Source organism: Ruegeria sp. AD6 (assembly GCF_056542325.1).
In genome coordinates, this window is sequence record NZ_JBQFZQ010000002.1 from 228,177 (window position 1) to 285,847 (window position 57,671).

At 59.3% G+C, this 57,671-nt stretch carries 46 protein-coding genes and 1 riboswitch (2 of these 47 cut by a window edge); of the genes, 19 read left to right on the forward strand and 27 right to left on the reverse strand.

The window, feature by feature from the left end; translation table 11 throughout:
* Positions 1 to 1,051, reverse strand: the 5' portion of a protein-coding gene (locus tag ACR0KJ_RS08050) for a metallophosphoesterase family protein (protein ID WP_480626382.1). It extends 392 nt beyond the left edge of the window; the window shows 1,051 of its 1,443 coding nt (coding positions 1-1,051); its start codon is at positions 1,049 to 1,051; its stop codon lies beyond the left edge, outside the window.
* Positions 1,052 to 1,209: 158 nt separating this feature from the next.
* Here ACR0KJ_RS08050 and ACR0KJ_RS08055 point away from each other — a divergent pair, with 158 nt between their 5' ends.
* The 6 genes from ACR0KJ_RS08055 (at position 1,210) to metH (ending at position 11,020) form a co-directional block, all read left to right on the forward strand.
* A complete protein-coding gene (locus tag ACR0KJ_RS08055; RefSeq protein WP_480626383.1) occupies positions 1,210 to 4,278 on the forward strand; it encodes an ATP-binding protein in 3,069 nt (1,022 codons plus the stop codon).
* A gap of 31 nt (positions 4,279 to 4,309) precedes the next feature.
* A complete protein-coding gene (locus ACR0KJ_RS08060) occupies positions 4,310 to 5,014 on the forward strand; it encodes a hypothetical protein (RefSeq protein ID WP_480626384.1) in 705 nt (234 codons plus the stop codon).
* Positions 5,015 to 5,234: 220 nt separating this feature from the next.
* Positions 5,235 to 6,299 carry an AbrB family transcriptional regulator gene (locus tag ACR0KJ_RS08065; RefSeq protein WP_480626385.1) on the forward strand — a complete coding sequence of 355 codons (1,065 nt, stop codon included), beginning with the start codon at positions 5,235 to 5,237 and terminating at the stop codon, positions 6,297 to 6,299.
* Between the two features lie 95 nt (positions 6,300 to 6,394).
* A riboswitch (cobalamin riboswitch) is annotated at positions 6,395 to 6,606 on the forward strand.
* 121 nt (positions 6,607 to 6,727) lie between these two features.
* A complete protein-coding gene (locus tag ACR0KJ_RS08070; RefSeq protein WP_170452778.1) occupies positions 6,728 to 7,027 on the forward strand; it encodes a hypothetical protein in 300 nt (99 codons plus the stop codon).
* A 214-nt stretch (positions 7,028 to 7,241) separates the two neighbouring features.
* A complete protein-coding gene (locus tag ACR0KJ_RS08075; protein ID WP_480626386.1) occupies positions 7,242 to 8,294 on the forward strand; it encodes a homocysteine S-methyltransferase family protein in 1,053 nt (350 codons plus the stop codon).
* The gene (metH, locus tag ACR0KJ_RS08080; RefSeq protein WP_480626387.1) at positions 8,291 to 11,020 is read left to right on the forward strand and encodes a methionine synthase; all 2,730 of its coding nucleotides are present in this window, start codon (positions 8,291 to 8,293) and stop codon (positions 11,018 to 11,020) included. The genes ACR0KJ_RS08075 and metH overlap by 4 nt, the downstream gene beginning before the upstream one ends.
* Positions 11,021 to 11,048: 28 nt before the next feature.
* Here metH and ACR0KJ_RS08085 read toward each other — a convergent pair whose 3' ends face one another.
* The 4 genes from ACR0KJ_RS08085 to ACR0KJ_RS08100 form a co-directional block, all read right to left on the reverse strand.
* The gene (locus ACR0KJ_RS08085; RefSeq protein WP_170521590.1) at positions 11,049 to 11,828 is read right to left on the reverse strand and encodes an IclR family transcriptional regulator; all 780 of its coding nucleotides are present in this window, start codon (positions 11,826 to 11,828) and stop codon (positions 11,049 to 11,051) included.
* Positions 11,829 to 11,839: 11 nt separating this feature from the next.
* Positions 11,840 to 13,198, reverse strand: a complete 1,359-nt coding sequence (locus ACR0KJ_RS08090) for a TRAP transporter large permease (RefSeq protein WP_170429642.1) — start codon at positions 13,196 to 13,198, stop codon at positions 11,840 to 11,842.
* Positions 13,198 to 13,863 (reverse strand): TRAP transporter small permease, encoded by a 666-nt coding sequence (locus tag ACR0KJ_RS08095; protein WP_480582725.1) that lies wholly within the window; start codon positions 13,861 to 13,863, stop codon positions 13,198 to 13,200. Before ACR0KJ_RS08095 ends, ACR0KJ_RS08090 begins: the two co-directional genes overlap by 1 nt.
* Positions 13,864 to 13,931: 68 nt before the next feature.
* Positions 13,932 to 15,170, reverse strand: a complete 1,239-nt coding sequence (locus ACR0KJ_RS08100; protein WP_170452808.1) for a TRAP transporter substrate-binding protein — start codon at positions 15,168 to 15,170, stop codon at positions 13,932 to 13,934.
* Positions 15,171 to 15,279: 109 nt separating this feature from the next.
* Between ACR0KJ_RS08100 and ACR0KJ_RS08105 the strand changes: the two genes are divergently transcribed.
* Both ACR0KJ_RS08105 and ACR0KJ_RS08110 read left to right on the forward strand, forming a co-directional pair.
* On the forward strand, positions 15,280 to 16,875 hold the full coding sequence (locus tag ACR0KJ_RS08105) for a GMC family oxidoreductase (RefSeq protein WP_480626388.1): 1,596 nt from the start codon (positions 15,280 to 15,282) through the stop codon (positions 16,873 to 16,875).
* A gap of 89 nt (positions 16,876 to 16,964) precedes the next feature.
* Positions 16,965 to 17,783 (forward strand): DUF2189 domain-containing protein, encoded by an 819-nt coding sequence (locus ACR0KJ_RS08110; RefSeq protein ID WP_480626389.1) that lies wholly within the window; start codon positions 16,965 to 16,967, stop codon positions 17,781 to 17,783.
* Positions 17,784 to 17,814: 31 nt separating this feature from the next.
* On the opposite strand, the gene ACR0KJ_RS08115 is transcribed toward ACR0KJ_RS08110, so the two are convergent.
* The 5 genes from ACR0KJ_RS08115 to ACR0KJ_RS08135 are packed head-to-tail and all read right to left on the reverse strand — an operon-like array spanning position 17,815 to position 27,138.
* Positions 17,815 to 19,488, reverse strand: a complete 1,674-nt coding sequence (locus ACR0KJ_RS08115; protein ID WP_480626390.1) for a thiamine pyrophosphate-binding protein — start codon at positions 19,486 to 19,488, stop codon at positions 17,815 to 17,817.
* A 3-nt stretch (positions 19,489 to 19,491) separates the two neighbouring features.
* Positions 19,492 to 21,903 (reverse strand): FAD-dependent oxidoreductase, encoded by a 2,412-nt coding sequence (locus tag ACR0KJ_RS08120; RefSeq protein ID WP_480626391.1) that lies wholly within the window; start codon positions 21,901 to 21,903, stop codon positions 19,492 to 19,494.
* The gene (locus ACR0KJ_RS08125; RefSeq protein WP_480626392.1) at positions 21,900 to 24,311 is read right to left on the reverse strand and encodes a GcvT family protein; all 2,412 of its coding nucleotides are present in this window, start codon (positions 24,309 to 24,311) and stop codon (positions 21,900 to 21,902) included. Before ACR0KJ_RS08125 ends, ACR0KJ_RS08120 begins: the two co-directional genes overlap by 4 nt.
* The gene (locus tag ACR0KJ_RS08130; RefSeq protein WP_170622788.1) at positions 24,308 to 25,597 is read right to left on the reverse strand and encodes an aminotransferase class III-fold pyridoxal phosphate-dependent enzyme; all 1,290 of its coding nucleotides are present in this window, start codon (positions 25,595 to 25,597) and stop codon (positions 24,308 to 24,310) included. The genes ACR0KJ_RS08125 and ACR0KJ_RS08130 overlap by 4 nt, the downstream gene beginning before the upstream one ends.
* Positions 25,594 to 27,138 carry a trimethylamine methyltransferase family protein gene (locus tag ACR0KJ_RS08135; RefSeq protein ID WP_480626393.1) on the reverse strand — a complete coding sequence of 515 codons (1,545 nt, stop codon included), beginning with the start codon at positions 27,136 to 27,138 and terminating at the stop codon, positions 25,594 to 25,596. Before ACR0KJ_RS08135 ends, ACR0KJ_RS08130 begins: the two co-directional genes overlap by 4 nt.
* A 109-nt stretch (positions 27,139 to 27,247) precedes the next feature.
* Here ACR0KJ_RS08135 and ACR0KJ_RS08140 point away from each other — a divergent pair, with 109 nt between their 5' ends.
* Positions 27,248 to 28,108, forward strand: a complete 861-nt coding sequence (locus ACR0KJ_RS08140; RefSeq protein ID WP_480626394.1) for a LysR family transcriptional regulator — start codon at positions 27,248 to 27,250, stop codon at positions 28,106 to 28,108.
* A gap of 34 nt (positions 28,109 to 28,142) precedes the next feature.
* Here ACR0KJ_RS08140 and xylA read toward each other — a convergent pair whose 3' ends face one another.
* From xylA to xylF, 4 genes are read right to left on the reverse strand one after another with little or no spacing between them, the layout of a single operon-like run.
* Entirely contained in the window at positions 28,143 to 29,450 is a 1,308-nt protein-coding gene (xylA, locus tag ACR0KJ_RS08145; protein ID WP_480626395.1) for a xylose isomerase, read from the reverse strand.
* Positions 29,451 to 29,459: 9 nt separating this feature from the next.
* Positions 29,460 to 30,263, reverse strand: a complete 804-nt coding sequence (locus tag ACR0KJ_RS08150; RefSeq protein WP_170452837.1) for an ATP-binding cassette domain-containing protein — start codon at positions 30,261 to 30,263, stop codon at positions 29,460 to 29,462.
* Positions 30,263 to 31,561: a sugar ABC transporter permease gene (locus ACR0KJ_RS08155; RefSeq protein WP_480626396.1), complete on the reverse strand. Its 1,299-nt coding sequence runs from the start codon at positions 31,559 to 31,561 to the stop codon at positions 30,263 to 30,265. Before ACR0KJ_RS08155 ends, ACR0KJ_RS08150 begins: the two co-directional genes overlap by 1 nt.
* A gap of 60 nt (positions 31,562 to 31,621) precedes the next feature.
* Positions 31,622 to 32,641, reverse strand: coding sequence for a D-xylose ABC transporter substrate-binding protein (xylF, locus tag ACR0KJ_RS08160; RefSeq protein WP_170521563.1), 1,020 nt, complete (start codon positions 32,639 to 32,641; stop codon positions 31,622 to 31,624).
* Positions 32,642 to 32,792: 151 nt separating this feature from the next.
* Between xylF and ACR0KJ_RS08165 the strand changes: the two genes are divergently transcribed.
* Both ACR0KJ_RS08165 and ACR0KJ_RS08170 read left to right on the forward strand, forming a co-directional pair.
* Positions 32,793 to 34,010 (forward strand): ROK family protein, encoded by a 1,218-nt coding sequence (locus ACR0KJ_RS08165; protein ID WP_480626397.1) that lies wholly within the window; start codon positions 32,793 to 32,795, stop codon positions 34,008 to 34,010.
* Complete coding sequence (locus ACR0KJ_RS08170) at positions 34,000 to 35,511, forward strand: CRTAC1 family protein (protein WP_480626398.1); 1,512 nt, start codon at positions 34,000 to 34,002, stop codon at positions 35,509 to 35,511. Before ACR0KJ_RS08165 ends, ACR0KJ_RS08170 begins: the two co-directional genes overlap by 11 nt.
* Here ACR0KJ_RS08170 and ACR0KJ_RS08175 read toward each other — a convergent pair whose 3' ends face one another.
* The 3 genes from ACR0KJ_RS08175 to xylB are packed head-to-tail and all read right to left on the reverse strand — an operon-like array spanning position 35,512 to position 39,216.
* The gene (locus ACR0KJ_RS08175; protein ID WP_170452852.1) at positions 35,512 to 36,813 is read right to left on the reverse strand and encodes a cytochrome c peroxidase; all 1,302 of its coding nucleotides are present in this window, start codon (positions 36,811 to 36,813) and stop codon (positions 35,512 to 35,514) included.
* A complete protein-coding gene (locus ACR0KJ_RS08180; RefSeq protein WP_170622773.1) occupies positions 36,803 to 37,762 on the reverse strand; it encodes an aldose epimerase family protein in 960 nt (319 codons plus the stop codon). The genes ACR0KJ_RS08175 and ACR0KJ_RS08180 overlap by 11 nt, the downstream gene beginning before the upstream one ends.
* On the reverse strand, positions 37,759 to 39,216 hold the full coding sequence (xylB, locus tag ACR0KJ_RS08185) for a xylulokinase (protein ID WP_480626399.1): 1,458 nt from the start codon (positions 39,214 to 39,216) through the stop codon (positions 37,759 to 37,761). Before xylB ends, ACR0KJ_RS08180 begins: the two co-directional genes overlap by 4 nt.
* A gap of 409 nt (positions 39,217 to 39,625) precedes the next feature.
* On the opposite strand from xylB, the gene speD reads away from it, so the two are divergent.
* From speD to ACR0KJ_RS08225, 8 genes are all read left to right on the forward strand, one after another.
* Positions 39,626 to 40,015 (forward strand): adenosylmethionine decarboxylase, encoded by a 390-nt coding sequence (gene speD / locus ACR0KJ_RS08190; RefSeq protein ID WP_480626400.1) that lies wholly within the window; start codon positions 39,626 to 39,628, stop codon positions 40,013 to 40,015.
* A gap of 7 nt (positions 40,016 to 40,022) precedes the next feature.
* A complete protein-coding gene (locus ACR0KJ_RS08195) occupies positions 40,023 to 41,315 on the forward strand; it encodes a GNAT family N-acetyltransferase (protein WP_480626401.1) in 1,293 nt (430 codons plus the stop codon).
* A 30-nt stretch (positions 41,316 to 41,345) separates the two neighbouring features.
* Positions 41,346 to 41,933, forward strand: coding sequence for a hypothetical protein (locus tag ACR0KJ_RS08200; RefSeq protein ID WP_480626402.1), 588 nt, complete (start codon positions 41,346 to 41,348; stop codon positions 41,931 to 41,933).
* Between the two features lie 77 nt (positions 41,934 to 42,010).
* Positions 42,011 to 43,561: a polyamine aminopropyltransferase gene (locus tag ACR0KJ_RS08205; RefSeq protein ID WP_480626403.1), complete on the forward strand. Its 1,551-nt coding sequence runs from the start codon at positions 42,011 to 42,013 to the stop codon at positions 43,559 to 43,561.
* Between the two features lie 427 nt (positions 43,562 to 43,988).
* A complete protein-coding gene (locus ACR0KJ_RS08210; protein WP_170452887.1) occupies positions 43,989 to 44,960 on the forward strand; it encodes a hypothetical protein in 972 nt (323 codons plus the stop codon).
* A gap of 254 nt (positions 44,961 to 45,214) precedes the next feature.
* Entirely contained in the window at positions 45,215 to 47,137 is a 1,923-nt protein-coding gene (locus ACR0KJ_RS08215) for a DUF3604 domain-containing protein (protein WP_480626404.1), read from the forward strand.
* 158 nt (positions 47,138 to 47,295) lie between these two features.
* Positions 47,296 to 48,126 (forward strand): peptidyl-prolyl cis-trans isomerase, encoded by an 831-nt coding sequence (locus ACR0KJ_RS08220; RefSeq protein WP_480626405.1) that lies wholly within the window; start codon positions 47,296 to 47,298, stop codon positions 48,124 to 48,126.
* Positions 48,123 to 49,112: a HupE/UreJ family protein gene (locus ACR0KJ_RS08225; RefSeq protein ID WP_480626406.1), complete on the forward strand. Its 990-nt coding sequence runs from the start codon at positions 48,123 to 48,125 to the stop codon at positions 49,110 to 49,112. Before ACR0KJ_RS08220 ends, ACR0KJ_RS08225 begins: the two co-directional genes overlap by 4 nt.
* Positions 49,113 to 49,202: 90 nt before the next feature.
* Here ACR0KJ_RS08225 and ACR0KJ_RS08230 read toward each other — a convergent pair whose 3' ends face one another.
* From ACR0KJ_RS08230 to ACR0KJ_RS08275, 10 genes are all read right to left on the reverse strand, one after another.
* The gene (locus ACR0KJ_RS08230; protein ID WP_170452896.1) at positions 49,203 to 51,098 is read right to left on the reverse strand and encodes an adenylate/guanylate cyclase domain-containing protein; all 1,896 of its coding nucleotides are present in this window, start codon (positions 51,096 to 51,098) and stop codon (positions 49,203 to 49,205) included.
* Positions 51,099 to 51,273: 175 nt separating this feature from the next.
* Complete coding sequence (locus ACR0KJ_RS08235; RefSeq protein ID WP_170452900.1) at positions 51,274 to 51,969, reverse strand: RraA family protein; 696 nt, start codon at positions 51,967 to 51,969, stop codon at positions 51,274 to 51,276.
* Entirely contained in the window at positions 51,966 to 52,661 is a 696-nt protein-coding gene (locus ACR0KJ_RS08240) for an alpha/beta fold hydrolase (protein ID WP_480626407.1), read from the reverse strand. Before ACR0KJ_RS08240 ends, ACR0KJ_RS08235 begins: the two co-directional genes overlap by 4 nt.
* Positions 52,658 to 53,782: a cobalamin-independent methionine synthase II family protein gene (locus ACR0KJ_RS08245; RefSeq protein WP_480626408.1), complete on the reverse strand. Its 1,125-nt coding sequence runs from the start codon at positions 53,780 to 53,782 to the stop codon at positions 52,658 to 52,660. The genes ACR0KJ_RS08240 and ACR0KJ_RS08245 overlap by 4 nt, the downstream gene beginning before the upstream one ends.
* 12 nt (positions 53,783 to 53,794) lie before the next feature.
* Positions 53,795 to 54,397 (reverse strand): class I SAM-dependent methyltransferase, encoded by a 603-nt coding sequence (locus ACR0KJ_RS08250; RefSeq protein WP_170452909.1) that lies wholly within the window; start codon positions 54,395 to 54,397, stop codon positions 53,795 to 53,797.
* A complete protein-coding gene (locus ACR0KJ_RS08255; protein ID WP_170452910.1) occupies positions 54,394 to 55,353 on the reverse strand; it encodes a cupin domain-containing protein in 960 nt (319 codons plus the stop codon). The genes ACR0KJ_RS08250 and ACR0KJ_RS08255 overlap by 4 nt, the downstream gene beginning before the upstream one ends.
* Positions 55,350 to 55,490, reverse strand: coding sequence for a hypothetical protein (locus tag ACR0KJ_RS08260; protein ID WP_170449316.1), 141 nt, complete (start codon positions 55,488 to 55,490; stop codon positions 55,350 to 55,352). The genes ACR0KJ_RS08255 and ACR0KJ_RS08260 overlap by 4 nt, the downstream gene beginning before the upstream one ends.
* A gap of 13 nt (positions 55,491 to 55,503) precedes the next feature.
* The gene (locus ACR0KJ_RS08265) at positions 55,504 to 56,478 is read right to left on the reverse strand and encodes a nuclear transport factor 2 family protein (protein WP_170452913.1); all 975 of its coding nucleotides are present in this window, start codon (positions 56,476 to 56,478) and stop codon (positions 55,504 to 55,506) included.
* Positions 56,475 to 57,494, reverse strand: a complete 1,020-nt coding sequence (locus ACR0KJ_RS08270; protein ID WP_170622750.1) for a LacI family DNA-binding transcriptional regulator — start codon at positions 57,492 to 57,494, stop codon at positions 56,475 to 56,477. Before ACR0KJ_RS08270 ends, ACR0KJ_RS08265 begins: the two co-directional genes overlap by 4 nt.
* A protein-coding gene (locus ACR0KJ_RS08275) for an SDR family NAD(P)-dependent oxidoreductase (RefSeq protein WP_480626409.1) crosses the window boundary here: on the reverse strand, positions 57,494 to 57,671 show its final stretch. The gene runs 590 nt beyond the window's last position; only the last 178 of its 768 coding nucleotides appear in the window; the start codon falls outside the window, past its right edge — the gene reads right to left on this strand; the stop codon is at positions 57,494 to 57,496. Before ACR0KJ_RS08275 ends, ACR0KJ_RS08270 begins: the two co-directional genes overlap by 1 nt.

The following is a 57,671-nucleotide window of genomic DNA, read 5'->3' on the forward strand; positions in this document are numbered from 1 at the left end:
GCTTGTGCGTGTGGCCGAAAACCACGGAAATGTCGGCGGGCACCGGCTTGTCGCCATAGGCGGCCCTGATCTGACCCTGAACCGGAACCTGCAAAAACCGACGCAGACCTGCACCACCATCGCTGAGCAGATGCTGCGCCGAGCCTCGCTCGAACGCTTTTCCGACCAGATCGCCCACCAGTTCTCCGGCCCCCTCGCCCAGCGATTTGCCCAGTGACCCGGCCTTGGCCTCCAGAAAACGCCGGACCGCCGCGCCTGCCAGCGCCCCCAGTTCCTTGGGGCTGTTGCCGAGGTTATAGATGATCTCTTCATCCGGCCCGATCCGGCCTGAACGACCGATCAGGGACCAGACAAAATCGATCCAGGCAAAGTTCTGCGCCTCCCATTCCTCCATCGTGACAGGGGGCTTGGTGTCGGGGAACAGGGTATCGGCAAAGGTGCTGGCCAGCAGATAGACGTCTTCGATGAAGTGACCGTGGGTATAGATCACCAGCTTTTGGCCCGCGGCAAAGGCCAGGTTGGGATAGACCGTTTCGACCGTAAGATCGGACAGCCACGGCAAGCGTCGGCCAATCGATTGCAGCAGGCAATCAGACAGCGGATCGGGGTCCATCAGCGGCGTGGTATGCGGCACGGTTGGCGCGCTGTCCTGCCAGTCGGACCCTGCCAGATGATCGGCAAACCGGCGCTCCCGGCAGGTTTGCCACAGATGGTGATCATGGTTGCCCGGCAGATAGATCATCTTGGTCGAGAACAACCGGCTATCGGGATCCTCGGGCATGGCCAGTTCAAGAAACTGCTGAAACGCCATGGCCGAAACGGTCTTGGTGCTGAAGGCCAGATCCAGAATATCGCCGTTCAGGATCAGGGTCGGAAGGGGCGCATCCCCGTTTGCGTTGATCAGATGACGCAGGCAGCCCACCAGTTGCACAAGCAGATCGCTTGGATGGTTCGGGTCCACCTTACCATCGGTCGAGGTCAGCCGCGTCAGGATGCTGTTATCGGCCCCGAAATGCATGTCGGACAGGCTGATGTACCGGATATCGCTCATGATTGTGCATTCTCCTGCGGCCCGTTTTTTAAGGCGATTGCCGGGGATATGGCCCGGGTCAGAGGCGCCAACTCTTACTTGACGCCGGGGAACTCATACGGTCAAGCTGAAAGAGTTAACGCGTTAAACCTTATTTTGGGGCGTTTCAGGGGGCAGAGATGGTTCATTCCGACGAAGACCTCTCGAACCGGCACAATGTCGTCGGCGAGCGCCGACAGCTTGTTGTGGTCTTCGTCGATCTGGCTGGATCGACCGATCTGAGCGGCCGGATCGACACCGAGGATTACGCCGCGCTGATCCTTGCCTATCAGGAAACCGGACGGCGCATTTTCACAGACTATGGCGGACGGGTCGCCAAATATCTGGGCGATGGCCTGCTGCTGTATTTCGGCTATCCGCAGGCGCGGGAAAACGACGCTGAGCGCGCTGTGCGGGCCGCGCTGGACCTGTTGAACGCGATGAAACAACCCCTGCCCGGTACGGACCCGGACGCACCACGCCTGCAGGCCCGCATCGGGGTGCATACCGGCGAGGTGGTGGTGGGTGAAAGCGAACAGGGCGGGCGCGATGTTCTGTTTGGTGAAACAGTGAACATTGCCGCCCGGATCGAGGCGCAGGCCCGTCCCGGAACAGTATTGGTCAGCGATCCGGTGATGTCGCTGTTCAAACAGAAATTCGTATCGCAACCTCTGGGACCGGTTGACCTGAAAGGCGTTGCCCGCCCATTGCCTCTGCACCGCGTATTGCGCCCTGCCACTGCCAATGCCAGGTCGGGAAGCATCACAGGCTCGACCCTGCTGCTGGGGCGCGAGGCGGTGCTGGGCCAATTGCGCGAACTTTGGCAAAAGGCAACCGAACACGGGCCGGTCGCGGCAACGGTGAAAGGCGATCCGGGGATTGGCAAAACCAGCCTGCTGCGTGCATTCCGGGCCCAATTGGCCGAAACGCCCCACATCTGGCTTGGGGTACAGTGTGACGCGCTGTCGTCAGGCGCGCCGCTTGCACCCTTCATCGGGCTGATCCAACAAAGCCTTGGTATCACTCCGGGCATGGAGGACGACGAGGCGCTCAACCGTCTCAGACAGGGTGTGACGCAACAAGACAATGCACCGGACGAGACCGTGCCGCTGATTGCCCGGTTGCTTGGCATCCATACCTCCGACACGGCCGCGTTGGAAAATTCCAGCCCGGAAACTCTGCGCCACCGGACCCTTCTGACCCTCGGTCACTGGCTTGCACGACTTGCGGTTGATCGTCCTGTCGTGCTGGTCTGCGAAGACCTTCACTGGTGTGACGCCACCAGCCTGGAACTTCTGGAGATGCTGCTCGACTGGCCTCAGCCGCTGCCGGTTTTCTGCCTTGTGGCGCAGCGCGATGATGGCAGTCCGGGGCTGCCCGCAAAACGGTCCGAAGTGATCGCGCTTGCAGCGTTGGATCACGACCAGGCGACGCAGTTGGCGCAACGGGCCGCAGCCCCCGCGGACCTGTCGGATGCGGTACTGGAAGATATCCTGACACGCGGCGCAGGCAACCCCCTGTATATCGAAGAACTGGCCCGCTTTGCCGGGGAAAACCAGACCGGACACCGCCAAAGCCGCGCGGTTCCGCCAACCCTGAACAGCCTGATCATGGAGCGGCTGGACGCCCTGTCGCCCGAGTCGAAAAAGACCGCTCAGGTCGCCGCCGTTCTGGGCGAGGATCTGGATATGTCGATCCTGTCCCAGGTCGCCCAGCGCGATGAGGTCGAGATATCCGGAACGGTCGGGGATTTGCTGGAGGCCGATATTCTACGCCCGCGCTCGGGCACCAACGATGGCTACATGTTCCGCCACGCGCTGACGCAGGACGCGGTCTATGCCACGCTTCTGCGGGCCGAGCGGACCGATCTGCATGCCCGCGCCGCTGCGTGCCTTCAGGATGGGACGGCGGAACAGCCCGACAAGATCGCCCATCACCTGCATGCTGCCCGGCATTTTACCGATGCCGCCATCTGGTACCGCGACGCCGGGCTGCGCGCGGTCAAGCAAGCTGCGGTCGAGGATGCAACGGTGCTGTATCGCCGTGCTTTGGCCTCGCTGGAGCAGACCGAGGAAAACCGCCAGCGGGACGAGATCGAGCTGTCCATCCAGATCCCGTTGGAAAACGCGATCATGGGCGTGCGGGGCTTTGCCTCACCCGAAATCAAACCGGTGCTGGATCGCGCGTTGGAACTGGCCGAACGTCTTGGTGACGCGGATGAGACCTCATCGGCGCTGAACGGGCTGGCCGCGCATTTTCTGGACAAGGGAGACTGCGCTAAGGGCATAGAATATGCCGACCGCATTCTGGCTATGCCCGGCGCGGGCGCGAACCGGATCGGCATGTTGCGCGCCCATACCACGCTTGCCTTTCTGCGGTTTCAACTGGGCGAAGGTGAGATTGCCGTTGAACATGCAGAAGAGGCGATCCGTCTCTACCGCCCCGAGGATTACGCCGAAGTTACCTATGGCATTGGCACCGATCAGGGCGTTCTGGCCTATGGGGTCAGCGCGGTGGCCCATTGGTGGTGCGGCGCGCCCGATACGGCGCTGAAACGTGCCGAGGCGGGGTTGGCGCTGGCCGAGGAGTTGAACTCGGCGCTCAGCTTGGCCGCCGCACGGGCCTTTCTGATCATAACCCTGCATTGTCGCCGGGACAGTGACCGCGCCTATGCGCTGGCCACCGAGACCTACGAGACCTGCACCCAGCTTGGCATCCCGCTTTGGGGCGGGCTAAGCCAGTTGTTCCGGGCCGGGCAACCCATCGACCCGCCGGACAAGCGGTGTCAGGAGGTTGATGCCGGTCTGGCTCTGTTGGCGAAAACCGGCAGTCAGACAGGTTCGGGTATGGGGTTTGCGATCATGGCTGACACGCGGCTGGCCAATGATGACCCGGATACAGCGCTGGCGATTGTTGACACCGGGCTGCAAATGTCGGGGATGTTGAACCAGCCGGTCTGGAACCCGGACCTGATGCGGTTGAAAGCACAGGTGCTGGCTGTTCTGGACCGACAAGATGAGGCCGAGGCGCTGCTGCGCACCGCAATTGACGAAGCCGGGGCTGCCGGATCGGTTTCGCTGGCTCTGCGCTGTGCGCGGGTGCTGTCTGATATGCTAACCGGCACCGCGCGCGAAGCCGAAGGCGCGCAGTTGGTTGCCGATTGGGCCGGTCGGCTGGAGCCCGGCGCAGCCGCTTCAGACCCGGCCTGACGACACTGAATTTTAACCAGAGGACCATTTCATGACAGACCATATCGTTTTCTGCTCGGGCCCGATGTTCAGCGTCGGTGATCTTTGGGAGCAATATAACATCGCCGCCGTGCTCGAGGCCGGAGGGTTCGGAACCTATCTCGCCCCGCGCGACGGCGTCGAGATCGCCAAGATGATGGATATGTTGCAGGACCCTGAGGTCTGGTCGCAAAAGGGCCAGGAGATGCTGTATATCATCCTCAAGGTCGGCTACGCGCAGGATATCTACCAATTGCTCGGGCGCTGTTCGAGCCTTGTGTTCAACATGGATGGCCGGGTGCCAGATGGCGGCAGTATTGTCGAGGTGACAACAGCCTACGCCGCTGGAATGCCCCTTGTGATCTACAAGACGACACCGGTGACGCTGTTTGGTGGGGTCGATAACCCGATGATTCAGGGGCTTTCGACCAATTGGGACTATGTGCATGACACCGCATCCATCGTGCCCGCCCTGCTCAAACGGATCGAAGCTCAGTCGCAGAACGGCTATGTCTACACCCCGCCCCCGAATGTCAGCCTTGTGATGGAGGTTGGGGCGATGACCGCAGACCCCAGTTCCGACCTTCACAAGCGGCTCGACGCGATTTCGAATGCGCCCAACGAGAAGGCCGCGTTGGAAGCGGGTGAGGAACTGATCGACTGGGCAAAAAGCAACAAGGCTTATCAGGCGGCGTTTGGCGCGTCGGCACCCACGTAAGCCCTGTTGGATTGTTGGGGTTGAAACGAATTCAGTGGCACTCGCATTGATTTCGACACCTCGCTCCTGGATCTCTTCCAACACACGCTGATAGCGCCAAGCTGCATCGCGGGCCGCCCTTCAAACGGGCATGCTGAATGGTCGGTGCGCGTGGTCTTGCAAACCGCGCCCATCTGTATACCATTGGATACAATTGATCCTATGACATCGGGCCTGAAATTTGTCCGTCCAAGCCACATCCCCAAGCCGCCCCGTAAGGCGGGCCATCACCTTCGGCCTTGCCGTGCTGGGAACGGTCGTGTTCTGGATACTGGGCCTGCCCCTGCCCTTTCTGTTCGGCCCCATGACCACCTGCCTGATTGCGGCACTGGCGCATGCGCCGATGGAGGGGTTCGGGCAAATCTCGGTCGCGGCGCGTACCATCCTGGGCGTGGCGGTGGGGGCTTCGATCACGCCTGATCTGTTTGGCCAACTGCCGAAAATGGCAGCGTCAATTGCTCTGATCCCGCCCTTCATCCTATTGATCGCTTTGGTCGGGGTGCCGTTCTTTCGCAAGGTCTGGGGCTTTGACGACAAAACGGCCTTTTACGCCGCGATGCCCGGCGGGTTGCAGGACATGATCATCTTCGGCACCGAGGCCGGTGCCAATCCGCGCGCCCTGTCCCTGATCCATGGCACGCGCGTGCTGATCATCGTGACGCTCGCCCCGTTGTTCCTGACCCTGTTCTACGACGCTGACCTGACCAACCCCATTGGCGAACCCGCCCGCGACCTGCCCTTGCACGAACTGGCGCTGATGGTCGTCGCCGCCATTGTCGGCTGGAAAGGCGGTGAGCGGATCGGCCTGTTCGGAGCGTCCATTCTGGGCCCGATGATCCTGACTGCGGCCTTGTCACTGGGCGATTTCATCCACACCCGCCCACCGCGCGAGGCGATCCTTGTCGCGCAATTCTTTATCGGCTGCACCATCGGCGTAAAATTTATCGGTGTCACATGGGTCGAGCTGCGCAAAGTTGTGGCGGCGGGCTGCGCCTATGTTGTTGTGTTGGCCATACTTGCGGCGGCCTTCACGGCCCTTGTGACCACGTTGGGGTTCGGGCAACCGATTGAGGCCTTCCTAGCCTATGCCCCCGGCGGGCAGGCTGAAATGACGGTCTTGGCCATCGTCTCGGGCGCGGATCTCGGGTTTGTCATTACCCACCACCTGACACGGATCGTTCTGGTGATCATCGGCGCGCCCATCGCGGCCAGTCTTCTGGTGCGCTGGTCCCGCTCTCGGGATTAGAGGGGTTTCGCAGTTTGATTTGGATTCAATTCCTTCCGGGTTGCAATCCGACGCTGCGTGCTTTGCTGGCACCAGTAGACAGGGCTCTGGCCTTATGAGACTGTGCAGCCGATGGTGTCCGACGCTCTGAGTCGGCTGAAAAGGGAATGCGGTGCGGGCAAACGCCCAAGGCCGCAACTGCCCCCGCAACTGTAAGCGGCGAGCGACCCCCGACAGACCACTGGATGACCCCGCTTGGGTTGTCCGGGAAGGACGGGGACAGCGATGAACCGCAAGTCAGGAGACCTGCCATCTCAGGCGCATATGTGCCGCAGTCACCTTAACTCGGGCGGGGTGCCCGTGGACGGAGCGACAAGAGATGGACCGCACTGGCCAGACATCACTGTTGATGCCCCCACAGGCCGCCCAAAAGCGCGGAGGGCGTCGTTATGCTTGACCTGACCATTTCCCAACTGGATACCGGCCACGTGCCACCGCAGCGCGCGCAAGAACTGGGGCAGATGGGCTATATGCAATGGCTGGGCGGCCTGCCCGGTTCGGCAAACTACCATGCGCAGGCACGGATTGCTTTGGCCAAGGCCAAACCGTTTGCCGAGACTTCACCCGCCATCGCTGTGTTCTGCGACTTGCTGGCCCGATCCATGCAGATGCCCCTGGAACCATTGTTCCTGGCCCTGCCCGCAAAACAGCGCCGAGGGGGCCATCGCGCGCGCCGCGCCGCCTTGTAACCTCATGCGGGCAATTCAGCTTGTGCCATCGCCCGCATTTTGGACGATTTTGGCCGGGCAATGCTTTGGCTGCTTATTGGTGACTCGGTTGGATTTGCGCGCCGAACAAGACACATTATGATGCAAGCTCATAATTTTGTCGAATAACAATCATTTCACCTCATAATGCCAACGCGCTATACCTTCGGCCAACACAGCCGATTGGATACCGCGAATGCTTGACTTTACCTTGCCCGACACACCCGCGCTCGCGACGCTGCGCGCATTGGCTGCCCAGCGCATCCTGATCCTTGACGGGGCCATGGGCACAATGATCCAGACGCTGAACATGACCGAAGAGGATTTTACCGCCAACGGTCACATCCATGGCCCCGGCTGTCGGCATCACTATCACCCGGATCATCCGCAACAGGGCAACAACGACCTGTTGGTGCTGACCCAGCCGCAGGCGGTTGAGGATATACAGTATGAATTCGCAATGGCCGGGGCGGACATCCTTGAAACCAACACTTTTTCCTCAACAACCATCGCGCAGGCCGATTACGGGCTGGAGGCTGCGGTGCATGATCTGAACGTCGCAGGCGCGCAGGTGGCGCGGCGCGCGGCGGACCGGGCCACGGCTGAGGACGGCAAACCCCGGTTTGTGGCCGGGGCTGTGGGGCCGACGAACCGGACGGCCTCGATCAGCCCGGATGTGAACGATCCCGGATACCGCGCCGTCAGTTTTGATGATCTGCGCATAGCCTATGGCCAGCAGATCGACGGGCTGATCGAAGGAGGCTCTGACCTGATCCTGATCGAGACGATCTTTGACACGCTGAACGCCAAGGCGGCGATTTTTGCGGCTTTCGAGAGCTTCGCCAAGGCCGGACGTCGCCTGCCGCTGATGATCTCGGGCACGATCACCGATGCCTCGGGCCGGACGCTTTCTGGCCAGACGCCCACCGCCTTCTGGCACTCGGTCGCCCATGCGCGCCCTTTCACCGTCGGGCTGAACTGCGCCCTTGGCGCTGCATCCATGCGCCCGCATATGGCCGAGATTTCGGGCGTGGCTACCGCCCTGACCTGCGCCTACCCCAATGCGGGCCTGCCGAATGAGTTCGGACAGTATGACGAAACCCCGGACCAGACCGCCGCTCAGGTCGAAGAGTTTGCCCGCGATGGCATCGTCAACGTGGTCGGCGGTTGCTGCGGCACCACACCCGACCATATTCGCGCGATTGCCGAAGCGGTTGCCCCTTTTGCCCCCAGAAAGGTACCAGCATGACCCGTCACCTGCGCCTCTCAGGGCTGGAGCCTTTTCTCCTGACGCCCGACATCCCCTTTGTGAATGTGGGTGAGCGGACCAACGTCACCGGCTCGGCCCGGTTTCGCAAGCTGATCGTGAACCGCGACTATGCCGCCGCGCTGGACGTTGCGCGGGATCAGGTGGAAAACGGCGCTCAGATCATCGACATCAACATGGATGAAGGGCTGATCGACAGCAAACAGGCGATGGTCGAATACCTGAACCTTGTCGCGTCCGAGCCCGATATCGCCCGCGTGCCAATCATGATCGACAGCTCGAAGTGGGAGGTGATCGAGGCCGGGCTGCAATGCGTGCAGGGAAAGCCTGTGGTGAACTCGATCAGCCTGAAAGAGGGCGAAGAGGCGTTTCGCCATCACGCGGGTCTGTGTCTGGCCTATGGGGCTGCTTTGGTGGTCATGGCCTTTGACGAGGCCGGTCAGGCCGACACCTTCGAGCGCAAGACCGAGATTTGCGCCCGCGCTTATCGCATTCTGGTCGAGGATATGGGGTTCCCACCCGAAGACATCATCTTTGACCCCAACATCTTTGCCGTCGCCACGGGAATCGAGGAACACGACAATTACGGCGTCGATTTCATCGAGGCGACCCGCTGGATAAGTCAGAACCTGCCCCATGCACATGTCTCGGGCGGGGTGTCGAACCTGTCTTTCAGCTTTCGTGGCAATGAACCGGTGCGCGAGGCGATGCATGCGGTGTTCCTGTACCATGCCATTCAGGCCGGGATGGATATGGGCATCGTCAATGCGGGCCAACTAGCGGTCTATGACCAGATCGATCCCGACCTGCGCGAAGCATGCGAGGATGTGGTCCTGAACCGCCAGCCGAAATCCGGCGGCAGCGCGACCGAGAACCTGCTGGACATCGCCGAACGTTTCCGTGGCGACAAGCGCGAAGAGAAGGTCCGGGACCTTGCCTGGCGCGACTGGCCGGTCGAGAAACGGCTGGAGCATGCGCTGGTCAACGGCATCACCGAGTTCATCGAAGAAGACACCGAGGCCGCGCGCGTCAATGCCGAACGTCCCTTGCACGTTATCGAAGGCCCTTTGATGGCCGGGATGAACGTCGTGGGGGATTTGTTTGGTGCAGGCAAGATGTTCCTGCCGCAGGTGGTGAAATCGGCCCGTGTGATGAAACAGGCCGTGGCCGTTTTGTTGCCCTACATGGAGGAAGAAAAGCGCCGGAATGGCGGCGAGGGTCGGCAATCTGCCGGCAAGGTGCTGATGGCGACCGTGAAGGGGGACGTGCACGATATAGGAAAGAACATCGTCGGCGTTGTCCTGGCCTGCAACAACTACGAGATTTTGGATCTCGGCGTCATGGTCCCGCCACAGAAGATCCTGCAAGTCGCGCGCGAGGAAAACGTGGACATTATCGGCCTGTCAGGACTGATCACACCGTCGCTGGACGAGATGGCGCATCTGGCCTCGGAGATGGAGCGCGAAGCGTTCGATATTCCGCTGCTGATCGGCGGCGCAACCACGTCGCGGGTGCACACAGCGGTCAAGATCGCGCCGCGTTACACGCATGGGCAGGCGGTCTATGTCACCGATGCCAGCCGCGCTGTCGGGGTTGTCGGCGCATTGCTGAGCCCGACGCAGAAGCCCGATTATGTCGCCGGGATTCAGGCCGAATATGCGGATGTGGCCGACAAGCACGAGCGCGGCGAACGCGCCAAGAACCGCCTGCTTTTGGCCAAGGCGCGGGCGAATGCGCTGAAGCTGGATTGGGATGATTACGAGCCCATTGCTCCGTCCTTCACCGGCGCGCGCGTGCTGCCCGATTGGGATCTGGCCGAAATTGCGCGCTATATCGACTGGACGCCCTTCTTCCAGACCTGGGAAATGCGCGGTGTCTATCCCGGAATTCTTGAAGATGAAAAACAGGGCGCGGCGGCGCGGGCGCTTTTTGCCGATGCGCAGGCAATGCTGGAACAGATTATCGCAGAGCGCTGGTTCACACCCCGAGGGGTTGTTGGATTCTGGCCTGCCAACGCGGTCGGCGATGACATCCGGCTGTATACCGGCCCGGATCGCGCTGAAACTCTGGCCGCCCTGCACACGCTGCGCCAGCAGACCGTAAAACGCGGTGATCGACCGAATGTCGCGTTGTCGGATTTTGTCGCCCCGGAAGGCCATAGTGCGGACCATGTCGGCGGGTTTGTCGTCACGGCGGGACCGGAGGACTCTGACATTGCCGAGCGGCTGGACAAGGTCAACGACAATTACGGCGCGATCCTCGTCAAGGCTCTGGCCGATCGGATCGCCGAAGCCATGGCCGAGATGCTGCATGAAAGGGTCCGGCGTGAATTTTGGGGTTACGCTAAGGGTGAAGACTTCGACCCGCAGGCCCTGATCAGCGAACCTTATGCCGGTATCCGCCCCGCGCCGGGCTATCCGGCCCAGCCCGATCACACCGAAAAACGCACGCTGTTCAGCCTGCTGGACGCCGAGGCCGCGACCGGCGTGACGCTGACCGAAAGCATGGCGATGTGGCCCGGCTCATCTGTCTCCGGGCTCTATATCGGGCACCCGGACAGCTATTATTTTGGTGTTGGCAAAGTGGAACGCGATCAGGTCGAGGACTACGCCCAGAGAAAACGGATGACCGTGGAAGAGGCCGAACGCTGGCTGGCCCCGGTGCTCAACTACGTCCCGGCCAAGGCATCGCGCAAGGAAGCCGCGTAAGGCGACAAGTTGTCAGTCAATCGCCGGGCTACGAGGTCAGCAAACCCGACAGTTTGCGCGCGCCGTCCTGCAGCAAGGCAAGAAATTGCTTCAAACTGTTCAGATCATGGCGCTGCGTCGGCGCATGAACGGACAGAGTGGCGGCCAGCCTGTTGTTCTTGTCTATCACCGGGACCGCAATGGCCGTCATACCGGGCATGAACTCCTCATCATCTGTCGAAAACCCGTTCTGCGCGACGCGGGTTATTTCGGCCCGCAAGGCCTGGGGCTTCGTTATCGTGCGATCGGTATTCGGGCTGAGATTACCTGCGGAAAGAAACCCATCCAGAGTGCTCGGGCGCAGGGTCGACAAATACATCTTGCCACTGGCGGTGCAGTGAAACGGGACTTGTGTTCCGATCGGCAATTGAATTCTCAGCGGCCATTTCGTCTCGACCCGGTCCAGATAGATCATACCCTCGCGATCCGGGATCGCCAGATTGCAGGTTTCGCCGATTTCATCCGCGACGCCGCGAATAATGGCCAAACGGGCCGTGCGAAGATGTTCGGACGACACTGTATTCAGCGACAGCTGCCGCAAGCGCGGACCGGGACCATAAGACCGACCATCCAGATCACGCTGAAGAAACCCTTCAGCCTCGGCTGTTTGCAGCAGGCGATGTATCGTGGGCTTTGCCAGACCCAATGCGTCGATCAGGTCCGAGGGTTTGACGGCGACCCCGCGCCGTGCCACCTCTTCCAGGATCAGCAGCAGGCGCAGGTTCGTGGGAATCTGGGTGTCTTTGTCTTTTGTGTCCGCTTCGGTCATCCCGCAACAGTCTAGTTATTTGGCAGCAGGATCAAGGCCAGATCGGGCACCAGCGAAACCAGAATCCAGACCGACAGCAGTGCCACCAGATAGGGAACCGTATAGCGCAGAAGCCGGAAATAGGGCACGCCGGTCACGCCCGACGCCACATACAGGTTCAACCCGTACGGAGGCGTAATGAACCCGATGGACGCGCCGACTAGAAAGATCACCGAGAAGTGGATCGGATCGATACCCACCGATGCCGCAATCGGCGCAAGGATTGGCGCAAGGATGATGGTCACCGGCAGGCTTTCCAGCACCATGCCCGAGAAGAAGACAATCACCATCGAGGTAAACAGAACTGCATGGTAGCCACCCATCGAGGTCACGAAGTTCCCGATGGTTTCCTGTGCCCCCAGCAGAGACAGGATTTGCTGCATCACCACTGAAATTGCGATCAACGGCGCAAGGATACCTGTGATCTGGGCCGAGCGGATCACAATTGACGGGATTTCCGGGATCGTGAAGCCTTCGACCACGAACATTTCGGCAAAAGTCTTCTCGGTGGGTGGAATGTCATTCCGCGCGCCCATGATCCGGTTGATTGGATAGCTGACCAGCCCGGCAATGACACAAAAGCCCACGGTCACGCCCGCCGCCTCGGTCGGAGAGAATTTGCCCGTATAGATGCCCCACAACACAAGCCCGATGGCGAAGAAGCCGAGCCATGCACCAAACGCGGTTTTCAGCACGCGGTTCAGTTGCAGCGGGATCAGGTGGCCCCAGCCATTCATGCGGCAGATGATCCAGCAGGCAAACTGCATGCCAAAGACCATCAGCGCGCCGGGCAGGATACCGGCCACGAACAGCTCAGAGATCGGCAGGTTCATCAGGAACCCGTAGACGATGAAGATAATCGACGGAGGGATGATGATCCCCACCGTCCCGCCCGCCGCAGCGGTTGCCGCGCTGAACCGTTCGTCATAGCCGCCCTTGACCATCTCGGGGTGCAGCATCGAGCCGATGGTTGCTGTCGTCGCCGAGTTCGACCCCGAGATCGCCGCGAACAGCCCGCAAGCCCCCAGCGAGGCCATCGCCAGCCCGCCGCGTATCCAGCCCAGACAGGCATAGGCAAAATCGCTGAGCCTGCGCGCAATGCCTGACTTGTTGATCAGGTCTCCGGTCAGGATAAACAGAGGCATTGCCAGAAGGGCGAACCCCTTGTTGAAGACGTTCAGCAGTTCGGCCCCCATATTGTCCAGCGTCAGGCCAAGGACAAATGAACAGCCGATGACCCAATAGCCGATGACCAGCAGCACCGGCACACCCAGCATGAACAGGAAGGTGACCCCAAGCGAGATCAGTGTGACCATGGTTCCATCTGTCATCAGTCTGCTCCGATCACGGCCTGCTTGATCAGCGGCTCGCCTGTTTTCCAGTTGCGCAGATCGTCGGCGAGGTTCTGAAACACCCGCCCGACCATCAGAAAGAACGACAGCGGCGCGGCCAGAAGGAACCACCACTGCATGATGTTGTCGGTGCCCAACACGATCTGGAAATTCGAGGCTGACAGGGCCACCAACCGCGTTGTGGTCACGATGACGATCACCGCAAAGATGAACCACAGGACTGCATCCAGGATCAGACAGGCCAGTTGCCCTCCGCGCGGCATGGCCGTGCGAAACTCGCTAAAGCTCAGATGCGTGCGCAGGCGGACGTTGTAGGAGGCTCCGAACCAGGCCATCACCATAAACAGCAGCGGAGGGATCGTGGTCGACCACGGCTCTTGATCGTTGAACACGAACCTGTCGATCACACCCCAAAAGATGATCAGGGCAATCGCGAGGTAGGAATAGACCATCACAGACCGTTCGAAATGACGTTCGACAAAGGGAACTGCCCGATAGATCAGCATGATCACGAACCCGCCGATGGCCGAGGCGACCGCACCCAAAACCCAAGCCGCGTCGGATTCCAGTGCGGATTGAATCTCGAACGAATCCTGGCTGAGAAAAGCGCTGAAAATCGCGCCGATATCTGCCCAAAACGACATGTACCCCGTCCTCCCAGTCGGTGTGTTTTTTGGAACCGGCCCGCGTGGGGCCGGTTCGCATCAGCTTATCAGGCCTGGCCCATCCACCAGCGGCGCGGCTCGACATTCTCGGGCAGCATATCTGCCGGGATCTCACGCGCGATGTCATAGATTTCCTGATAGGTGTCGATGCCACCCGCCCATTTGTTCAGACGCTCACGCCACTGCGCCCACGGCTCGGGGTTGAAGTTGGGGGCACACATCTCTTCGGCCAGTTTGATCTGGTCATCAGGCAGGAAGGCCGCGCGCACGCCGTTTTCGGCAAAGATCGTATTGGGCAGTTGCGGGTCCGAGAAGCCAACGGTGTTCAACAGCGCCGCCTCGTTTGCGCCCTGAATCAGTGCCTGAGTGAAGTACGAGGACTCCATCACGGCATCCTGCAACTCACCGCCCAGACTGTCGAAGACCTTGGCCGACATCGAGGTATGCTCGGTCCCGCAGAAGAACTTCAGGTTCACCGACTGCGATACCACTGGTGCCATGTTGGCATAAGCCACAGCCGAGGCCCATGTTTCGGCCCCATCGATCAGACCGGTTTTCAGCGCGTCCAGCGTTTCTTCCCACGCCACCGGAACCGGGTTCAGGTTCAAGAGCTGCATGGCGATCCGGCCCAATTGAGTGCCCGTCACGCGGTTCTTGGTGCCGAACAGTTCTTCCAGCTTGGTGACAGTTGGCTTGTCGGCAAAGGTTGATCCCATTTGCAGACCGCGCAACTCGCAATGGGTGAACAGGAACTTCAGCCCGTGCCGTTTTTCCAGCGGGTCGCGCAGGATGCGCTGACTGGCGGGGCTATAGAAGAAGTGATACTGCGCCGCGCGGCTGGGGAACATATAAGCATAGTCCAGCACGTTCAGATAAGGCGCACCACCGGCCGAGTTCTGGGTCGAAGCCGCATAGATATCGACAATGCCCTGCTGGGTTTTCTCGACACAGCTTAGCTGTCCGCAGATCTGGTTGTCGCCGATGAACTCGATGCGAATCTCACCATCTGTGCGTTCTTCCAGGTCACGGGCGAATTCGATGGCCCCGGCGCGCTCGATCAGAAGGTTGCGGGTATTGAAGCCCGACGCACCAAATTTCAGCGTATGTTTCGGCTCTTTCGAGAAGCGTTTTTCGTAATTTGATTCAGCGGCCTGCGCCAAATTCGCCAGACTCATCGCGCCGCCGAACCCGCCTGCCGCAAGCAGCGTCGAGCTCATGCCATAGCGTCCGGCCACGCGGAAGAAATCCCGCCGTGAAATCCCGCTTAGTTTCTTACCGATCTCCATTGCTTACCTCCCTGATCGCAATTATTGAGACGTTTTGTATCAAAAAATGCTAGTATAATTCCTGCATCTTGCATAGAGTTTTTTTCAACGACGTTGGAAGGAGGCGATCATGGAAGTGGATTATGCGATTGTCGGAGCAGGGTCTTCGGGCTGTGTCATCGCCAATCGGCTCAGCGCCGATCCCAATACCAAGGTCGCCCTTCTGGAAGCCGGTGGGCCGGATACCAACCCGTGGATTCACATCCCGGTCGGCTATTTCAAAACCATGCACAACCCGTCGGTCGATTGGTGCTATCGGACCGAACCCGACCCCGGCCTGAACGGCAGAAGCATTGATTGGCCGCGCGGGAAAGTGCTGGGCGGATCATCCTCGCTGAACGGGCTATTGTATGTGCGCGGACAGAAAGAAGATTACGACCGCTGGCGCCAGATGGGGAATATCGGCTGGGGTTGGGACGACGTGCTGCCCCTGTTCAAACGCTGCGAGGATCAGGAACGGGGCGAGGACGAATTCCACGGAGTCGGCGGGCCCTTGTCCGTGTCGAACATGCGCATCCAACGCCCGATCTGCGACGCCTGGGTCGCGGCGGCGCAGGCTGCGGGCTATCCGTTCAACGCCGATTACAATGGGGCCGAACAAGAAGGGGTCGGCTATTTCCAACTGACAACACGCAATGGCCGACGGTGCAGCGCGGCTGTGGCCTACCTCAAACCTATCCGCAATCGCGACAACCTGAACATCATCACCCATGCCCTGGTGACAAAGATCGAACTGGACGGGAAACAGGCGACCGGAGTGGTCTATCAGGACCGGTCCGGCGAAACCAAGACGTTGAAGGTACGTCGCGAGATCATTCTGTCCGGCGGCGCGATCAACTCGCCACAAATCCTGATGTTGTCCGGGATCGGAGACCCTGATCACCTGAAAGCCAATGGCATTGAACCGACCCACGCCTTACCTGCTGTCGGCAAAGGGCTACAGGATCACCTGCAGGCCCGTCTGGTGTTCAAATGCAACGAACCCACGTTGAATGATGAGGTGCGCAGCCTGTTCAATCAGGCGCGCATCGCGCTGAAATATGCGCTTTTCCGCGCAGGCCCGATGACGATGGCGGCCAGCCTGGCAACCGGCTTCCTGAAAACCCGCCCGAATGTACAGACGCCGGATATTCAATTCCATGTTCAGCCATGGTCCGCCGACAGTCCTGGCGAAGGCGTACATCCGTTTTCCGCCTTCACCATGTCGGTCTGCCAGCTTCGCCCCGAAAGCCGGGGAAAGCTGCAATTGGATGGTCCCGACCCATCCAAATACGTGAAGATCATCCCCAACTACCTTTCAACGGAAACCGATTGCCGAACCATCGTCGCCGGCGTGAACATCGCGCGCAAGATCGCCACCCACAACCCGCTGGCCTCGAAGATCTCTGAGGAGTTCCGGCCAAGCTCGGACCTGTCTTGCGACGATTATGAAGGCACGTTGGATTGGGCGCGGTCGAACTCGGTTTCGATCTATCACCCCACTGGAACCTGCGCGATGGGCACCTCGGAAAACGCGGTTGTGGACCCGGAACTGAAGGTGAAGGGGATCGGAAACCTGCGCGTTGCCGATTGCTCGATCATGCCGGAAATCGTCAGTGGGAATACCAATGCGCCCGCAATCATGATTGGCGAGAAAGCCAGTGACCTTCTGACCGCGCGCAGTTGAACCAAGCGACAGTGCCAATCCGCGCCATTCATCTCGCTTGCCCTGATGCACCACCTGATGCAAACTGATCTGCGGAGGAGGGATGTGCCATGACATCCAAAACCGCAGGGTCCACGCCACCGGACAATCTGGCGCCGCAGCAGCCAGCCGCGCCCAAGATCAACAAGGTGACAGCGGATGACATCACCGCATCTCTGAAAGCCGGGTATTCCGACTTTCTGGCGCGCCCTTTCATGAGCGGTTTTTTCGGCCTGTTCTATGCGGTTTTCGGTATCCTGCTGGTTTGGTGCCTGATCTGGCTGGGAAAAATCTGGATGATTATCCCCGCCATTGTCGGCTTTCCGCTGGTTGCGCCGTTTGCTGCTGCGGGCCTGTATGAAATGTCCCGTCGCTTGCAAAAGGGCCAGAGTTTCGGCTGGTCAGACATCCTGACTGTCATGGCCGATCAGCGCAAACGCGAGATGGGCTGGATGGCCTTTGTCACCCTGTTCATCTTCTGGGTCTGGATTTACCAGGTTCGGCTTTGGCTTGCGATCATCCTGCAGAATGCGTCTTTCTCTGATTTCGACGGGTTTTTGAACACCGTTTTCTTCACGCCGCAGGGCTGGACCTTCCTTGCTGTCGGCACCTGCATAGGCGCGTTGCTGTCAGCTGTGCTGTTTGCGGTGACTGTCGTTGCCATGCCCATGCTGCTGGACCGGGAAATCAATTTCGTGTCGGCGATGCTCACGTCCATTCGGGTCGTCAACGAAAGCCCGGTGGTCATGCTGGGCTGGGCGGCGATCATCTCGGTCACGATGTTGCTGTCGATGGCTCCGGCGTTTCTGGGCCTGATCTTCACCCTGCCGATCCTTGGGCACACCACATGGCACCTGTATCAGCGGGCGGTGACACCGGCGGAGGGGTGATCCATCACAACCCGGATCAGCAAGATCACCCCTATTCCCGGCGCTGCGGTGCTTTGAACAAATCCTTGCGCAGTGTCATCAACGCGCCGGGGTCGATTTTGGCCTGAATGACAGTTGTTTCCCCCGAGGCTATTGCCTGTTGCAACGCAGGCCCCATACCACCGGGGCCATCGACCCAGATGCCTTTGCCGCCACAAAGTTCCGCGAATTTGTCAAAGCGGGGGGACTGGATTTCGGCCCCCAACAGACGTCCGCCATAAAACTCCTGCTGATAGGCTTTCTCGGCCCCCCATGCCTCATTATCCAGAACCACGATCACGATGGGCAGATTGTGTGAGATGGCGGTCTGGATTTCGATCATCGTATACCCCACCGCACCGTCGCCCATGACGGCAACAACGGGCCGATCAGGGGCTGCGGCCTTGGCCCCGATGGCGGCGGGCAGGCCAAAGCCGACCAATCCGAAATCCAAAGGGGTGATCAGCGACAAAGGCTCATAATGCGCCAGCCGATCAGCGGCTTGAAGGCAGGTGTTACCGGTGTCCAGCGTGACGATGGCGTTTTCGGGCAGCGCGTCGCGCAGCTCGCCCAAGGCACGGCGGGGATGCAGGGGCAGGGTCTCGATTGCTGCTTCCTCGGCGCGCTCGGCCCGAAGGGTCTTAATGTCGGCACGAAACGCATCACGCCATGGATCGCAATCAGGTTTAGGGACCGCATCGATCAGCGCCTCGGCAGTCAGGTGCGCATCCCCCTGCGCCGCGATTTCAGCCGGGAAATAGCGCCCCACCGCAGATCCGTCGATATCCACATGGGCAATCCTCGTCTCGGCCCCCACATAATCGTTTGAATGAAAGGTCGAGTTGAACCCCAGCCGTGCCCCAAGCACGACCATCACATCCGCCTCTTTCGTCAACCGGCTGGCCACCCGGTTGCCACGCGGCCCGGCCTGCCCCGCAAACCACGGGTGTCCGTGGCGCATCACGTCGGCATGGCCGGTTGATGCAACCACCGGTACCTCAAGCGTCTCGGCCAAAGCGGTCAGCGCGTCTCGCCCGGCGCTCCATTTGAAACCGCCCCCGGCAAAAAGAACGGGGCGCTGTGCCCCTGCCAGAAGCTGGGCGATGGCGTCGATATCTTGCGGCGCTGCCGGTCCCGGGCAGGCGATGTTCACTGGCACCAGGTCAACCGCAGGCATCTCGGCTGCAAACAAATCGCGCGGCACGTGCAGCACAACCGGCCCGCGGCGGCCCGTATTCGCCAGCCGTATCGCATCTTCCAGCATCGGGACCAGACGCGACGGGTCCGTGACCATGACCGAGCGTTTGCAGATCGGGGCAAACAGCGCCACCTGATCAACCTCCTGAAACGTGTCCTTGTGTTGATCGGCCCGTGTGATTGCGCCTGCGATGACCACCAGCGGGGAATAGGCCAGATGCGCCTCGGCCACGGCGGTGACGATATTGACCACGCCCGGCCCGGCCTGCGCGCCCAGAACAACACCGGGCTTGCCGGTCATCCGCGCCCAGGCATCGGCCATATGCCCCGCCGCCCGTTCATCGCGCGCACCGATATACGCGATCTCACCCCCCTGATACATCGCGTCATACAGTTCAAGCATCGAGCCGCCCAGCAGGCCAAACACGGTGTCGATCCCATTGGCCTTGAGCACGCGATAGGCGGCCTCGCCGCCGGTGATATGGGTCATGGTCTAGTCCTCGGATCGGGGTCTCAGATTTTGTGGGTCAAACAGGGCGTCGTCATGAACGGTCACGGGGATGGCACGGTTCAGGATTTGCACGCTGAGGCCATCGCGCGGGGTGCCTTTGCGCACGAACAGCCAGCCCAGCGACTTGCCCACCGTATAGCCATACCCGCCCGAGGTGGTCAGACCAACGGGCATGCCATTCAGCAACACGGGCTCGCCGCCGTGAATGTCGATGCCGTCGGCACGGAGTTCCGCATAGAAGAGCTGCCAATCCGGGTCGCGGGCCAAAAGGGCATCCTTGCCGATGAAATCGCGACCTTCGGCGCGGACAAAGCGGTCAAGGCCAACGTCGAACGGACCAACATCCGTGGTCAGCTCGCCACTTGCGCGATAGGCTTTCTCCATCCGCATCCCGTTGAACGCGTAAGAGCCCAGATCGACCAGCCCGTGCTTCGCACCAGCCTCAAACAGGGCATTATAGAGCGCGCCGATCCGGTCCAGCGGCGCGTGCAATTCCCACCCGAGCTCACCCACAAAAGACACCCGCAGCGCATAGCAGGGGATGCCGGCAGCGGTGATCTCTTGCCCCGACAGCCAGGGAAAGGCAGCGTTGCCGAGGTCAGCCTCGGTCAGTTCCGACATGATCCGGCGTGACGCCGGGCCGGACAGGGACAGCATCCCCCAATCGGCGCTGCGATTGACCATCTGCACGTCTTCACCGGGTCGGATATGGGATTTGATCCAGTCAAAATCCGGGTTCGCCCGCGCGATGGCGGAACCGGTGAAATAGCGACCATTGGCGATGCGCCAGATGGTGATTTCGGTCTCGAACCTGCCCTTCGGAGTCAACAGGTGGTTCAGGCTTACCCGTCCGTCTGTGGCAGGGATATTGTTGGCTGACAGCTGGTCGAGCAAGGCGCCCGCATCCTTGCCGGTGATCTCGAACTGGGCAAAGGCGCAGAGGTCGATCACGCCAGCGGCGGCGCGTGTGGCTTTGGCCTCGGCCATGGCGTTTTGATGCCAGGTCTGGTGGCCCCAGCCGATCTGCTCGACCTCACCCACCGCACCGAAATAGCGCGGGCGCTCCCAGCCAGCGACCTCACCAAACACCGCGCCCTTGGCGGCCAGCCGGTCATAAAGCGGGTGGCGGTTCAGCGGGCGCAGGCTGTCGAACTGCTTGCCGGGGCAAGGTGTGTCATGGCGGCGCATGAACTCGTCCTTGGTACGCTCGACGATGAAATTGTCGGTGCTGAAATCGCCATAGCGGCGCGGGTCCATGCTGCGGGTGTTGATCTGGGTTTCGCCATGCACCATCCAGTCGGCCAGCACCTTGCCAGCCCCACCGCCCCATGCGAGCCCGATTGAAGACCCGCAGGACAGCCAGACATTAGGCGCACCCGACGGCCCCACCAGCATCCCGCCGTCTGGCGTATGGGTGATCGCCCCGCGCACCACGCGCCTGATCCCCAGTTCCGCCAGAACGGGCATCTTTTCGAACGCCACCAACAGAAAATCGCCAATCGAGTCGTAATCGGCCTCGAACAATTCATTCTCCGCCGCCCATGGCGCGCCTTGCGGCATTTCCCAAACCGTAGGGCAGACATGGCCTTCATAAATCCCGATCAGGCCCGATTTCTGCTCCTGCCGGATATAGCCGCCAAAGGCATTGTCGCGCATGACGGGCAATTCCGGGCGGCCTAGGAACTCGGGCACCGTATCCGTGACCAGATAGTGATGCAGGCAAGACACTGACGGGATTTTCAACCCGAACCATTCCCCCACCTGATTGGCGTATGAGCCTGCGGCGATCACCACATGCTGGGTCAGAACATCACCCTTTTCTGTCGTCAAACGCCACATATCACCCTTGCGCGACGCGCCGGTGACGCGGGTATGCCGCTCGATCCTGGCCCCACGCGCGCGGGAGGCGGCGGCCAGCGCCATGGTGACACCGGATGGATCGATATGGCCGTCTTCAAAGGTCTGCACGGCGGCCTTGATGTCAGAGGTCCGGTAGAAGGGGTTGCCTTTGGCCACTTCCTCGGGCCCGACCAGTTCCATCGGCAGGTCCAGCAGCCTGCCGACCCCCATGATCGACTTCATCCAGTCGACCTCATCATCGGTGGTGGCGATTCGGAAGCCGCCGACCTGATGCCAGCCGATGCTCTGGCCGGTCTCTGCCTCGACGCGCTTGTAGGTCTCGATCGAGGTCTTGTTGATCCAGCCCGCGATCCGACTGCCGACCGCATGGGCGATCTGGCCAGCCGCGTGCCATGTGGAACCGGAGGTCAGTTCGGCCTTTTCGAACAGGATCGTGTCTGTCCAGCCGTTTTCAGCCAGTTGGAACTGGGCGGCGACGCCCATGATCCCGCCGCCGATGATCGCGACCTGAGTGGTGCGGGTCGTATCACTCATTGGAATGCCTCTTTGGCGGGTTTGAGCGCGGCGCGGGCGGTAAAACGGGTGCAGGCGATTTCCACCTCCACCGCCCATGTGCCATCTGCGGTGGAAGATTTTTCGTCGAAAAATCTCGGCGCGCCCGAGATCATCGCCAGCGCAACGGATCGGCCAAACCGGTAACTCCACGCGGCAGAGGTGATCTGGCCCACGACCTTCCCTTCGAAATAGACCGGCTCGTCATGGATCGGGATCGCATCCGGGTCATCGAATAACAGCGAAACGATCCGGCGTGCGGGCTTGTGATCCCGCAACGCCTCTTCGCCCACAAACCCGGTGCCCGTGGCGCAGAATGCGTCCAGACCGGCCTCGTGCAGGGTGGTGCCGGGGGTCAGCTCGTGCCCGAAAGCGCGGAACCCGCTTTCGATGCGGAGGCTGCCGCTTGCGTAAAGGCCCGCGTGGCTGGCCCCGGCAGCTAGCAGCGCCTCATACGCGGCCATGGCCATGTCGGCCTGGATATAAAGCTCGTACCCCTCTTCGCCGGTGAAGCTCAGCCGCCCCGCCCAACCGCGCGCGAGGCCGATCTCGACCGGCGCGAAGTAAAAGCGTTTCGGATCAGGGACCGGCATGTTTGTGGTTGCTTGCAACACGGCACGCGCCTGTGCCCCAGCCAGTCCCAGAATGGCATAACCGCTGGTCACGTCGGTGAATTCCACCCGGAAATCGCCCCGTGTCTCGCGCATACGCTTTAGGACGCGCACGACCTCGCCCGCGCCGGTGATCAGCAGATAGGTCTCGGGGCCGTGGCGCTGCACGGTCAGGTCACTTTCCACCCCGCCGCGTGCGTTCAGGATTTGGCTGTAGGCGATGCGCCCGACGGGCATATCCATCTGCGCTGCGCAGAGACGGTTCAGAAAGGCGCAAGCGTCCGGCCCCTGCACCATGATCTTGCCAAAGGCGGATTGATCCAGAATGGCGGCACCGTTGCGGCAGGCCTCGACCTCGGCCCCGACCTGATCGCGCCACGCGGGCACACCGAATGTCAAAGGCAGGTGCGCGGCCTTGCCGCCGAAATGTACGGCGCGCTCCCAGCCGCCGCGCGATTCAAACTGTGCCCGCGCAGCCACCAGACCGGCGTGAATGGGTGAGCGTCGCTGACCGCGGGCGCTGTCCATCGCCCGACCCGGATAGGGGTTGTCGTAATGGCGGCCCAGCACCTCGGGGATGCGGGCCTCCAACGCGCCCAGCACGTTCATCTCGCGGCTGAACCGGCGAATATCGGCCTCGTTCAACTCCATGGTCGGCTCGCCCGCGATGATCCATTCGGCCATCGCCTTGCCCGCGCCGCCAGCCAACGCGATGCCGGTCGAGTTCATGCCCCCCATCAGGAACAGGCCCGGCACCTCGGGGCTTTCGCCCAGCATGAACTGGCTGTCGAGGGTAAAGCTTTCGGGTCCGTTCAGCAGCATCCGCACCTCGGCCCGCTCCAGCGCGGGAATCCGACGCAGGGCGTTCTCCATCATTGGCGTGAAGTGGTCCCAATCCTCGTCCAGCAGATCAAAGCTGAAACCCTCGGGCAAACGGTTCAGAGGCAGCCCCTTGGCGTTGGGTTCAAAGCAGCCCACCAACAGCCCCTCGACATCGTCGCGGGCATAAAGGAACGCGTCCTGATCGTTCAGCGTCGGCAGATGCGCCCCTTTGCCAAGCGCCTGCACCTCGGGCAGGGGTTTGGTCAGGATGTAGAAATGCTCGCAGGCATAAAGCGGCATATGGGCACCGGCCATCGCCGCCACCTCGCGGGACCAGAGGCCACAGGCGATCACCACCTCGTCGGCCTCGATCACATGGTCCCCCACCGCGACGCCCGAGATACGCCCGGCCTTTTTCCGCAAGCCGGTGAGGGCGGTATCCTCGAAAATCCGCACCCCCCGCGCCCGTGCGCCTTTCGACAGCGCCAGTGCTACGTCCGAGGGGTTCACCCGCCCATCTGCCGGGGACCAGACCGCGCCGATTACGTCATCGGTTTCAATCAGCGGCCACAGTTCTTTCGCGCGGGCGGCATCGACCACCTCGGCCTCAAGGCTAAAAGCACGGCCCAGCGAGACCTGCCGTTTGATATTGGTCAGCCGGTCCGGATTGGTGGCCAGCGTCAGCGATCCGGTCTGGGTCCAGCCGGTGGCTTGGCCGGTTTCACGCTCCAACTCCCTATAAAGATCAATCGAATAGTTGATGAGCCTGGTCAGCGTTGCCGAGGGCCGCAGGCGGCGCACCAGACCGGCGGCGTGCCACGTCGTGCCGCTGGTCAGTTTCGAGCGTTCGAGCACCACGATGTCCGTGCGCCCCTCGCGCGCCAGATGATAGGCGATGGAACAGCCGATAACGCCGCCACCGATCACAACCGTGCGGGCATGGGACGGCAGGGTCATGGCAGTACCCCGTCGCTGATCATATCGGACAGCGTGGCGCGAAACGCCTCCAGCGCCTCATCGATCATGTCCGGCTCATGCGCCGCCGAGGTGACACCGGACGTGTAGGACATCATTTCCACCCCGCGTGCCAGCAACCCGTCGCGGTAGGCTTTGACCGTCGATTTGGGCAAGCCGCGTATCTGAGCCGGGCCAAGACCGTCCAGAGAGTCTTGACCAAAGAACACATGAAAGACCGAGCTGTCGCCATAGGTAATCCCGGCAACGCCCAGATCTGACAGCACGGCATTCATGCCGTCCCGCATCCGTTCGGCCATCTCATCGGCCTTGGCCTGAGCCTCGCCACTGGCCAGCAACGGCATTGCGGCGCAGGCTGCGGCGGCCACCAGCGGTGAGGCATTGAACGTGCCCTTATGACTGACCGCCGGTGCGATGCCGTCGCGCATGGTTGCGTTGTTCATCAACTCCATGATCTCGACCCGGCCGCAGACCGCACCGCCCGGCAGGCCGCCGGTGACGATCTTGGCCAACGTTGTCAGGTCGGGCACGATGGCGTCTCGGGCCTGTCGCCCGCCGGGGGACCAGCGAAACCCGGTGATGATCTCATCAAAGATCAACACCACACCCGCCGCCCGCGCCACGTCGTGCAGTGCCCGCAATGTCGCGGTCGACAATGGAACCGATCCATAGTTCGCCCCGGACGCCTCGATGATGACCGTTCCGATACGATCATCTTGCAGCGCGTCTGCCATCGCGTCGGGGTTTGCCGCGCAGACATGGATCAACTCATTCACCGCCTCTGGTACGCCCAGCGACGCGGCATGATTTGTTCCCGGTTTTGCACCTTTGAGCGCGTGGTCGTGCCAGCCGTGGTAATGCCCATCCACACGCAGCACGTGGTCCTTGCCGGAATACGCACGGCCCAGACGCAAGGCGAGCATTGTCGCCTCGCTGCCAGACGCGGTGAACCTCGTACGCTCGGCGCAGGGGTATAACTGATTGACCCAATCGGCCCAGAGGATTTCAGCCTCGTGACAATCGGCGCTGAAGATCGACTGTCCGGCCTGCTGTCTGATCGCCTCGATGATCGCAGGATGACCATGGCCCAGCAGTTGGCTGGCGCTGCCCATCTTGAAATCGATATAGCGGCGGCCTTCACTGTCCCACTTCTCGGCCCCCTGCGCACGCTCGATGTAGACGGGATGCGGGTCGCGATAGCGCAATTCGTGGCTGACACCGCCCGGAAGGGCCGCGCGGGCGCGCTGGCTGAGGTCAGAATTCTTCATTCAGGTCGTCCGATTTGGGTCCGTGTCAGACGGATGTCAAAACTGCCTCGCAAGCTGCGGTCGATGTGATCGGGGATATGCGCCGGGAAGTGGCTGTTCAGGATCTCGCGCGCCCGTTCGCGGGCGACGTCGCCGATCCTTTGTCCGCCGTGTTCCTCCCAGTCACGCGGGGCCCGACGGTCGCCGATTTCGGGGTAGAAATAGTCCGACTTCATCCGGCTGAACGTGTGCATTTCGCCCAGATAATGACCCTCGCCCCGGCACACATCCGCAATGACATCTGCAGCGATGTTTTCCGGCGTGGCCTCGATCCCGCGAATGGTGCGCAGGATGTTGCCCAGCAGATCGTTGTCGCTGACATATGCGGCGTGGCTGACACCCAGAAGGCTCGACATCATGCCCGCCGCCTGCGTGACGATGTTCGACCCCGCATGGGCGGCCATGGTCACGGCCAGAGATTTCTCGGCACCGTATTGGGCGTCCAGCCGCTTGGCATCGGTGATCCCGGCGATCGAGCTGGTAGGCAAATCCCAGTGCCGCCCCATCTGCGCCGCCCCCGCCATCAGGATCGCCTGCTCGCCGCCGCCGCCACTCATGGATCCGGTGCGCAGATCAGCCACAAGCGGTTTGGGCGCAAAGATCGCCTTGACCTCGGGATCGACCAACCGCGCGAAAACCAGCCCGGCCAGAGTTTCCGCGACCGCCTGCACCAGCGACCCAGCAATCGTCGCCGGGCTGGTCGCCCCGGCCTGACCGGCGCTGATCAGTTGAACGGGAAAACCTGCCCTGATCGCAAGGTCCAACACCTGGCAGGCCTCTTCGGCGAAGCGCATCGGCGGGACCACGTGGCAGACCATGACGGTAAGAAACGGGCGGGCGCGAAATGCGGCCTCACTGCCTGCGATGCTGTAGCAAAGCTGGGCGATCTGGGCGACGTTCTGCGGTTCAGTGATCGAGATCGACACATGCTTGGACGTGCCCGCCAGACAGGCATAAGCGGTATTAAGGTCCATCACAGCGGGGTCCTCGATATCCCGCGCCACAACCGACCGGCTGAAATGATGGATATTGTCCATCTGATCCACGATCCGGGCCGCATCATAGAGGTCCTGCAACGTGGAATCGCGATACTCGTGCGTGTTAAGGTCGAACACCCCCGGAGCAGCCCCGCCGGTTGACATATGCACCCGCGATCCTTCGATTTTAAGGTCGCGGTCGGGGTGCTGGCCACACAGCGAGAACCCGCGTTGCGCCCCATCAATCGCCCAGCACACCAGATCGGGCGGAAACAGCAACCGCCCGTCACCCGTCCGCACACCGCCCGCCGCAACAACCTTGTCGATCATCGACGGGGTGGCCTGACTTAGACCAAGCGTTTCCAGCAATGCAAAGGCAGAGCTTTCGACCAACGCCACCTCATCCGGGGAAAGCGGTTTGAGACGACCGCCCATGACCCCCGGCCAGACAGGCAGAGAGCCTTCGCTTTGCAGGGTGTCCTTCAGCCGGTCTTTGCGACCTCGGCGGCGGCTGGGTTTGACCATCGACTCATGAAGTTTGCTTTTCGTCGAGATCAGGCTTTCATATCCGGAACACGTTTACAAAGGCAGCTTACTCAGCAATAGATGAGTAAAACTACTCTATAGGCCTGACATGAAACCGTCCCTTCCCGCCCTGCGCGCCTTTGAGGCCGCCGCCCGGCTGGGCAGTTTTCGCGCCGCGTCCGAAGCCTTGTCAGTCACCCCGACGGCGATCAGCCACCATATTCGCGGACTGGAAGATCAGCTTGGCACCAAGCTGTTCACGCGCAGCGGTCGGGATGTCACACTGACCGAAGACGGCGAACGGCTTGCAAACGCCGCCGCACAGGCCTTCGGGATATTGGACGAAGCGGTGCGCACGCTCCACCGCCGGTCCCGCAAAGTGGTCCGGCTGGCGGCCGGCCCGATTTTCACCGCGCGCTGGCTGATGCCAAAGATCAGCGATTTCTGGGCCTCTCACGCGGATATCGAGCTTGAGGTTCTGCCCACTTTCGAACCCGGAACAAGCGTGCGGGAAAACCTCGACATCGTGATCCGCTGGGACCGCATGGCCGAGACATCGGGTGACGCGATCAAGTTACTTGAGCTCAGCCCCGTCGCCATTGCGTCCAAGTCATTTCTTGACACCCACGGACCCATTGAGAACCCGAAAGACCTGCTGAATTTACCCCTGCTGCACCAAAGGAACCACTGGGGATGGCTGGATTGGTTCGCAGCCATGAACGTGCCCGTCCCAAACCGGCTGCGCGGTTCGATTTTCCAGGACGCAAACGCCCTGCTGCGCGGTGCTGCCGAGGGGCAAGGGATCGTGATCGGCTGGCTGCCGCTGATTGATCAGGACCTTGCCGAGGCACGGGTCGTTCGCCTTTTCGATGAAAGCATCCCCCCCACACATGCCTATTTCGTCGAGGTGCGCGGCAGCCGCCCCGTGAGGCGGGAGGTGCAGAAAGTCGTGGACTGGCTTGCGGGCTGATGTTTGCGGCTCGTAGCGCGTGCAATTGTGGTCGTCACACAAACCTGTTCACATAATTCTCCAGCATCTCCTGACGCCCTGAATGTGGTTCTGGGTTGATCCCATCCCGCAAGACTCGGGCGGCAATGTCATCGAGGCTGCTGTTCAACATAGCTTGCGCTGCGGGTGAACTCCAATTGGAATACCTGTCAGAAAGCGCAGCTTCCAAGCCCCCGTCTTCGATCATTACTGCAGCGGCCCTGAGACCTCGGGCGCAAATATCCATGCCACCGACATGCGCGGCGACAAGGTCTTCTGCATCAATCGACTGACGGCGGATTTTGGCGTCGAAATTCGTGCCGCCGGTTGTAAAGCCGCCCGCTTTCAGAATGTAGTAGTAGGCCAAGGCCACATCGGGCGTGTTGTTGGGGAATTGATCCGTGTCCCAACCCGACTGATAGTCGTTTCGGTTCATGTCGATGGACCCCAACATCCCCTCGGCCGCGGCAACTGCGATCTCGTGTTCAAAGCTATGACCGGCAAGGATTGCGTGTCCCTGTTCGAGGTTCAGCTTCACCTCGTCCTCCAACCCGTATTTCCGCAGAAACCCGATGCAGGTTGCAGCGTCATAGTCGTACTGGTGCTTGGACGGCTCCTGCGGTTTGGGTTCGACAAGAATGGCACCCTTGAAGCCGATCTTGTGTTTGTATTCCACGACCATGTTCAGAAACCGGCCCATATGGTCCAGTTCAGTCTTCAGGTCGGTATTCAGCAGGGTCTCATAGCCTTCGCGGCCACCCCAGAGGACATAGTTTTCGCCGCCCAGCTTGTGGGTTGCGTCCATGCACGATTTCACTGTTGCAGCCGCAAACGCGAACACGTCGGGATCGGGATTGGTGCTGGCCCCGGCCATCCAGCGTCGGTGGCTGAACATATTGGCCGTCCCCCACAGCAGTCGGGTGCCGGACGCCTGCATCTTTTCACCGATATAGTCGGTGATGTCTTCCAGCGTTCTCAGATTGTCGACAAAATTGCCCTGTTCGGGCCGGATATCGGCGTCGTGCCAGCAAAAGAAGGGCTGGCCCAAAAGCTCGAACAATTCGAATGCGATATCCGCCTTCATACGGGCCCGGCCCATATCGTCCTGCGGATGCCAAGGGCGTTCGAACGTGGGACCACCAAAGGGGTCTCCGCCCTCCCACGCGAAGGAATGCCACCAGGCGACCGCAAATCGCAGATGATCTTCCATGCGTTTGCCCATGATCACCTCGTCCGGGTCGTAGTGGCGAAAGGCCAAGGGGTTTTTGCTGTCCGTACCCTCGAACTTGATCTGTTCGATCCCGTCGAAAAATCCGCTTTTCATTCCTGCCCCCTAGTCCGCCTTCTGACCGGGCTGTTTGCCCAGAATAATCATCGACAAAAGATCGTCATCAGTGACGTCTGCGATATCGACAGTTCCCACCAGTTTCCCGTTTTTCATCACCGAGGCGCGGTCGCACAGATCCATGACCGCGTGCACGTCGTGATCAATCAGGAAGATCCCGATGCCCTGCGCCTTGAGTTGATGGATCAGATCCGCGACCATCTGCGTTTCATGCGGGCCAAGCGCCGCGGTGGGTTCGTCCATGATCAGGATGCGGGCATTGAAATAGACGGCCCGTGCAATCGCCACAGACTGTCTTTGGCCGCCCGACAGCGCGGACACCGGATCGCTGAACTTCTGAAAATTCGGGTTAAGCTGCGCCATGATCTTGCGGCATTCAGCCTCCATGGCGGCGTCGTTGACCAGCCCAAAGGGCGTCGTCATCTCGCGCCCCAGAAACAGGTTCGACGTTGCATCCAGATTATCGGCCAGCGCGAGGGTCTGGTAGATGGTCTCGATATTATTCGCCCGCGCATCACGTGGGTTGTTGATCTCAACCGGATTGCCATCAATCAGGATCTCGCCATGATCCATTTGATAGGCACCCGAAAGCACCTTGATCAGCGTCGATTTCCCGGCCCCGTTATGGCCAAGCAAGCCAACGACTTCGCCGGGGTAAAGATCGACCGATACATGATCGACCGCCTTGATCCCCCCGAAGGAAATCGAAATGTCGCGCATTTCGACCAAGGGCGGCGCACCGGTTCCGCGAGCGGATGTTGAGGGCGTTTTCTGCGTGTCCTGAGCTTGCATCACTTTGCCCCCAGTCGCTTGCGGTAGACGATGTCGATATAGACGGCCAGCACAAGAACGCTGCCGACCACGATGTTCTGGAACGGCGCGTCAACGCCAACCATGGCCATGCCGGACTGAAGCGCCTGCATGATCAATGCGCCAAGGATCGCGCCGTAGATTGTGCCGATGCCACCGGACAAGGCGGTCCCGCCGATCACTGCCGCCGCGATGACCCTCAACTCATCCAGCGTACCGATGTCGTTCGAATGGTTCGCCAGCCGCGCCGAGGCGACCACGGCGGATACAGCGCACAGGAACCCCATCAGCGCGAAAATCTTGACGGTCAGAAGCCGTGTATTGATGCCGGATAGCTCTGCCGCGTCCGGGTTGCCGCCGGTGGCAAAGATATAGCGGCCGAACCGGGTTTTCCGGGCCACAACAGTTAGGGTGACCGCAACGATGATCAGGATGAGGACCGAGATCGGGATACCGTACCCCACGACCAATCCCTCGGGCATCTCCTCTCCACGTGCTTCGAACATGCGTTGCAGTCGGCGCGTGGGAATAGCGTAGCTGTTGACAATGTATACATAGCCAAGGATCGCGACAGCGATGATCCCGGCCAGGGTGCCTTCGGCCCAGACGGGTTTGACAGGAAACCCGTGCGCGGATTTTGCACGCCGACCGCTCCACAAGGCCCAGATGGCGATTGCGGTGGCGAACAGCCCGAACAGCCAGCTTACCGTTGTGCCCAGGGTTCCGTTTGTGCCGCCGAACATCAGGAAGGTACTGTCCAGCGGGCCAATGGTCTGACCGCTGGTCAGGTACCAGGCCACGTTTCGCCAGACCAGAAAACCACCAAGGGTGACAATGAAGGCCGGGATCGTAAGATAGCCGACCAACCAGCCGTGAAATGCGCCGATCAGCGTGCCCGCGAACAGACCGATCACTATGGTAATCGCCCATGTTGCCGGGTTGTTCAAACCCATCCCCAGCATGTGCGGCAGCAGTTCGGTCTGTGTCATTGCCATCACCGCCGAGGTTGTCGCCAGCAGAGCCCCGACCGACAGGTCGATATGCCGCGTGACGATGATGAACACCATCCCGCAGGCCATGATGGCCACTGAAACCGTCTGGATGGACAGGTTGAACAGGTTGCGCGGGGTCAGGAACCGCCCGTCGGTGACGATGTTGAACCCGATGCACAGGATGACAAACGCGCCGATCATGCCCAAAAGCCGCATATCCAGTTCCAGTTGCTGGAACAGGCTGGGTTTTGCCTTTTCAGGTATCGGCTGAGACGAAGTTTCGGTCATTTCCGATCTTTCATTTTCAGCAAGTACCCCCGGCCCAAAAAGGGCCAGGGGCTGAGTGGTTTAGTTACAGGGGGCAGGTCCGTTTTCGACGCCCTGACACAGCGCTTCCTGCGAAATCCAGCCCGCATCCACGACAACGGACAGGTTGTCCTTGGTAATCGGGACCGGAGCAAGGAAGACCGAGTTCATCTCGGTGCCGCCCGGCGATGTCCAGCTGACCACACCATCCACGTCTGCAGGGCTTGTGCCACTGCTGAGCGCAACCGCAATTTCACCGGCGGCTTTGCCCAGTTCACGGGCATCCTTCCAGACCGAGACAGTCTGTGTTCCAAGTGCAACCCGGTTCAGCGCTGCATGATCGCCGTCCTGCCCGGATACCGGAATACCCTCCATGCCCTGCGCCGTCAGCGCGGCAACAACACCGCCTGCTGTGCCGTCATTCGACGCAACAACCGCGTCCACATTGTTTTCATTGGCCGTCAGGATCTGTTCCATGTTGCGCTGCGCATTCGCAGGTAACCAGCCGTCGGTATACGCCTCACCAACGATGACGATGTCACCGCTGTCTACCGCCGCACCTATGATCTCTTGCTGACCGCCCCGCAGGAAATCGGCGTTTGGATCGGTGGGGGACCCCTTGATCATCACATAATTGCCCTTGGGCATGGCATCAAAGACGGCGCGGGCCTGCATGCGGCCCACCTCGACATTGTCGAAAGTCAGGTAAAAGGCCCGGTCATCCTCGATCAGACGGTCATAGGCAATCACCGGGATACCTTCGTCAGCCGCAGCCTGAACCGCCGGCCCGATGGCCTGCGCGTCTTGCGCCAGAATGATCAACGCGTCCACGCCCTGTGCGATCAGGCTTTCAATATCCGAAAGCTGCTTGGCGGATGACGACTGCGCATCAGATGAGATGTATTCAGCACCACCCGCTTCCAGCGCTGATTTGATGGCTGCTTCGTCCGTCTTCCATCGCTCTTCCTGAAAGTTGGACCAGCTTACGCCGACCACCGGCTCTGCGAAGGCAGCAGAAGCCAACAAGGTGGCCGCAGCCGAGAAGCTGAGAATTCTTTTCATGATTTCCTCCCATTTGCCGAGCCATCGAATCTCGATTCGCGGCTCTCACAATTTTGAATACCATATTTATTTCAGTGGGTAAAATATTTACTCTACAAGAAGGCGGCAATTTCAAATAGATTGGGCCAACGGCAAGATTCGCGAGGATAAGATGCTGAAAAGCAAAGCCTCTCTGGTTTCATTAGAGCAAAGAAACACCACCCGCCTGCGGGTGTTGGAGCATATTCGAGCGCAAGGATCCGTCTCGCGGATCGATATCGCATCCGCTTTGCAAACCAGCCCGGCCACCGTCACGGCAGCAACAGCCGATCTTATTTCCGCCGGGTTGATCAAGGAAACCGAAGGCGAGGCGCAGCCCGGTTCCGGCAAAAGAGGCAGGCCCAGGGTTTTGCTGCAACTGGACGGGCAATCCCACCTTGTGGCAGGTCTGAAAGTCGCGCGGCAAGTGATTTCGGTTATTCTGGTCGACTTTGAAGGCAACGAAGTAACATCGCACAAACAGCCGCTGGATCACGCCCGAATGACACCGGCGGAATTCGTCGAGGCAGTGGGCAAGGCACTTCAGGAAACCTGCAGGCAGATTGGCGGCACGCTCGACAATCTGGCCGGTGTTTCCATTGGCGTGGCGGGTCTTGTCGATGCAAAACGGAACTTTGTGCACTGGTCGTCTTCGATCACCGACCGGAACATCGATTTCAATCTATTGCTGTCGAAGGATATCCCCTGCCCGGTCTTCGTGGACAACGACGCCAATCTTGTCGCCAAAGCCGAACAGCTGTTTGGGCTGGGCAAGGGGCTGAAAAACTTTCTGGTTGTGACGATCGAGCATGGTGTCGGTCTGGGAATTGTTCTGGACGGAAAACTCTACCGCGGAGAACGCGGCTGCGGTGCGGAATTCGGTCACACCAAGGTTCACCTTGACGGGGCCTTGTGCCAATGCGGCCAACGTGGATGTCTTGAGGCTTATGTCGGGGATTATGCCCTGATACGCGAAATGACCGTGACAGGCCACGACAGTGAGATGGAGAGCGTGTCCGACATCTATGATCGCGCCAGTTCCGGGGATGAAAGGGCTGCGTCGGTGCTTGCCCGCGCTGGTCAGATGTTCGGCCTTGGGGTGTCAAATCTGATCAACCTGTATGACCCCGAATGTATCATCGTGTCCGGCACCCAGATGAGCTTTGAACATCTGTGCTCGGACCAGGTGATGAAGCGCATCCGAAACGGCGTTGTCAGTGTCGATGCCCCCCTGCCGGAACTCAAAGTCCACGATTGGGGCGATCTGATGTGGGCCAAGGGTGCGGCCGCCTATGGGATCGAACAGATCTCAATCCTCAAAGTGCAGGAGCTTACGGCCCATGCGTCCTGAACCGCTGGTCTTTTTGGTTCTGGCCAGTGGGGCTTACGCCGAGGGGCCTTCCCCTGAATTCCAGCGCATCGACGTCCCGGCCCATGTCTACGATGGCGGATGGGAGCATTTTGTCGGCGGCGGCGTCGCCGTTTTCGATTGCAACGGTGACACGCTGCCCGAGTTGTTTATTGCAGGTGGATCAAATCGAACTCAACTGTTCAAGAATACCTCAGGCGACACGATTTCCTTTCGGGCCGAAACACCCGATCAATTGTCGCTGACCGGGGTAACCGGTGCTTATCCCCTGGACGTTGACAGCGACGGCTTGATGGATCTGGCAATTCTGCGCGTTGGCGCAGACCTGCTTTTGCAAGGCCTGCCAGATTGCCAGTTCAAGCCCTTTGACAGCCTTGGCTTTCTGTCCGCTGACCACTGGACCACCGGCTTCTCGGCCACTTGGGAAGACGGGCAAGACTTGCCCACTTTGGCCTTTGGAACCTATGTTGATCGATCCGATCCGGACGGTCCGTTCGAGGCCTGCGGGCCAACCCTGCTCTACCGCCCCGAAGGGCACAGCTACGGGCAACCGCAACATCTTGAACCCGGCTATTGTTCCCTGTCCATACTGTTCTCGGATTGGGCACGAACGGGGCGTGCGGACCTTCGTGTCAGCAATGACCGCCACTATTACGTGCGCAACGGACAAGAGCAACTTTGGGCCATGGAACCGGTGCCCCGCCTGTACACGCCCGAGGACGGCTGGATGCCCTATTCGATCTGGGGCATGGGGATCGCCTCGCGCGATCTGACGGGGGACGGCTTTCCCGAGGTTTACCTGACCTCCATGGGCGACCAGAAGCTGCAGGTGTTTGACCCAGCCGCCCAAGGCCCAACGTGGCGCGATGCCACTTATGACAAGGGAACGACGGCCCACAAACCTCATTTGGGCGATGACGGCAGGCCGTCGACCGGGTGGCACGCGCAGTTTGGCGACGTCAACAACGACGGCCGCGACGACATTTTCGTTGCCAAGGGCAATGTAGAACAAATGCCGGATGCCGCTTTGAACGATCCCAACAACCTGCTTGTGCAGACACCCCATGGGCAATTCGCTGAGACCTCGGCTGAGGCGGGCGTTGCTTCAATGGCAAAGTCCCGCGGTGCGGCAGTTGCCGATCTGAACAATGACGGGCGGCTTGATCTGGTGGTCGTCAATCGAGGCTCGGAACTGGAAGTCAGCCAGAACATTTCGCGCGCTGGCCACTGGCTGTTGCTTGGCGTTTCTCAGGATATATCCAACCGCTTTGCAGTTGGTGGATTTGTCGAAATTAAAACTCCGGCAGGGGTTCAAACCCGCGAAATAACGATTGGTGGCGGTCATGCAGGGGGCATCGCCGTGTTTCATCATTTTGGTCTGGGCAATGAAAGCGACGCGCAAGTTCGAGTCATTTGGCCGGACGGAGAAACGGGCGAATGGCAGAGGGTCAGCGCCAACCAAATCGTCCGGATTTCCCGTTGATCATTGATCCACTGGCAGGCCACTTGGAACTTGAGAGGGCACCCCCAACCGCTTTGCCGGGTCTTCAAGACTTGCCAGAAAACTGAGAAGAGCGTCGATCTCCTGATCTGTCAGAGATTGCGGCGACAGGCTGTTGCTTTCCGCGATCTCGCCTATGTGTTGCCGATCCAATAGCGGGCTCTGATCATCAGCACCGGGGAATTCCGGCAACAGGGCCATTTCAATCGTGTAGTTCTGCAAAGATGCAACCGGGTCCAAATGGTGGCGCACCATATCCTCGAGCCGGGCGAAGGCACCGTTATGTCCGTAGGGCGCGGTCAATGTCACGTTGCGCAGCGATGGCGTGCGAAACGCAAATGCATCTTCCGGGTTACCTGTGACGCGAAAACGCCCATCATCGCGCACATGACTTTCAAACCGCGCGGATTTTCCCGGCCCGATCTGCGGCACTGCAATCGAATGGAAGCCGTGATCTGTCTGGAACCAACCTGAATGGCAGGTACTGCACCCGGCCTTGCCATAGAACAGGCCCATGCCGATTTCGGCGTCTTCCGGCAATTCACCTTCGCCTCTCATCGCACGGTCAAAGGGGCTGTTATCCGCGCGCCACTCGAACGCGATGAAATCTGCAATCGCGTTGGCAATGGCAGTAAACGTAATCTCGGCATCCGGGGCGATGTCGCCAAACCTCTGCCGGTATTCCGGAATGGCCGCAACACGGGCGGCTATCAAATCCCACGCGCCGTCTTGCTGGGTCAAAAGACCCAGTCGAACCGCCTTGCTGACATCATTTTCCGAGTAGTGACCCGCCATTTCATCCGGCGAAAGCACCGGGAACATGGCTTGCGCCGCTAAGGCGGATTGAAAGCCGGGCCGCATATGCGTGCCCAGCGGCGTTCTGATCCCGTTCGGTTGCGTGGGGTCCGCCTCAAGCCGCCCATCGTGGAAAAACGTTGTAAACTCCGTCGCGCCGAGGTTCCAAAGCCCCGGTGAGTTTCTGGGAATACGTTGCTCAGGCGTGTTCTCGGGATCCAGCCTGCGTTCGGGACCCAGACCAAGCCCCCCTTCCCCGGTGCCAAGGGACAGGCCGTCTGATGTACCAAGATCGGGATGGTGACAGGTTGCGCAGCTGATGTTCTTGTTGCCGGACAAAATCGGGTCGTAGAAAAGCAGCTGCCCCAGTTCGACGCTGTTTAAATCAGGCTCGAGGAATTCGGGCCGATCACCAAGGTTCTGGGCACTTGTGCTGCCTGCGCTTGAGATCAATACGCAAAGAACCGGAAAGAGCCACCTAACCTTCATCACGACCCTCTGAGATCTCAAGGGTAAGCACCTGGCGGTACGGGCTTTCGGGCGTATGGATAATCGAAGGAAAGGACGGGATGTTCAGGGCGTTTGGGTATCCCGAAGGTTCGATGCACAGACCGGGCGATGCATATGGCGGCTTTGCCAGATTGGCACCTGAATAGACCTGCGCACCGGGCTGGTCGGAATAGGCTGTCAGCGTCAGGGCGGACGGCGCGGTAAATACAGCCACCGGCGCGTTCGGGTCACGATCCTGATCGAAGCAGAAATAATGGTCGATCCCCTTTGACGCCTGTCTGATCGGACTTGGTGCCGAAAAATCCAGTTCGCTGCCAACGGTCGAACACAGTCGACCAGTAGGAACTCCCTGCTCATCGATTTCCAGATATCGGCTTGAAGCAAGTTCCAATCGATGTGCGGCAACGCCTTTGAAGCCACCTAAAGTGTAGTAGTTGTGTTGCGTGACACTGATGGGCGTCGGAAGGTCAGGATGTGCCGTGATTGTATAGATCAATCGCGGAAACCGCAGGGTGACGCGGACCTCGAACCTGACATCGCCGGGGAACCCGCCTTCCCCATCACGTGACTGATGGCTCAGCACAGCCTCGTTTGGTGCCGTCTGCGCAAGGGCCCAGAACTGCCGGGACAGTCCCTGTGCGCCACCGTGAAGAGTATTGCTGCCTTCATTGGCGCTCAGGTCGTAACTGCGACCCGCCAATTCAAACCGGGCACCGCCGATCCGGTTCGCGACGCGCCCAATGATTGCGCCCATGAAACTTGTATCCGAGAAATACGCGGCAGGGTCATCGAACCCAAGCACAAGTGACGTGTCCTTGTACCACCACCCTTGCGTGATCGCCCCGTAGTTCAGAACCGTGACCCGCATGTCACCATCCGACAACATGGCCGTTTCGATCCGAGAGCGCGTTCCCGCATCAGGTGTCATCTTGCAGCCAACGGCGCCAACGCCTTGTAGAATTGCCGGTATCGCCCGTATTCACGTTCATACATGTCGATCAGGTCGCTGCGCGGATCGATACGATCCTCGATTTCAGGCGGCGTCATAACCTCGGCTGGCGCGGCGCTGTTGACGGCGCAGATGGCAAGGCGCGCGGCCCCCATTGCGGCACCGAACTCGCTGCCCCTGGGCAGGTCCAGCGGCACTTGCAAGACGGTGGCCAATGTCTCCAACCAGAACCGGGATCGCGCGCCTCCGCCCACTGCCATCAGACTGCTTGGTCTTGTCCCCGTGCGTTTCAGGGCCTCAAGGCAATCCCTCATCGCAAAGGCAACGCCTTCCATGACGGATTGCGTCAGATCAACGGGCTCCGAGGCGACATCCACGCCCAAGAACGCGCCCCTGATGTGGCTATCGTTATGCGGTGTCCGTTCGCCCGACAAATAGGGCAGGAACGTAACCGACGACGGGCCCGACACCGCGCGAGGCAAGGCCGCAACCAGTTTTTCAACAGGCTGGCCCAGGTTCCGCGACAACCAGTTCATGCTGTTCGTGGCAGACAGGATGACGCCCATTTGCATCCACTTGTCAGGTACGGCGTGACAAAAGCAATGCACTGCCGTTTCCGGCGCAGGGGCGTAACCATCCCGCGCAACAAGCAAAACGCCCGACGTTCCCAGCGAGACAAACCCCGTGCCGTCCCGAATGCTGCCAATGCCACAAGCCGCAGCCGCGTTGTCACCTGCCCCTCCGGCCACGATCACATCGCCGGAAAGCCCCCATTCCTGTCGCAATGCAGCCTTCAACGCGCCGCCCGGATCGCTGCCTTCAACCAATCGAGGCATCTGATCGGCGCGCATATGACCCAATGCAAGCGCTGTTTCCGACCACCGCCGGGTTCCAACATCCAACCAGGATGTTCCGGCACTGTCTGACATGTCCGAAATGTATTCGCCCGTCAGCCAATACCGCAAATAGTCTTTCGGAAGCAAAACCTTGGCTGTCTTCGCAAACACATCGGGCTCGTGCGAACGCACCCACTCCAGCTTTGGCGCTGTAAAACCCGGGAAGACAATGTTACCCGAGATCGCGCGCATGTCCTGTGCCTGATCCAGCACTGCCGCCTCTTCGGCTGAACGCGTGTCATTCCAGAGGATACAGGGCCGCAACACGCGACCGTCCGCATCCAGAAGTGTCGCGCCGTGCATATGTCCGCTCAGGCCAATTCCACGCAGTTCGGAAAACGCCTGTGCATCACGCGCGCGGAGTTCGGTGACAACCTTTTTGCACGCATCGACCCAATCTGACGGAGTCTGCTCGGACCACCCGGGTTTGGGCGTTGCGGTCGAAATGCTGACTTCGGCGGCACATAAGACGAGACCGGCGTCATCCACCAGAATCCCTCTGAGACCGGACGTTCCCAAATCCAACCCAAGGTACATTCGGCATTATCCCACATTATTATTTTAGTTGGTAAAATTAATTGTAGCAGAAATCTTGTCAAGGTGCCTCGAAAGATACGACTTTCCCATCCTGAAAAAGCCGCTATCGGCGAACACCTCTCATGTGTCCAACGGAAAGTCGCAGTTTCAATTGCTGTGACGCGGACGAGGACATACTGTTTTCAGTATGGTTAGGCTGCATTCACAAATTGAGCGGTCATTTTGTAATTTAACCCGGCCTTCCGGTTTCAGTTAAGTGTGAGTTGGGGCAAACTAAAATCTCCCTTTGGTTGTGCATTTCCGCCACAGCGCTTCCGTCAAAAAAGCTTAACGTCGCGATCAGATTGACTAATTAGATCAATGAACTAATGCTGCCCTCATATTACGTGATTTGAGGCTATTGCTATAAATGGACCCTGCTTCCTCGCCGTTAGGCATACATCTTATAGCGGATTTTTTCGATTCAACTGCGCTTTATGATCCTACCCCGGCTCAAGACGCTTTGACGCGCGCGGCACTGGCTGCCAAGGCCCAAGTTCTCAGCGTCGAGACCCATGATTTCGGACAGCGTGCCGGCTTTACCGGCGTGGCGTTGCTGGCCGAGTCCCATATCTCGGTCCACACCTGGCCCGAGCATGGCTATGCCGCCATCGACATCTTCATGTGCGGCGACGCCGAGCCGCAGCGCAGCCTGGATGTGCTGAAGTCCTTTTTCCGCCCGCAACGCGTCGAAGTGCAGTCTATCCAGCGCGGTCTGATCGGCCAAACCGTACCGCGGCTGGCGGTGGCGGGTTGCTGAAGGGCGAATGAAAGAACTGCGCAGATGCCCGGTCACGATCTCTCTTATCCTGTGCGCGATCTGCGTCTACTTGCTGTTCGGTCCGGTGCGCTATTCGGGGCCGGTCCTGAGCTTGCCCGACCATCTGGTGTTCGTGATCCGGCATGGGGATCTGAACCATCTGACGCTCAATTGCCTGATGATCCTTGTGGGCGGTTCCCTGACCGAACCCCGGTTAGGCAGCATCGCAACCGCAGGTCTGGCGGTTCTGAGCACGCTTGCCGGAACGGTGGCAGAGTTCGCACTGGCCGGGCCGGGATTTGTTGGGTTGTCGAGCGTTTCCTACGCCCTCGTCGCCTATGGCGTGGTTGCATCGCGCCCGGCAGCGCAGCGTGTCTGGGCGCTGGCGCTGATCTGCGGGCTGCTGACGGCCGAGTTTCTGTATCTGCGGTCTCAGATCGCGGTTTTCACCCATATTGCATCCGCGTTGATCGGAGGAGGTCTTGCCGTGTTTAACGCCCTGTTCGGCTCGAAAGGTCCGACGCTCAAACCTATGGAATGGCGGCATGTTTCACCTGCCGTTCAAATCATCGCCCAGACCGACGAGGATGACGCGCTTGAGGCTGAAGGCACGTTTGTCAACGAAGGCACCGACAACATGTTTGTGTTGCTGGATCGGGGCAACGTGCTGGGGCTGATCGGCTACAGCGTCGACGAAGACGTGCCCGATGTCGCGTGGCTGTCCTGGACCTATCTGGATCAGGCCCATACCGGCAAAGGTCTGGGCGGGCAGATGCTGAACGACTTGTTGGGCAAGCTGGCGCAGCTGCACATCCGCAAGATTTTCATCGAAACCAGCGACTATGAAGAGTTCGGCAAAAAGATCTATGCCGCCGCACACAAACTGTATGAAGAGTTCGGCGCTTCGGTCGAGCTGACTGTGCCCAGATATCACAGCCCCAAAGAGGCGAAGATCGTCTATGGGCTGGACAATCCCGATGCGCCCGACCTGCCGCCCGCGCCTCTGGCCTCGACCACTGGCCTGTCTGTCATTGACCTGCATAAAGCTGCCGAAACCGATGATGTCGCGGGTCTGCGCTGGCGTGAAGCCGGGACCGGGCTGGCCGGGCTGGATCAGCAGCTATCGCTTGCGCGCACGCAGAAATACCGCATGGCGGTTCTGGCTGTCCCCTCTGACCTGTCCGATGCCCACGCGGATGAATTGCAGGCGCATGGGATGACGAAATGCGGCGAACTGAATGAGTTCTACGGCAAGGACCTGCACCAGGTGTGGTGGTCCTGCCCCCTGGGTGAAACCTGAAAACACTGACTAAACTCGATAGGAGATTTCATGTTTGGAAAACTAAAACTGATTGCCATTTTGGGCTTTCTCGGCTTCGTCGGCTACACGATGTTCCTGGCCCCCAAATCCGAACAAACCGCCGATCTTGGGCAGGTTCTGGACCGGACCGAATTTGCGATCAATCAGTATCAGGAATACCTGACAGCCAACAGCATCGCCGAAGCCTCGGACGAGCAAGTGGATGAATTCACAATATATCTGACGCGGGTCATGAACTCGGAACCGCGCTTTTATGACAAACCGCTGGGTCTGGAGATTCTGTCCGACGCCAAATTCTCGGGCTATGCGGATCCGAACAGCAACGGTATTCGCGACTCGGACGAGGGTGAGGTTTTCACCATCGAGATCGACGAGGCCAACAACCGTCTGATCGCCACCGACACCGCCGGTGAGTCCGCGGGCCTGCGTTTCTCGGGCGCTGGCTTTCTGGCGGGTGCGCTGATTGGCAACCTGATCAGCCGTCAGCGTTCGGCCGGGATCAGCGCGTCCAGCTTCAACAATCGCAGCGTGACACCGCGCACCAGCTATTCGGCCCCGCGCAGCGCCCGCGCCGGTGGTTTGCGCGCCGGTAAATAAGCGCCGCGCCTACCCGAACCCCAACTTTGGCCCGGCGCGCTGATCGCGCCGGGCTTTCCAGTTTTCCGGATTTCACTATGACCGACACACTGACACCGCGTTACACCGACCTGCCGCGCCGGCAGGCGATGGTTCTGCTTGGCGCGATCCTTGTTGTTGCCCTGTGCGGCATCGTCTACGAACTGATCATTGGGACGGTGTCCAGCTACCTGCTGGGCAACTCGGTCTATCAGTTTTCGCTGACCATCGGCTTTTTCATGTTTGCCATGGGGGTCGGGTCGTATGTCTCGCGCTTTTTCCACGGCAACCTGATCCAGACCTTTATCTGGGTCGAACTGATCCTGGCCCTGATCGGCGGCCTTTGCAGCGTGTCGCTGTTCATGCTCTTTCCATATGCGCCGTGGTTTTACACGGTCGGCATGTTCACCTTTATCTCATCCATCGGGTTTCTGGTCGGGCTGGAGATTCCGCTGCTGATGCGTGTCCTGTCCGAAAGCAGCACGACGCGGGAATCCATCGCCGACGTGCTGTCGCTGGACTATGTCGGCGCGCTGTGCGGGTCGGTTCTGTTTCCGATCCTGCTGCTGCCGTCGCTTGGGCTGATCTCGTCCTCGTTTGCCATTGGCCTGACCAATGCCATGGTCGCGTTGTTAAGCGTGCTGTGCCTGCGCGATCAACTGGACACGCCCAAACGGATGCTGGGCTGCGCCATCGGGACCATTGTCCTGCTGTTCGCACTGACCCTGCTGGCCGGGCGGATCACTGCATTCGCGCAGGATCACCTGTATTTCGACCGCATCGTTTGGCGCAAGCAGTCGCAATATCAGTCGCTGGTTGTCACCAACACCTGGCAGAAAAACGATGTCCGCCTTTACATCGACGGCCATCTGCAATTCGCCGAAGCGGATGAATATCGCTATCACGAAGCCCTGGTCCATCCCGCCTTGTCCTGGGGTGAGGCCGCCCCCAAATCCGTGCTGGTTCTGGGCGGAGGCGACGGGCTCGCCGTACGTGAGATCCTGAAATACCCAACCGTGTCGCGCATCGATCTGGTGGATCTCGACCCGGCGATGACCGATCTGGGGCGCAATCTGGCCCCCATCGCGCGCCTGAATGAAAACAGCATGGAGGCGTCGGCCCTGCACGTGCACAACACCGACGCGTTCAACTATGTCAAATCCACCGACCAGACCTATGACCGAATCATAATCGATTTCCCCGATCCCCATAACGAGGCGCTGTCAAAGCTCTATTCCGTCGAATTTTACGCCATGGTCCAAAGCATCCTGACCGAAGACGGCGTGCTGGTGACCCAAAGCAGCTCACCTTTCTTTTCGCCTCATACCTACTGGACGATTTCCAGAACCTTGTCCGAGATTTTCCCGCAGGTCTTGACGTACCAGATGTCAATCCCGTCCTTTGGCGTCTGGGGATACAACCTTGCCGCCAATGACCCGAACTCGACGCTGGGCCAGCTTCCGGACGGTCTGCGCTTTGTCACGCCCGATGTTTTTGCCGCCGCGCGGGTGTTTTCCGAGGACCTTCTTCCCAAGCGCGAACTGGCGGTCAATTCCATCTTTGATCCGGGCATCTATCACGAATATTCGCGCGACGTTTCGGGGTACTGATCCCTTCGTGACGCCGGGTGGAGGGCCGGGTCGAAGAACCGGCTTTTGCGGGGGTCGTTTCAGAACTGAATGTTCTGGACCGAATTACCTGTAAAATTTGATGGTCGCACTCTTATGGATACGCGGACCGAATGGGTTCAATTTGGTTGGGTCGAGACGTGAAACCATCCGGTACAATGGCTGTCCTGCGCCCGCTTAGCAGAGCAAACCCAAATCCCGAAACATAGTGCTGGCGAAACCAACTATATTCCGATCACTGAATATATTTGCTACCTTAACGCTATTGGTGACGCCGCCAACCTAGGCGATCAGTTCCGTGGGGCCAGAAATGCGAAGAATTCTTGCAGTCGTGATATGCGTCCTTGGGCTGGCTATACCGCGTGCATCATACGCCTGCGCAGTGTGTATTGAGCTGCCGGACGCATCCTTGGCTGATCACATTCTATCCGCGGAAGTCATCGTGTTGGCGGGTCCGGCATCAGACAATCCTTTCAGGTTCGAGGCGCGAATAATTCTCAAAGGGGATAACGAAAAGCTAAAATCCGCACCGGACATTCCGTTTTTGATCGACAGCGTCACACGACGGTCGTTCCGCTCGGATCCAACGCGAACCGTTTTGCTGACCTATGGACCGACCTACAAGGAAAATACTGGTCGCAGTTCTTCGCGGCATTGGAGGCGTTTGTTTATTCTGAACCCCGAAAGACACGACTTTCTGGAAGACCTTGGTACCTTCGGTCGACTTTGGGCCTACGGAGAAACTGATAATCCCGACAGGGTTTTGTTCTTTGCCCGGTATTTAGGGCACTCTGATCATGTGTTGCACAACATGGCCCTGGTTGAGATCGGTCGCGCACCCTACGCGCTTCTGCGCCCGTTGAGCGACAGAGTTCCCGCAAGCTTAATTCTACAGGAATTCAGCGACATAAACCGCTTCGCATACAGATCCGCCGCCATTCGTTTGCTCGGGTTGCAATCCGATCCCCAGGCGCGCTCGTTTGTACGCACGCGATATGTTCGTTCGCTGGAATCAGGTGGGCTGAATTCTTTCGAGTGGGCTCTTGCTGGAATAGAAACGGACCAATCGACTGCAATCAGCGCCATTGGCGCGGCCCTTCAAGATCCTGGCAAGACAAAAGAACACAAAAAGGCGTTGATCCGGGCTTTGGCCGAAGCGGGCACCCTACAATCAGAGTTCAAGCCAAAAATCGTTCAGATTTTTTCCGCTGCTCTGGAAAATGACCCCGAGCTTTTGGTTCAAATCGCTGTCGCAACGCGAAATTGGGGTGAAACTGCGCTGCATCAACAGTTTGAAGCTTTAGCCGCTTTGGAAGAAACGGACCTCGCAACGCAGTTTGTTCTCAATATGGTTTTGGGAGCCGATTTACCGGCAGATTGATTTGGGTCTGTTCATGCCTCGCCGGTGCTGCACGTCAACGCTCAGGCCTTGGCGCTTGAGCCGACCAAGTAGTCAGCACTTGGCGCGCGGAGGGACACGGCTGCATAGCTCAGGTCAGCGTTCTGGCCAGCTTCAAGTACGCCGGAAAGAAAAACCTCACAGAAACCAAAACAGCATGATATAAACAAAATCGAATATAAATAGACTGCGAAAACTCTACTTCTTCGCAGGAATTTTCGATGTGGGAGGTCCCAATGCTTCGGTTATCCGTTTGTTTTGTCGCTTTGATGTTGGCACCGGCAAGTGTTCTTTCTGACGCCGTGCCCAGCGAACAGGCGGCAGAAGGTTTATTTCAGGATCAGCCGTATTCCCCATATGCCGAACGCTCGTTCCCTGAACGTCCGCTTTGGGGGGACACCCATCTTCACACCGGGCTTTCGCTGGACGCCGGGGCCTTTGGGAACACTCTGCTACCAGATGAAGCCTGGCGTTTCGCAAAGGGCGAGCAGGTCATTTCGTCGACAGGTCAAGCTGTCAGATTGGCACGACCTCTGGATTGGATGGTTCTTACGGATCACACGGACCTGATGGGATTTGCGCCGGACCTTCAAGCCGGAAAACCCGGCGTTATTGCTGATCCAAAAGGGTTGGAGTGGTACGAAGGCTATAAAGCTGGCGGGGAAGAGGCCGGGAAAACGGCCTTTGATATTATCACCAATTTCTCGCAAATGACTTTGCCGGAAATTCTTCTAGAATCCTACAGCCCCGGCGCAGACGCTTTTGCGTTCACTTGGGAACATATCGTTCTGGCGGCGGAACGGCATAATGACCCCGGTAACTTTACCGCCTTCATCGGGTTCGAATGGACCTCGGTTCCCAAGGGTTTCAATCTGCACCGGAACGTCATGCTGCGTGACGGCCCGATCCGGGCCTTGCAGATGGTTCCCCCGGTCACGCAGCCCCCTTACGGCGATACGGACCCTAAATCGCTCTATGCCTGGCTTGAAGAGTATCAGGAAAAAACCGGGGGCCGCGCAGTTGCCTTTGCGCATAACGGCAACCTGTCGAACGGATGGATGTTCCCGACCGAGGATACGTATCACGGCGGCAAGGTTGACGAGGAATACGTCGCAGCCCGCGCAAAATGGGAACCTCACTATGAGGTTACGCAGATCAAAGGTGACGGCGAAGCCCACCCCTTCCTGAGCCCGGATGACGAATTTGCGGATTACGAGAACTGGGACGTCGGCAACCTCGACATAACCGAATTGAAAACCGATGACATGTTGGCCGGAGAATACGCCCGTGAGGCATTGAAACGCGGCTTGATGTTAGAAGAAAAATTCGGCGTGAACCCCTATAAATTTGGCATGGGCGGTGCGACGGACAGCCATACCTCTCTGGCCACAGCGGAAGAAGACAACTTCTTTGGCAAATCTGTCAGCGTTGAGCCCTCGGCCTCGCGTATCAAGCACCCGTTTATCGCCAATGATCTGGGTGAGATTCCCGGTGATCTTCTCGTAGCGTCCGGCTATACGGCTGTTTGGGCGACCGAAAATACACGTGCTGCGATTTTTGACGCATTCAAGCGGCGTGAAACCTACGCGACCACGGGGCCCCGGATCGGTTTGCGGTTCTTTGGTGGGTGGGATTTCAGTGATGCTGATGTCGAAACCCGCTTTCTGGCAGATGTTGGCTATACCAAAGGTGTTCCTATGGGGTCGGACCTGCGACCCCGCGAAGGGGACGGCGCGCCATCCTTCCTGATCGCCGCTTTGCGCGACCCGATCGGGGCAAATCTGGATCGTGTGCAAGTCATTAAAGGCTGGCTTGATGCCGAAGGTTCCTTGCAGGAAAAGGTCTATGATGTTGCGTGGTCAGACAACCGTGTTGCAGATGATAGCGGCAAGATCCCCGCGGTGGGGAACACGGTGGATGTGGATACCGCCAGCTGGACCAACACAATCGGAACCGCCGAACTGGTCACTGTTTGGTCTGACCCTGATTTCGACCCGAACGCGCGGGCCTTCTACTACGTTCGGGCGATCGAAATCCCGACCCCGCGTTGGGTACTGTACGACAAGCTAAGGTTCGGCTCCGAACTGCCGGAGGATGCAGTGCTCACACATCAGGAACGCGCGTATTCGTCCCCGATTTGGTATACGCCGGCCGAGTGATCCGCTGCGTATACAGATCTGCGAACCGAGGTCGTGATCGCGACCTCGGTGGGCACGGCCAGCCCCTAAATCGGCAGCCGTCCATCACCTTGCAAAATCCAACCCTCTGATGCCAGCATCGAGACGTAGAACCAGATCACGTTTTACGAGGAGCCTTCATGCGAATACTGAAAGAACCTCTGTTCCACTTCTTCCTGATTGGAGCGGCCATTTTCGGTTGGTTCCATATTGTTGCGCCAGAGTACCAGACGGCGGAAACCTCCGAGACGATTGCAATCGACGAAGAAGATGTTGCGGCTTTGTCCTCTCGGTTCAAAGCCAGATGGAAACGCCCACCAAACGATACAGAGCTTCAGTCTTTGGTCGATGCATCCATCCGCGAAGAGGTTCTGGTCAGGGAGGCAAGGAAACTGGGCCTGGATCGCGGAGATACCGTGATCAGGTCTCGGCTAAGCCAAAAGATGGATTTCCTGACCGAAGCAATCGCCATGTCGGTTGTTCCGAAAGATGAAGATTTACAGGCATTTGTCGATCAAAACCCGGACCGCTATGCAACGCCTGACAAGGTTGCCTTCACCCACGTCTTTCTGGGGGAAAGGCCAAGCGAGGCAGAAATTGAATCAGCTTTGGCCGCGCTGCCTGAGACCGACGAAACCTCGGCTTTCGGGACCTCAACGCTGCTGCCCGCTTCGATGCCGTTGACCGCGACAAAGGTCATCGACTCGGTCTTTGGGACAGGGTTTTCTACGGGGCTAATACTGGCCGAAACAGGCCGCTGGACGGGGCCTGTCCAATCCGGATACGGGACGCATCTTGTGCAGGTAATTGCCGTTGAACCGAGCCAGACACCGCCGCTGGCTGACATTCGCGATGCGGTACTTCAGGACTGGCGTCGCGCCACAAGCGAAGACATGGCTCGGGCGCAATACGAGACGCTTGCCGCCAGCTACGAGATTGTAATCCCCGATCTTTCAGGCTTGGCGAAATGAGACCCCTGATCTGCCTATTGTTTGCGATGTCGCTGTCCTGGCTGGGTGGCAACGCCACAGCCCATGCCCTTGACCCGGGATACTTGGAAATGCGGCAGATCGCGCCGGACACCTGGGCTGTTCATTGGCGAAAACCCGATGTGAATGGTCAACCGATGGCGATTGAGCCCGTATTGCCGGAAACCTGTGTTCCGGCCCGTGGTCCAGATCCCGTTTTCGACAGCCGGGCCTGGGTTTCATCCTGGGTCACGGAATGCCCCAAGGGCATGGCAGGTGATTTCATCGCCATTGAGGGTCTGAAAAGGCAGTTGAATGACGTATTGGTACGTTTGCACCCGACGGTATCCGAACCTGTGACGCTTCGACTAACCCCTGACGCGCCCGTTCAGGGAATTCCTTCCGATCAAACGACGTGGTCGGTGTTCGTGGCATATTTCCAGTTGGGATTTGAACATATTCTGGAAGGCTGGGATCACCTGCTGTTTGTTTTGGCGCTGTTCATTCTGGTTCGCGATCCTTGGCGGTTGGTCGGCGCCGTGACAGCTTTCACCCTTGCGCATTCCATAACTCTGGCGCTGGCGACTTTTGGCGTGCTGAGCATTCCCGGCCCTCCGGTTGAAGCCGTTATTGCGCTGTCTATCGTCTTTCTGGCTATGGAGATCGTAAAAGGCAGCGAAGGTGGATTCCGGCTTTCGAACCAAAAGCCCTGGATTGTCTGCTTCGGGTTCGGGCTTTTGCATGGGCTAGGCTTTGCAGGGGCTTTGGCCGACATTGGGCTGCCCGCGAACGATATTCCCGCGGCGTTGTTCGCGTTCAACCTGGGTGTTGAAGCCGGTCAGCTGAGTTTCGTCGGCGCTCTGGCTTTTATGGTTGCTTTCTGGCGGCTGATCGCGCGCCCGGTTGGCCAGAGGGCCACAGTGATTGCCGCCTATTGTATCGGCTCGGTGTCGATGTATTGGCTCATTGAACGAACCAGCGGGTTTTGACTGATCCCCGGCGTTGCTCTTCCAGAGAGTGCCGCAGTAAATGAACGCGCAACACGGCAATCATTCAGGTCAAATACAGCCCGAAGGCGATCAATCGGCGGGTCGGTCCGGCAATCCGGCAGTCCGCAAATCGTCGATAAAGCGATCCGGAATGCCCTGATCCCGGAACTTGCCCTTAAGACTGTGTCGTTGATCCTCAATCGTATAGCCAGGTTGATTTTCCAACAGCTTGTCTATTGAGGCTTTGGCCTCCTCCAACCGCCCCAACCGGACATACAGCGCCGCCTGTGTACGGCGCGCCAGATTAGGAATGTTTGTCATCCGATCAATCGCGTCTAACCCGGCTTCATACTCACCGGTGAAATACTGCGCCCAGGCGAGGCTCCACAGATACCAGTCCGGATGGTGCGGATTCAGCCGGATCGCGGTTTGAAGCCTTTCGACGGCCTCGGTCGCGCGGCCAAGATATACCAGCGTTTCGACCGAGCCCGCCAGCACACCCGCCGAGTTCGGATTTAGCGCAATGGCGCGGTCGTACTCTCTTTCGGATTGCTCAAGATCGTTGGCCTGCATAAACGCGTGCGCAAGAACCCAGTGCGCCAGAGAACTGTCGGGATCAAGTTCAACAGCTTTGCGAGCCGCCGCAAAGGCGAGGTCCAGAGCTTGGTCTCGTGGCCGGTCAGCACACCATCCCCACCGATCACAATTGATATGCACCCAGGCAAGGCTGAAATATGCAACGGAATAGTCGGGGTCCAGTTTGATAGCCTCTTCAGCCAACCGCTTGGCCTCTTGATTACCAGCCGGCGTGAATTTGAAACGTTCGGCGCGGCTTAGATAAACAAGTTCATACGCTCCGTGGCTTTGAGTGGACTGGCGCAGCAATCGGTCGAATTCGGCAAGATCAAGGTTCTGTTCCAGCGTTGCAACAATTGTTCGGGTAATTTCATCCTGCAGCGCAAAGATATCCGTCAAATCGCGATCATAGGTTTCAGTCCAAATTGCATTGCCAGCCGCCGCGTCAATAAGGGTTGCATTCACGCGAAGCTTGTCGCCGAACTTTTGCTGGCTGCCTTCCAGTACGTACCGAACGCCAAGTTCTTTGGCGATTTCACGAATATCTGCCGATTTGTCTCGGTAAAAGAAGCTCGAGTTTCGGGCGATGACAAAAAACTCGGGGAACCGGGAAAGCTTGGCAATGATCTCTTCACTGATTGCGTCGCTAAGGTAGCCCTTGTCGGCACCCTGACTTACGTCGCTGAACGGCAGCACGGCAATCGAAGGCTTGTCCGGCAGTGGATGTTCCATTTCTGCCGTTGCTACCGGCTGAAAATCCGGTGTTATGAAACGCCAAGCGACAAATCCGGCGACAAGAGCCAAAGCAAAAAAGGCAATGGCAGCCGTCCGCACGGCAAAGGGTTTTCGGTCAGGTTTTGCGGTTTTGACCGAAGATACTAGCTTTGCCGCTTTCTCGTTCAGGTCCAGGCGAAACACCGGAACAGGCTGTTCGATATTCTTGACCGTGATCCCGCCCAGATCCTCGAAATCCAGATCCAGTTTTCCGCGGACCTGACTGAAGACGTTGCGGTGAACGCAGACTCCGCCGGCTTGGGCGAGGCTCTCGATCCTTGCAGCCAGGTTTACACCGTCGCCGAAAATGTCCCCGCTCTCATCAATCACGTCACCGACGTTGATGCCGATACGAAATTCTATTCGGTCGCCAACGGGAACGTCCGAATTCCTATCGGACATGGCGCACTGTATTTCGACGGCAAATCGGACCGCATCGACAACGCTGGCAAATTCCATCAACGCACCGTCGCCCATCAGCTTGATCGTTCGCCCGCCATACTGAACGGCCTTTGGATCAATTAATTCCGAGCGATGCGCTTTGAGCGCGTTTAGTGTTCCCGTCTCGTTTTTTCCCATGAGGCGGGAATAGCCCACTACATCGATTGCAAGTATGACCGTGAGTCGACGTTTCACCATGGGCCTCCCTTAGTGCAGGTTAAGGAAGAACGATAAGGAATTCCACTTTGCCCAACGGTCTTAGAAATGCAGGGCTTCATAGCGTAGTTGTTTCGGGGTCACGCGGCCTTGGCGACAGCCTGTCACTCACGGCCGAGGTCAGCAACTGAAGGATCCTATCAGCAATCAGCTGTCAGGTTCGGGCGGATTCGAATTCAGACCACGCGGTTTCGAAAGCTTCAAAATCAAATCCCGGCTGGCTGGCCGCGTCCAGGACAATGCGCTCGGTCGTCAGCAGCTTTTGGATCGCGGCTTCCAGTTGGCCCGCGACGTCTTCGGGCACCACCAGCGCGCCGTGACGGTCAGCATGGATCAGATCGCCGGGATTGACCTTCAGGCCAAAAACCGAGACCGGAGTGTCGAGCTCGCGCACATGGACAAAGCCGTGGCTTGGGCCGACCGACCCGGCAACCACCGGGAAGCCTTGCGGAAGATCGCCGAGGTCACGCATCACCCCGTTGGTCAGCGCCCCCGAAAGGCCGAAACCTTTGTGGACCGTCGTGTTGATCTCGCCCCAATAGGCACCGATGCAATCGGGGTAGTCCAGATCCTCGATCACCGCGACGGACGGCGACGGTGCTTCGGCCATGTATCTGTAATAGGCCATGCGCCGCGCCCTGATGGTCTCGGGCGGTTCGGCGGGCGGATTGACGGCGGCGATTTTTGCAGTCCGTGCGTACCCCACAATAGGTGGTTCTTCGGGGGCCGAGCAGTGCATGGTGCCGCGCGTGAAACGGTCGAAACCGCGCTGGCCTTGTGCCACTTCGATGGCATTGCAGACCGTGGGGGTATCAACCTTGCGAAGCAAAGACAAAAGGGACGGTTTCATAGGTTCTCCAACCAGCGCGAGATTGCGGCTGTGGTTTCATCGGGTTTTTCGAGGGTGGGCAGATGGCCTGCGCCGGAAATGATTTCGAGCGTGCTGTTAGCCAGAAGGCGGTGCATCAGTTCATGGCGTTCTACGGGGCAAAGCCCGTCATCCTGACCGCACAGAACCAGAGTTTTGCCTGCATAGGCAGACAGGGTATCGCATTGATCAGGGCGAACCATCAGGGCCCGCGATTGACGCAGAAATACGTCCGGCCCCAGATCGGTCGCCATCGCCATGCACAGGTCAAGAACGGCCCCCTGCCTTGGTCCGTCTGCCAGATAGTTGGGCTTCATTTCGTCCCGCATGACGTGCCACAAGCGCCCTTCGCGCACAGCAGTCATCTGGGGTGCGCGGCGGGCCTTTACCTCGGGGGTTTCAGCAAGCGGGTTGGTATCGAGCAGCGCAAGGTGCGACACGCGTTCAGGGGCCTGACGCACCACCTCCATCGCGACAATCCCACCCATCGAAAGGCCCAAAAGCGCAAAAACAGGCGGCGCGTTTCTCAGAATGTCTGCCGCCAGAACTTGGACGCTGTCATGCTGGCCAAGTGGAAAGGTCATTACCGGCATTCGACCCGACAGCGCCTGAATCTGCGGGCCGAAAAGGCGCGCATCGCACATCATGCCGGGCAACAGGATCAACGGAGTCATGATGCGGTCAACTTGGCCCCGTCTGACAACGCCGCCAGCTTGGCATAAGCGATCTGAGGATCAACCGCGCCAAAGCCCGCAAATGTGCCAAAGCCGCAATCGCTGCCGGCGATGACACGATCCACGCCCACGATCCCGGTGAACCGTTCGATCCGTTGCGCCACAAGTTCGGGATGTTCAACGAAATTGGTGGTGGTATCGACCACGCCCGGCACCAGAATCTTGTCATCTGGAATCTCGACCTTGCGATCCCGAAACACCGTCCACTCATGCGCGTGGCGGGGGTTTGACGTTTCGAACAGGACATAGCGCGATTTGGTCGCCATCAGGGTGCTGAACACCTTGTCCATCGCAATATCGCAGCAATGCGGGCCTTCGTAATTACCCCAACAGATATGCACGCGAACTTTCTCGTCAGGCACGTTCTGCAGCGCGTGGTTCAGGGCCTCGACATGCATGTTGGCGATCATGACGAACTCGTCATCAGACAGATCGGTGAACAGCATATGCCGGGACAGTGCCAGATCCGGGCAATCCAGCTGAAGGTCCAGACCTGCCGCCACGATGGTTTCGTATTCTTCCTTCATGGCATCGGCCAACGCGGCCAGATACGCCTCGCGCGTGGGGTAGAAATCATTCTGCAGGAACAGCGAAATGACACCGGGCGAGGCCGCATTCATAAAACCCCGTTCGGCCCCGTGTTGCGCCATGGCGGCTTTGAGGTTGGCGATGTCCTTCTCCAGCTCACCCTGCCCTTTTGAGCGAACCTCATCCGTGCACATGGGCCGCGCATATTGCGGCGTGCCACCATCATCTGCCAAGCGTTGCAAGAAACCCGGAAACATCTTCAGATCCGCAGGCGCATTGCGCGGGCTGTCACCCGAAAAGCCGGTGTAGCGGTCTTTGACATAAGTTGCGTAGGAGATTTTCGAGGTCTCCCCATCGCTGACAATATCGACCCCGGCTTCAACCTGTTTGCGCACCGTCTCGGACACGGCATCCGCCATACAGGCGTCAAAGGCCCCCGCGTCGTAGGGTTCATTGTTTTCACGGGCGAAGATGAAATCCACGACCTCCTGCGTGCGGGGCAGAGACCCGACATGGGTGGTTTTTACGGTCATTGGGGCCTCTCCTTACAGTTTTCGTGCCATCAGGACTGTGTGGCTTTGGGTTTCGGGGTCTTCGGCCAGAAATCCGGTCAGGTGCAGCCTGTTTTCTTCCAGACACACGGCATAGCCTGCCGGGGACAGCGAGGCGTGATATACGCGCTCGGCTCCTACCGTGCCGCTGACCTCACCCGCACGTGGACCGACGGTCAGCATCAGCATTCCACCGGGCCGCAAATGGCGCGCCATACGCGCGATGCAACCCTTCTGCTCATCTGCTGTCAGATGAAAAAAACTGTTCCACGCGATGATGCCGTCAAACTGCTGGTCCAGCTCGAAATCCCGCATGTCGGCTTTGCGCCAATCGCCATCGGGCCAGCGGTCCCGCGCCAAGGCCAGCATCGCCTCGGAAAAATCGACGCCGGTGACGGCGAAACCTTCGGCCATGAACCAGCGCGCTATAGGGTCGCCGGTGCCGCAGCCCAAATCCAACACATGATCGCCGGGCTTCAGGCTGGCCGTAAAGCGCGCCAGCCAGCGCGCCTCGAACAAAGCCTTCGAGCGGCGCTTGTCGTATTCGCTCGCCTGCCGCTCGTAAACGTCGTGTGTGTCATTGGGATCTGCTTTCATCCTGTCCAGGTCGCTCCTGCCGGGTCATCGGTTGCGGTGATCCGGTACAGGCCCGCCTGCCCGGTCATCGATGGAACAACGCGATAGGATTCACCGGGCAGAACCAAAGCGGTGTCTCCAACGGACAAAGTGGTTTCGTAGCCGTCGACAGTGACACGCCAATGGCCGCTGGCTGGCATTAACACCACGGGTTTCTCAGTTTCGGTCGCGTCTGCTACGCAAGAGCCCCGCCCAAGGAAATCGACCTCAAAACCCGGTCTGTCCTTGATCAAGCCATCCTCGCCAATAACCACGGCTGGCTTATTGGACGACAATGCCATCAGATCCCAGTACCGGGCCACGTATTTGCCAACCACATCCTCAACCGGAACCTCGGGATACGTCTTCAGTTGGTCTTCGGTCAGCAAAGGCATCGGGCGCACATTGTGCGGCAGCTCCTGCCCTTTCTTGGAATCATAAAGAACGCCGTTGTCGCCCAGCATCAGACCATGCGCCTGCGCGTCTTCGATCACCTGCGGTGCCCATGTGACGCCGCCGCCCGCATCATCGCCGCCGAGGATCGACATGATCATGCCGTAGTCCTGACCGACATTTTCAAAGCCACGAAAGATACCGGTGGGGATGTTGAAGATGTCACCTTCTTCGGCAATGAACTCACCAGCCGTGCCATAGCGGCCCCAGAAGAACCGCCAGCGGCCTTTGGCGACAAAGAACACCTCGGCCGTGGTGTGGCTGTGCAAAGAGTTGCGGCATTTCGGAGGTTGCCCGGCAGCGCCGATATTGAACCCGATCTTGTCGGTGATGTGCACATGCTGATCCGGAGATTCGGACACCCCACCGCCGATGATGGTAAAGTTCTCTTTCTGATCGCTGCCCGGTGTGTGGGCGTCAATAAACGCGGTTTTGCAGGGTTTCAGTTCGCCGTAGCGGACGATGCGTTGTTGAATGGTGCTCATGTCAATTTTCCTTGTGTTTGGGGTACAACGATCTCAACCCCAAAGCCCGGAGGACGGTTGTTCAGCCGCCGGGCGCGCAGGCTGGCCCGATGGGCGTGGAACCGCCGCATCGCCTGCCCGGCATCCAGATTTGACATAAGACAGGCCATCTTAAAGATCACCGGTCTTCAACAGGATCTGTTTCCAGACAGATGTTTCATCGAACAGCGTGTATTCGCGGCGCAGGCCCCACGGACCGAATTCGGCATGGCTGATGCCAAGCACAAAAACCTCGGCTCCGGTTGGTACACCGAAGACACCCCACCCATCGTGTTTGCCGTGCAACGTCCAACGAAGCGCGGCACGCGGCGGCATCATCGGGTCGTCCCGACCGATATGGTGCTGGATTTGGAACTCGGCATTCGGGAACGAGGCGCGCAGGCCCATCCAGAAACGATCAACCGGTCCCCAACTATGTCCGGTCGTCCCGCCGGGATATTCCGACTGCACGGCCCGGTCATATTCGGCCTCAATAGCGCTCATATCCGCGCTCATGATCCGGGTCAGGATATCGGCGTATTTCTGACCCCATTCATTGTCATTGCCGCTGCCTTCATACGGGCCAGGCTGATCATTCGACGGGGTGTAAGGCCGCACGCAAGCCTCTGGTCCGCCTTCGCGTGCGATTAGATCACGGGCATAGTCTTTCGATTCCCAGCCCATCTGCTGCACGATTGCACCCTGATCCCGGATCAGCCACTCATCATTGATCTGGTTATTGATGGCGTGGCAGTCGGCCAGAATACGGTAGACCAGCTTTTTCCCGGTGGCCTTGCCGTACACCCCGTCCCCAAGATGTGTCGCAGTCGACAAAAGACGGTGTGAGGACAGCATCCCCTCTTCCGGCGTACCTGACCAGATCACGTCTTCGCCCAACAGCGTTCGATCCGGAAACTCGGCCAGCGTCGCCATCGTGGCCGCTATTACCCCCTGATTGCCGACAACCACCGACCCGGGCGAGCGCACGACAATGTCCGGCGCATAGTAATCATGCAGCGTGGCAATTCCGCGATCTTCCCAAATCTCTTTGGTGATCCCGATGATGTAATCGGGAAAGTCTTTGAATTTGGGGTCAAATCCCTTCATGTTTTCCATCCTTCAGGTATGCGGGCAGAGCCTCGGATGATCAGCGGCCCATCAATCTCTAATCGTCGGGGACCCCTGCGCGGGTCATCGATTTTACTCAGCAAGATGTCCACGGTTTCAGACACCATGCGGTTTGCGGGTTGTCGGACGGTGGTCAGGTCGTAGCTGGGCCAGGCTGCAACGGTTACGTCGTCATACCCCACAACGGACACGTCCTCGGGTATCCTCAGACCCAGCTCAAACCTGAGCGTGTCCATCACAGCGATGGCCATGTGATCGTTGGCAACAAAGACCGCTTCGGGCGGATCCGAGGCGAACATCCTGCGGGCCGCTTCCTGCGCCTTTTCGGTTCCGAAATTGCCAACCTCGCGGGAATGCAGTTCTACGCCGGCTGCGTGCAGAGCCGCCGTAAAACCTGCTTCGCGATCACGCTGTGTCGATGCACCTTCCCATCCGGCGATGTAGCCGATTTTCTTGTGTCCGGCGGCCAGCAGGAACTCGGCCACTTTGCGGCCGCCCGCCGTGTTGTCCGAGGTGACCGATGACATGGCCGGGTCATCCTGCGCCCGGTTAAACAGTACCATCGGCACACCGGCAGCGCGGCACCGATCGGAAAGGTCCGATGACAATGCAACCGACGCCGCAATGATCCCATCCACCTGAAAATCAAGAATTTCTTCGACAACCTTGTCGATATTCTGAGCTGAGTTCGAGGCCATGAAGATCAAGACGTGATAGCCGCGTTCCTGCAACGCGTTGGTCAGTTTTTCCAGCGCCTCGGGGTAGAACTGATTGTTCAGATAGGCGACCACAAGGCCAATGATCCGGCTTCTGCCCGACACCACAGCCCGGGCCAGAACATTTGGACGATAGCCCAACTCCTCTGCCGCTTTGCGGACCTTTTGAATGGTCTTTTTGGAAGCCGATGCGCCGGGGGTGAAAACACGACTGACCGCCGATTGGCTTACTCCGGCCAACCGCGCAACGTCCATCGATGTGACCTTCTGTATTGCCATCAGTCCGCCGTCCAACCTCCGTCCACCAGCATGGAGGTGCCCGTGACCAGCGCCGAGGCGTCAGAGGCCAGATAGACAACCGCGCCCATGATGTCTTCGATCTCACCCGGTCGGCCCAGCTTGATCTTGTCCAGAATCCAGGCGCGTTTGTCAGGGTCTTCAAAGGTTGGGCGCGTC

Excerpts from the sequence above, each read along its gene's own strand:
- ACR0KJ_RS08240 (WP_480626407.1), bottom strand. The coding sequence starts at position 52,661 with ATGACTCCGTTGATCCTGTTGCCCGGCATGATGTGCGATGCGCGCCTT.
- ACR0KJ_RS08195 (WP_480626401.1), top strand. The coding sequence starts at position 40,023 with ATGAAAGAACTGCGCAGATGCCCGGTCACGATCTCTCTTATCCTGTGC.
- ACR0KJ_RS08095 (WP_480582725.1), bottom strand. The coding sequence starts at position 13,863 with ATGTCGTTTTGGGCAGATATCGGCGCGATTTTCAGCGCTTTTCTCAGC.
- ACR0KJ_RS08260 (WP_170449316.1), bottom strand. The coding sequence starts at position 55,490 with ATGTCAAATCTGGATGCCGGGCAGGCGATGCGGCGGTTCCACGCCCAT.
- ACR0KJ_RS08165 (WP_480626397.1), top strand. The coding sequence starts at position 32,793 with ATGCTGAAAAGCAAAGCCTCTCTGGTTTCATTAGAGCAAAGAAACACC.
- ACR0KJ_RS08135 (WP_480626393.1), bottom strand. The coding sequence starts at position 27,138 with ATGGTCAAACCCAGCCGCCGCCGAGGTCGCAAAGACCGGCTGAAGGAC.
- ACR0KJ_RS08055 (WP_480626383.1), top strand. The coding sequence starts at position 1,210 with ATGGTTCATTCCGACGAAGACCTCTCGAACCGGCACAATGTCGTCGGC.
- ACR0KJ_RS08265 (WP_170452913.1), bottom strand. The coding sequence starts at position 56,478 with ATGAAGGGATTTGACCCCAAATTCAAAGACTTTCCCGATTACATCATC.
- ACR0KJ_RS08150 (WP_170452837.1), bottom strand. The coding sequence starts at position 30,263 with ATGCAAGCTCAGGACACGCAGAAAACGCCCTCAACATCCGCTCGCGGA.
- ACR0KJ_RS08105 (WP_480626388.1), top strand. The coding sequence starts at position 15,280 with ATGGAAGTGGATTATGCGATTGTCGGAGCAGGGTCTTCGGGCTGTGTC.
- ACR0KJ_RS08075 (WP_480626386.1), top strand. The coding sequence starts at position 7,242 with ATGCTTGACTTTACCTTGCCCGACACACCCGCGCTCGCGACGCTGCGC.
- ACR0KJ_RS08180 (WP_170622773.1), bottom strand. The coding sequence starts at position 37,762 with ATGACACCTGATGCGGGAACGCGCTCTCGGATCGAAACGGCCATGTTG.
- ACR0KJ_RS08140 (WP_480626394.1), top strand. The coding sequence starts at position 27,248 with ATGAAACCGTCCCTTCCCGCCCTGCGCGCCTTTGAGGCCGCCGCCCGG.
- ACR0KJ_RS08125 (WP_480626392.1), bottom strand. The coding sequence starts at position 24,311 with ATGACCCTGCCGTCCCATGCCCGCACGGTTGTGATCGGTGGCGGCGTT.
- speD (WP_480626400.1), top strand. The coding sequence starts at position 39,626 with ATGGACCCTGCTTCCTCGCCGTTAGGCATACATCTTATAGCGGATTTT.
- ACR0KJ_RS08225 (WP_480626406.1), top strand. The coding sequence starts at position 48,123 with ATGAGACCCCTGATCTGCCTATTGTTTGCGATGTCGCTGTCCTGGCTG.
- ACR0KJ_RS08115 (WP_480626390.1), bottom strand. The coding sequence starts at position 19,488 with ATGACCCATATCACCGGCGGCGAGGCCGCCTATCGCGTGCTCAAGGCC.
- ACR0KJ_RS08245 (WP_480626408.1), bottom strand. The coding sequence starts at position 53,782 with ATGACCGTAAAAACCACCCATGTCGGGTCTCTGCCCCGCACGCAGGAG.
- ACR0KJ_RS08255 (WP_170452910.1), bottom strand. The coding sequence starts at position 55,353 with ATGAGCACCATTCAACAACGCATCGTCCGCTACGGCGAACTGAAACCC.
- ACR0KJ_RS08130 (WP_170622788.1), bottom strand. The coding sequence starts at position 25,597 with ATGAAGAATTCTGACCTCAGCCAGCGCGCCCGCGCGGCCCTTCCGGGC.
- ACR0KJ_RS08175 (WP_170452852.1), bottom strand. The coding sequence starts at position 36,813 with ATGAAGGTTAGGTGGCTCTTTCCGGTTCTTTGCGTATTGATCTCAAGC.
- xylF (WP_170521563.1), bottom strand. The coding sequence starts at position 32,641 with ATGAAAAGAATTCTCAGCTTCTCGGCTGCGGCCACCTTGTTGGCTTCT.
- ACR0KJ_RS08205 (WP_480626403.1), top strand. The coding sequence starts at position 42,011 with ATGACCGACACACTGACACCGCGTTACACCGACCTGCCGCGCCGGCAG.
- ACR0KJ_RS08110 (WP_480626389.1), top strand. The coding sequence starts at position 16,965 with ATGACATCCAAAACCGCAGGGTCCACGCCACCGGACAATCTGGCGCCG.
- ACR0KJ_RS08250 (WP_170452909.1), bottom strand. The coding sequence starts at position 54,397 with ATGAAAGCAGATCCCAATGACACACACGACGTTTACGAGCGGCAGGCG.
- ACR0KJ_RS08170 (WP_480626398.1), top strand. The coding sequence starts at position 34,000 with ATGCGTCCTGAACCGCTGGTCTTTTTGGTTCTGGCCAGTGGGGCTTAC.
- xylB (WP_480626399.1), bottom strand. The coding sequence starts at position 39,216 with ATGTACCTTGGGTTGGATTTGGGAACGTCCGGTCTCAGAGGGATTCTG.
- ACR0KJ_RS08120 (WP_480626391.1), bottom strand. The coding sequence starts at position 21,903 with ATGAGTGATACGACCCGCACCACTCAGGTCGCGATCATCGGCGGCGGG.
- ACR0KJ_RS08085 (WP_170521590.1), bottom strand. The coding sequence starts at position 11,828 with ATGACCGAAGCGGACACAAAAGACAAAGACACCCAGATTCCCACGAAC.
- ACR0KJ_RS08220 (WP_480626405.1), top strand. The coding sequence starts at position 47,296 with ATGCGAATACTGAAAGAACCTCTGTTCCACTTCTTCCTGATTGGAGCG.
- metH (WP_480626387.1), top strand. The coding sequence starts at position 8,291 with ATGACCCGTCACCTGCGCCTCTCAGGGCTGGAGCCTTTTCTCCTGACG.
- ACR0KJ_RS08215 (WP_480626404.1), top strand. The coding sequence starts at position 45,215 with ATGCTTCGGTTATCCGTTTGTTTTGTCGCTTTGATGTTGGCACCGGCA.
- ACR0KJ_RS08060 (WP_480626384.1), top strand. The coding sequence starts at position 4,310 with ATGACAGACCATATCGTTTTCTGCTCGGGCCCGATGTTCAGCGTCGGT.
- ACR0KJ_RS08235 (WP_170452900.1), bottom strand. The coding sequence starts at position 51,969 with ATGAAACCGTCCCTTTTGTCTTTGCTTCGCAAGGTTGATACCCCCACG.
- xylA (WP_480626395.1), bottom strand. The coding sequence starts at position 29,450 with ATGAAAAGCGGATTTTTCGACGGGATCGAACAGATCAAGTTCGAGGGT.
- ACR0KJ_RS08270 (WP_170622750.1), bottom strand. The coding sequence starts at position 57,494 with ATGGCAATACAGAAGGTCACATCGATGGACGTTGCGCGGTTGGCCGGA.
- ACR0KJ_RS08090 (WP_170429642.1), bottom strand. The coding sequence starts at position 13,198 with ATGACAGATGGAACCATGGTCACACTGATCTCGCTTGGGGTCACCTTC.
- ACR0KJ_RS08155 (WP_480626396.1), bottom strand. The coding sequence starts at position 31,561 with ATGACCGAAACTTCGTCTCAGCCGATACCTGAAAAGGCAAAACCCAGC.
- ACR0KJ_RS08200 (WP_480626402.1), top strand. The coding sequence starts at position 41,346 with ATGTTTGGAAAACTAAAACTGATTGCCATTTTGGGCTTTCTCGGCTTC.
- ACR0KJ_RS08070 (WP_170452778.1), top strand. The coding sequence starts at position 6,728 with ATGCTTGACCTGACCATTTCCCAACTGGATACCGGCCACGTGCCACCG.
- ACR0KJ_RS08100 (WP_170452808.1), bottom strand. The coding sequence starts at position 15,170 with ATGGAGATCGGTAAGAAACTAAGCGGGATTTCACGGCGGGATTTCTTC.